The organism is Shewanella sp. SM55 (assembly GCF_025654025.1).
GTDB classification, from domain to species: domain Bacteria; phylum Pseudomonadota; class Gammaproteobacteria; order Enterobacterales; family Shewanellaceae; genus Shewanella; species Shewanella oncorhynchi.
In genome coordinates this window covers 230,686-288,356 of sequence record NZ_JAKKRS010000003.1, presented here as the reverse complement: position 1 = coordinate 288,356, position 57,671 = coordinate 230,686, and the positions used below count along the sequence as shown (strand labels likewise).

Here is a 57,671-nt window from a genome sequence, read left to right as displayed (position 1 = left end):
GGCGACAGTGCAAGATCAAGCGGCACACTCCTATAACTATGGTTTACGTGCCTATTACTTTTCAATGGCGGTATTGTGCTGGTTTGTACACCCGATACTCTTTATCTCGGCCAGCTTATTTGTGGTCGCAACCTTATATCGCCGCGAATTCAAGTCCCGTGCCGTTCTGGCGATCACGGCAGCGAAGGGCCATCTCCAAATAGAGAGCCAAGTGCGCGAAACCGCCCGCAACTACAAAATAGAATCATAGCCTTGGCGGTTTAGGCCGCTAGCGTCATCTTGATTGGAATTATTGTTCTATACTCTTTGGGTCATGTTTCTATTGAATTACTGGGAGAGTGCCATGAGCGATAACTTATTAACCTTAGATGAAGTGTGCAAAATGTTAGATAAAACACCTGCGACCATCAAACGTTTCGCCCGAGAGAATTTACTCTCGAGTGTTCAAGACGGTGACGAATTGAAATTCCCAGAAGCGGAAGTGAAACGCTATCTCGCCTTTTCACAACGCTTAGGCTAAAACGCATTAGGCAACTCACGGCAAATAAAGCGGGGTAACCGCTGCTTAAGTCGCTTGAGTTTGAGTTTGTGAAAGTGGCTTGAATGTAAATGCAATACTTAAGTTTAATTACAAGGCTTAAGTTTAAGCCGTCGATAACGAATGAAAACAACCTATGAATACAACATGGACAGTAAAACTCAAAGGGATTTGAACTAAGCCATAGCGGTTTGTTGCGAGGGAGTGGTTAGCCGGATTTAGCGGTGCAAAGCATTAAACTGACACCATTAAACTTAAGCCACTAAACTTTAAGCTATGAATCCCACAAGATTGAACCATCACTGATCATTTAAAGCCTGCTGCAACTGCCGATAGGATAACCACTCCCGCTGCGTTTCACTTAAACCCAAATCGGCGGCGAGTTGTTGCAATTGAACTTCATACTTAGGCAACAGGGTTTCATCATTGGTCATAATCGCGAGTTCAGCAAAATCCCCTAAACCTTCGATATGATCGATTGTTAGATGAAACTCACCCAGAAAATAGATACTGCGGCGCTTTTTAATTTCCAGTACGCATTCATAACCTAAGGTATGCAGCATACTTTTTGCTTTTGTTGCTTCAGTGATATTAACGGCTTCACAGCGGTCTTTTTCTGGCCCTTTCACTATCCACAGCATTATCCCCGATGGCTGCATCTCACGGATACACAAGCTCTTGTGCTCACCTTTAAGTGACTGTGATGGCAGATCAAAGTAACAGTCATGCTCAAGGTTATCCTCGAGCATGACCTCGGGATTTCTCATTTGTAAGGCAGTGAAAAAAGCGTGGCGATCCAATAAGCGATATTTAAGCTCGACCTCAAACTTACCATTAAAATGAGCATTAATTTGTGGGGCTAATGCTTCTGGCATCGCAGGGTTCATAGATTCATATCCGCTTTTAATGAGTAAAATATATCGCTATTTATAATATTGAGCGCCAACATCTTAATTCCAAAAGATTAAATCCAAAACCTTAAGCGAGTCTTTGGTACAAGGCCTGATACTCCACACTGTCTTCAATTAAGCTCTGGTGAGTACCAGACGCAATAATCTTCCCCTGACCGAGTAGATGAATGTGATCCATCTTCGCCATAGCAGTTAAACGATGGCTAATCATAAGTAAGGTTTTATCCTGAGCAAATTCAAACAGTAAACTTAAAATTTCCCGCTCGGTGCGTTTATCTAGCCCTTCGGTTGGCTCATCGAGCAATAACAGCGGTGCATCACGCAGCAGCGCTCTTGCTACACCAATACGGCGCTGCTCGCCACCCGAAAGCTGACGTCCACCTTCACCAATCCACCTATCCAGCGGTTTATCACCCGTGAGTAAAGCGCCAAGCCCAACCCGCTGTAACACATCAATCAAGCGTACGTCGTGGGCCGTGCGTTTCTCGCCTTCGATAACAGGTAGCGCTAATACTAAGTTTTCCCGCAAAGTACCTGCAAACAAATAGATGCGTTGACTAATCACAGTAATCGCATCCCTAAGACCGCGCTCGCTGTACTCTGAAAGTGCATGACCATCGAGCTTGATGTGCCCTTGCTGCGCTTGCCATTCTCGGGTAATCAGCGTCAATAAGCTCGACTTACCGCACCCCGTTGGCCCAAGTAACGCGACTTTTTGCCCGGCTTTTATCTCAAGGGACAAACCTTGCAGCACGTTTTGATCGTCTCGATAACCAAAGTGGATACCTTCAATCTGTAATGCGCCAGATTTTGCCCTCAGGCCTGTATCGACAGCAAATTGAATATCGGCCTTTTGTTCAGTGATTTCATTAATTCGCGTTGCGGCCAATACGCAACCTGACAAATGCTGAAACGCGCCCGCGATTGGCATCATCATCTCGACACAGGCCATAGTCGCAAACACCATAAGTGCAAACATGGGCCCCGGCGGCACGGCATCACCCACACCTTGAGCGGCCAAATACAAAATCATGATCAAGGCTGAACCCGTGGAGAGGAGCAACACGGCTTGGCTGAGTGCAGTAATATTGGCCATCGCGCTTTGGCTGCGAAAAAGTGCAACTTCAGCATCATTCAGTTTTTGCCTGAATCTGTCGTTCGCGCCAAATAGACTGAGTTCGGCTTGGCCTTGCAACATATCCAGCAACTGCACCCGATAATGACGCTTGGTTTCGAGCATAGTCCGGCTCGGCCCGTGTCCAAGGCGATAAAATAGCAGTGGCATCACCAGCCAAACAACGACTAAGAATAAGCAAAGACTCAGTGCCAGCTTGGCATCGAACCAAGCAAGAAACAGATACAAGAGCCCCGTCATCAGAAGGGATGCCGCCATAGGCGTGAGCAGTCGCAGATATAGATGATCTAGGGTATCGATATCGGCCACTAAGCGATTGAGCATGTCGCCACGGCGTAGCCCCTGCAGATTTTTAGCACTGAGCGGCAAGAGTTTACGCCACGCCCAAACACGAAGTTCAGTCAGCAACTTAAAGGTCGCCTCATGGGTCGCTAAACGCTCGCCATAACGACTAGCTGTTCGGGCAATTGATAAGAAACGTACCCCGCCCGCAGGAGTGAAAAAGTTAAAGGACTGCGCCGTAACTATAGTCAAACCCGCGACCGCGGTAGCGGAAAGAAACCAGCCCGAAAGTGACAGTAAACCTATGCCAGCCATCAAAGTAATAATGGTCAGCAGCAAGCCCACGGACATCATCAGCCATTGACGCGAGAACAATCGAATAAAGGGGATCAGCACTTTCATTGGGCATCTCCTTTAGTAGACTCGGCGGCAATGTCGAGTGGAGCGTCACTATCAAGCTGCGTCTCACTTGCGCTGGCCGATAACGGTACAAGTTCAATATCCGCCACGGACTCAATATTCTCGCGCAGTAAAGTTTGGAATAAGCCGTTTGTGTTAGACAAAGTGGTGTAATCGCCCCGCTGCACTATCAAGCCTTTATCAAGCACAAGAATAGTATCCATTTGATCTAACTGATCTAATCTGTGGGTCACCATAATGCACATCTTACCCGCCATGGCGCGATTCAGCGCAGAACTCACCGCCTGCTCACTCTGGCTATCTAAACTAGCTGTGGGTTCATCGAGGACAAACAAACTCGCCTGCTGCCCAAGCGCCCTTGCTAAAGCAATACGTTGAGCTTGGCCGACGGATAAACCGGAAGATTGCTCACCGACCGGCGCATCTAAACCCAGTGGTTGCGCCTTAACAAAGTCACTGATATTGGCCTCAGCCAGTAAGTGCCACAGCGTATCGTCGGGCAGAGTGGGGGCGGCTAAGGCCACGTTATCCCGCACTGTGCCATGAAATAACTGCGGTTCCTGTCCAAGCCAAGCTAAGTGCTGTCGCCAATGGGCTAAGTCTAATGCGGATAACTCATGGCCATTAATCAACAAATGGCCCTTGTAGGGTAAAAATCCCAACAAGGCGTTGAGTAAACTGGTTTTACCCGCCCCACTCGGGCCAACTAAGGCTAAGCGTTCCCCCTCTTTTAACTCAAAACTCAGCGGGCCAAGTAAACGCGTTCCATCGACACTGAACACCTCAAGATTGTCGGCACTCAGCGTCTCTATGCTATTGATACGGACGTGGCCGGCAAATTCAGGTTCCGGATGTTCGAGCAAGGTAATCAAAGCTTCTGCCGCGCCTATAGCCTGCGCCTTAGCATGGTAATGAGTCCCCATGTCGCGCAGCGGTTGATAAAACTCAGGAGCTAAAATCAGAATAAATAGCCCAGTAAATAGGCTGAAAGGAATACCACCCATGTCAGGATCTGTACTTGAGCTGATATTGGCATGGGCGCCATAGTAGCCAAAATCTAAGTGACCTAAGTAACTGAAACCAAAATAAACCGCCAAAACAGCAATCGATACCGCGGCAAAAAACTCTAATACCGCCGAGCTTAAAAATGCCATGCGTAGCACCGACATAGTGCGGCTACGAAACTCTTCTGAAGCACTCGCGATCACCTTAAGCTCGGCATCACCACGGTGGAAGAGTTTCAACGTGCTTAAGCCTTTTAATCTATCCATAAAATGGCCGCTCAATCTTGCAAGCGCACTGAAGTTCTTGCGATTAGCATCAGCAGCGCCCATGCCAACTAAGATCATAAACATAGGGATTAATGGCGCTGTGAGTAACAGGATTAAGCCTGCCGCCCAGTTAATCGGGAATACCGCCGCTAAAATGAGTACGGGAATAAAACCAGCAAGGCTGATTTGCGGAAGGTATCTGGCATAAAAATCTTGTAAATCTTCGACTTGCTCTAAGACTATGCTTGCCCAACTCCCTGCGGGTTTACCTTTAATAAATGCCGGACCTAGCTTAGTCAACTTGTCCATCACTGCCGCGCGAATATGGCCACGTAGACGCTTACCCGCCTCAAAACTGGCGCGTTCACGCCCATAAGCCAGCAAGGCACGCAGTAACATCAAGGCAATTAGCGCAATAAAATGAGGTGTATAGGTATCAATACTCACGCTGGAACTGACCGTTTGGGCATTGTCAGTTAGCGGTATAACTTGCCCTATGATCACACCATCCAGAATCGTCGCGATAATATAAGCCTGCGCCACCATAGCGACGGCGCTTATCATCCCAAGCCATAACGACAATTTAAGGAACAGGCCACAGGCTTTTTTCTGGGCTTTAAGCCAAACAAGAAGGGATTTTTCTAACGACTTATCCATGGTGCTCCAACAAGAAAACAATTAAGCGACTCGTAGCGGGGATCGACTATCGATAACAACTCAGTTTAAGGGGCTTGCAACAGCTAAAAAGTTCCGATAGGGACGCAGTATCGCAGGCATCTACAACAGATGAAACCCTATCACAGACTTTTGCTAGCGGACTCACAAAAACGAGCTAAAGATAAACAAATCCCTGAGTTAACGGAACTTTCCCTAGCACTAGCCTGTTTGGGAAAACTTAGGTAGCATGAACCTCTTTGTATTCATTACCCTCTACCTATGCCAAATAAACATGCCGGTTTTACCCTGATTGAACTCGTTGTGGTCATAATTATTCTAGGTGTATTGGCCGTAGTTGCTGCGCCTAAATTCATTAATATACAATCAGATGCCTATAAGAGTCAGCTATCTGGTGCACAGGCTTCGATGAAATCCGCCGTCACCTTGTTTAAAGCTAAGTCGGAAATTGCTAACAGCGGCACCACCAATCGAGTCGTTTACGACGGGATCCGTGGCGAAAACTACCAACCTTGGGCTGCCAGCGCCAGCGGTACAGCCCCAAGCGCCGATTACACTACGGCGCCAGAGATCTTTAAGGCTGCAGGGCTCAATGTCGATGAATGGTCCTATCGAATCCATACTACTGGCGGCACCTACCAAGTCATTGCCACACCGAAGCAAAAACTGAACCTTGACACGCCGACTCAGGCGCAAGTCGAAGCGACAAATTGCTATATCGACTACAAGTGGGAAACGACGGGAATCCCCACCTATAACAAGGTCGACACAGGTTGCTAGAACGACCTTAAAGCTGAAATATAATAGAAAAACAGCGAGCTAACCTGAGGTTATCTCGCTGTTTTTTTAGCGTCACATTTTACAGCCAAACGATTTTTAAAAACTTAACCCTCACTGCACTGCGCCGTATTTCACTAACACATGCCAGAGTAACTTAAGTTCGTGGGCGACTTGGGCACGGTTACCGCGGTCGCGCCAATGCTGGGGTGAATGATATAAATCCCGCGCGGCCACACCTATGGCATGGGCATCGACTCTGTCTTCTATGGCGATACGATTAGCCAGCGATGGCATAGTTGGCCCGCGAAAATCGTTCGGGATCTGCGCCGTATGTAGGCTAAAACCATCATGATATTGCAGCTCGATATCATATCTGTCGCAAATTTTACTTAAGCTGGCGCCAATATCAGTGCCTTTAAAACTTGGATCGGCCACCAGCATGGCGATATCTTCATCGAGGGAAACATCACCGTGGATCTGCGCCTCGATATAATGATCGAGATTATTCGATAACGGCCGCTCGAAACGTGACAGCAAGGAAGTATTGAGCTGATGTCCCAAATAATGAATCACATTTAGCGGCTTAAAGTCAGATTTGCCTAAGGCATAGTGACGCTCAAAACTCTCGGTCAGCAGCGCCGCTAACACATCATCGAAGCATGATAGCGTGCCCTTTTCTTTCGGATTGCGGTACGAGTCGAGATAACAAAAGGTCGAACGTGCCATCACGCTGGCGTGGGTCAGTAAATAGCAGCTACCAAAACGCGGCGCGGGGCCGTCCTGCCACATGCCTAGATCGAGTGCGCCATATTTAGGCCGAGATTTAGTGCCCTTATACACATCACCAAACAGCTGATTTTCCCAGTGATCCCTTGGGCCACCTAACTCAGGTGACAACTGACCATTGGAAATATGAGTCTCAAACTGGCTGCGGTATTGACCATCGCGCAGTAAACCTTCGGCAACCGTCATACCACGGCTATCAATTCTATCGGGATGAAAATGCAGCGCAATTCGGCCACAGTTGAGCAATTGTTTAAGCGCGAGTTGCATCTCATGCATAGGGATATTTGACATCTGCTGCACATTTTTAATCACAGCGACGGCTTGTTCACTGCGTCCTCGTGCAAGGCGTTCAATATGCTGTATCGCTGTCATAATCCACCTATAAATGAGAGGCGTTTAACCGTTCCCACAATGCCTCATCCTAAAATAAACGTGAGATAAATCGCAAGCATGCAGAGAACTGCTCTTAAGCCACTCCATCTAAATGACTAAGTTAAACATGAATGACTCAGTTAAACGTAACCGTGAAAACACTCAATAATTCTTTCGCTCGGTTCATTGTTAAAAATTCAGCGAATAACATCAATCACGAACTGCACAGATAGCTAAACCAATTGAGTCATTGATTAATTCTACTCCAATCGACTTTAGTTTATACCACTCTCATTATTGTAGCGTGATCTACGGCTAACTCATTCTAACTCTAGATAAAAAAATGCCTATGACTTCAATTGATATTATGAACTAAGCTTAATAGTCATCTTATTCCTTGAAATCAATTAACTTCCATAACCTCAAACTCTGCCATCTAAACTTGCGCCTAAAAGATAAGCGAGGCCGAGTGAAAGCCGCCGACAAGCGATTTATGTGCCAATATGAATGAAACCCAACCCAAAAACCTTTATTAGATGGCACTTAAAGCCCTGATCCTGTAAGCTGCACGCCCGCCAGCAGACCTGGCTATTGACCATAAATGCAGCACAGTGTTGCCACAAGAGACCAATCTATGAGTTTTACCTCCCTGGGCTTATCGGCCCCGATACTTAAAGCCGTTGCCGAACAAGGCTACGACACACCTTCGCCAATCCAAGCTCAAGCAATTCCCGCTGTGCTTCAAGGCAAAGATGTGATGGCGGCCGCCCAAACAGGAACAGGTAAAACAGCAGGTTTCACCCTACCTATGCTCGAACTCCTGAGTAAAGGTAACCGTGCCCAAGCAGGCCAAGTGCGCGCATTAGTGTTAACTCCGACACGCGAATTGGCAGCTCAGGTTGCAGAAAGTGTTGAAACCTATGGTAAGAATTTACCACTGCGCTCAGCGGTGATATTTGGTGGCGTGCCTATCAATCCACAAATCGCAAAATTGCGCCACGGTGTCGATGTATTAGTCGCGACGCCTGGTCGATTGATGGATCTATATAATCAAAAAGCGGTGAAATTCAGCCAGCTTGAAATCTTAGTGTTAGATGAAGCCGATCGCATGCTCGACATGGGCTTTATCCGCGACATCCGTAAGATCCTAGCCATTTTACCTAAGCAACGTCAAAACCTGATGTTCTCAGCCACCTTCTCCGATGAAATTCGTGAGCTGGCAAAAGGCTTAGTCAATGATCCAGTCGAAATTTCGGTCACGCCACGTAACGCGGCGGCGACCACAGTAAAACAATGGGTTTGCCCAGTTGATAAGAGCCAAAAATCGGCACTCTTGATCCAACTCATCAAGCAAAACGATTGGCAACAAGTGTTAGTATTCTCGCGCACTAAACATGGTGCTAACCGTCTGGCGAAAAGCCTTGAAGAGGCAGGTATCAAAGCCGCCGCTATCCACGGTAACAAGAGCCAAACCGCCCGTACTAAAGCCTTGGCCGACTTTAAAAATGGTCAAGCTCGCGTACTGGTTGCAACCGATATTGCTGCCCGCGGTTTAGACATAGACCAATTACCACAAGTGGTTAACTTCGACTTACCGAACGTGCCAGAAGATTATGTGCATCGTATCGGCCGTACTGGCCGCGCTGGCGCATCGGGTCAAGCCGTGTCACTGGTAAGTAACGAAGAAATCAAACTGCTAAACGATATCGAGCGTTTAATCAATCGCGTATTAGACCGAGAAATGGTTGAAGGCTTTAACCATGAATTGCCAGAATCACGTTTGGGTGGCGGCGGGAAAAGTAGCGGTAAATCAGTACCAAGCCGTAGAAATACCCGCAGCTCAAACCAACCTAGCTCACGCGATGGTGCCCCAAGAAGCGCCGAGCATAAAGATGGTCAACGCAGCGGTGACGTCGCGCGCGGTCACAAGCCAAACGACAAGAATCCAAGACACAGCGGCGAAGCCAGTAGCGCACCCCGCAGTGATGCCAAACCTCGTCCACCACGTTCAAACGATGGCCGAGCCAATAGCACAGGCGCTAGTCGTCCAAGTGAAAGCCGTTCAGGTTCTGGCGAAAATCGTGGCCAAGCGGGTGAGAATCCTTACGCCAATGGTCCAAAGAAAAACACCCGTCGCCCAAATAATGGTGCGAGTCGTCCAAGACACTCACAGGATTAATGCAAAAGCTAAGCGAACTTGCTTAGCGATTTAGCCGTATTAAGTCCTAAACAGAAACGCCCAACTCCGTATGGAATTGAGCGTTTTTGTTTGTCTTAGTTTGTCTTTATCGATACTTAGCTCGTTATCTACGCTTTGAACAATAATCGGCTTGAACAATCACTGCCTTAAACAACAGCCTAAAACGGCAACCTAAGCTAATTCGCCTTTGTATCTGGCAACTGCTGCAGGACTTCATCCGTAAAATAGGGTTCATCTTCAACCCAAAAAATGTAGTCTAAGCCTAGGTAATTTTGCGCAAAATCCAACAGCTCAGGCACAGTATTCTTTTTACCCGTTTTAGGATTAATCTGCCGTAAATTACCGTCTTGCACCGCCATACCTTTCACCAGTGTCGCTGGGTACTCTTGAATAAAGGCATAACTTTGTGCCATATGACTTTTACGGTAAGGCATCAGATCTGGGCCACCCACACCCATGTTGAGCGATTTGGCTTGCGCAAATAAGCCTCGCATATAGCCTTTGTCATTCCATGGCAGCCATTCGTCTGGCAAAAAGTTCAAATACACCATAGCGGTTGAATGCTGAAATGACTCAGCTAATACCTGCATATTCTCGCCAATCGCATCGATATAGGCTTTAGGATTAAAATCACTGGGGAAGGTAGTCGTTCCATCGGCGTTTTCAGTCCCCACATCAATTGAGCTTTCACTAAAGTTAATGCCCGCAATTTTCCCATCAAACTCTTGGCCTAGCTGGCGCACCAATTGCTGATAACGCGCACGCACTGAGGGCTCCCACATTTTGGCTGACCAGCCATACTCATCATCCGTCACCAGTTTATTGGGATCACGCTCTGGTGCACTCAACATGCTTTGCTTCAACACACCGCCTTGATAAATAGGATCATCGAGCAAATAACGCGGCACATTGACTCTGGGCGTAAAGGATTTCTCTTGCAGCTGGATCCACAATTTTTTGCCTATCGAATCGAGATATGCAATATCGGCCCTAATCGCGCTGAAATCATATTCGCCCTGCTTAGGCTCTAAACAGCGCCAAGTATAAACAATCTGCGCACCGCCAAAACGGGGATCGCGCAGCGCCTTGTCGGCACGAATGTTTTCTCCGTTGGCCTCACGATGGTTAATGTAGATGAAGTGGTGTAACGGTTGCGACTCTGACTTAGACTCAGGTTGCGGCTCTGGCTGAATTGATGCAACGCTCGCTGCGCTTAAAAAGATGCTTAGTAAAATAGTCCATCGAAACATAAATACTCCAAACCGATGCAGCCTTATCACCTGACAAAGCCGTTAATCCGCTCATTTATTTTTTACTCAGAATCACTTCTAACACAGGCAAGCTGAGGGGCATATCAATTAAGCAGACAAATACAAAGTGTTACTTAATCGCCCAATAAGATTCGAGGTGAAGTAGACACAAAGGTGTAGTGACTACCGCTATAAAACCCAACAAAAAAGGGAATAAACCTGAGTTTATTCCCTTTAAAAGTGAAGTGAATTAAATCGAGGTACGATTCAACTCAAGCTAGGCCAAGCTTACTTCATTGGCCAAGCGCGGTAAGATTTACCTTTAATGCGGCCGCCAGTAATTTTGTTCAGCGCTTTCTTGGCAACCTTACGATTAACGGCCACATAGGCGCGGTAATCGGTCACTTGGATTTTACCCACCTGCGAGCCTTCGATACCGTTTTCGCCTGTCAGCGCGCCTAAGATATCCCCTGGACGCAGTTTTTCTTTCTTACCGCCATCGATCTGCAAAGTGATCATGGTTGGCGCTGCAGGCGTGTTGCCGAGCAGGCTTTCTGATGGCAGTGATTCGCTGGTAATTTCGCGCTCTAAATACTCTTCTAACAAGGCAATCTTGTAACCGTCTTGGTCGTTATAGAAGGTATAAGCGGCGCCTTTACTGCCCGCACGGCCAGTACGACCGATACGGTGAATGTGGACTTCGGTGTCGTAGGCGACGTGATAGTTAAACACGGCATCCAGCGCATCGATATCTAAACCACGGGCGGCAACGTCAGTCGCCACTAATACACAGGCACTCTTATTAGCAAATTGCAACAGGGTTTCGTCCCTGTCTCTTTGCTCTAAATCACCGTGCAAAGCCAATACGCTAAAGCCTAAACCTTCAAGCTCATCGGCCACTTTTTGGGTTTCACGTTTTGTGTTACAAAACACCACTGCGCTTTCAGGCTTATGTTCTAACAACAATAATTGCAGCGCTTGCATACGCGCCTTGTCATCATCTAAATGATAGAAATGTTGGGCTATGCTCAAGCTGTCGTGATGACCTTCAACTTTAACCATGCTTGGGTCATACATGATTTGCTTAGCAATCGATTGAATTTGCTCAGGGAACGTCGCGCTAAATAGCAACGTCTGACGCTCACGTGGCGCTTGCTCGATAATCGCATCAAGGGCGGGTTGGAAGCCCATTTCTAACATGCGATCGGCTTCATCGAGCACTAACATGTTGAGATTGCTTAAATCTAAGCGGTTACGATCTAAGTGATCGACAATACGACCCGGCGTTCCCACGATAATGTGCGCGCCGTGTTCCAGCGAGCCGACTTGTGGCCCCATAGGCACGCCGCCGCAAAGTGTCAGTACTTTAACGTTATGAATACCACGGGCAAGGGTACGGATTTCCTGCGCCACTTGGTCGGCCAACTCGCGGGTTGGGCATAACACTAAGGTTTGAATGCGAAAGCGTTTAACGTCTAACTTGTTCAGTAACCCTAAGCCAAAGGCGGCCGTTTTACCCGAGCCAGTTTTACCCTGACCTATCACATCCTGCCCCGCTAAAATGGGTGGCAAACTTTGCGCCTGAATTGGCGTCATCTCGTTGTAGCCCATAGAAGAAAGGTTCTCAAGCAGTTCGGGTTTTAGCTTAAGAGTCGAAAAAGCCATTGATGGATTAGGCTTAGTATCAGAGTTGCTCAAGGTGAATATCCTGTGGTGGGTAACGAAGCGGCTGCTAGGTTACTGAAATTGCGTTACTTATCGATTAAACTGGTCTATCAAGATTCAGGTTAGTTTTAGGCTAGCTTGAGTTTAGATTTAAGCTCTAGGCTCGCTCAACCCAAAAGCACGGCTATTGTAGCAACAAAGCGCGGCTTTTGCCTCAAGTCCTTAAGCAATAGACATAGCAGACGTAAACAGCAACAAAAAAAGCCCTGTAGGAATTCAGGGCTTAGGCTTGGATTTAGAATTAGCTCAGCGTGGCAGATTTAACAAATTACGCGATGTGGCCGAAACGCCCTTCTTGATAATCGCGGATCGCCTGCTGAATTTCTGCTTGGGTGTTCATCACAAAGGGACCCATTTGGACGATTTTTTCACGGATAGGTTTACCCGCAAACAGTAACATCCCAGCGCCGCGCTCATCGGCTTTAAACTTAAGCACACTTTGGCTATCGAGCACTAAAAACTCGCCCTGATGATATGACCACTGTGAGTCTTCACCTTTACTTAAGTCACCTTGGTACAAGTACAAGGCGACAAACTCGTGTTGAGACAAATCAAGCGTGGCCTCAGCATTTGGTGCTAGGCTCAGATCGGCAATGGCTGCTTCGCCCGCTAATCCTTGGATGGTCGCACTAATAAGCGGTTGATCTTTAAAGCCCCAATCACCCGCTAAGGCTTTTAAGCTAGCGCCAGTGTTACTGGTCACTTCAACGCTCGCGCTACCCGCGGTATCTTGATACTTCGCTGGACGCAACTTGTCTTTGGCGGGCATATTGACCCAAATTTGGAATCCATGCAGACCATCGACAGCATCGGCAAGTGGCATTTCAGAATGCACTACACCGAACCCGGTACTCATCCACTGCACATCGCCGGCACAAATCGCCTTCACATTACCCATTTGGTCACGGTGCTCAAAACCGCCCTTACGAATGTAAGTGAAGGTCTCCATCCCGCGATGAGGATGTGCGGGGAAGCCACCAATAAAATCTTGTTCATCATCGGATTTTATTTCGTCGATCATCAAGAAAGGATCAAATTTAGTCGTCACAAAATCGGCGACACGGCGAATATTGACCCCATCGCCATCCATCGCGGCTTTGGCGGAAAACTGACTAAATACTTTCATTGCTGCTCTCCTATCGGTTGAGCAAAGCGATACGTGAAACGCCAAGACCGTACAGCTAACACAAGACGCAAACGCTTTGCTGATGCAGGCAGAATAACAAGGAAGTTTACAAAAGAATAACGCGAAATCACGGCCTAAACATTCGAAAAAATAGAACGGTATGCAGGAAGGAGCGAGTAACCTAGTGTTCTAACTGGATAATAAAGTAGTGGTTTAGTTGCCAAATCTCGCACTTCGGATTTGAACTCGTGGCTATCAAAAATAGCGTTAACATAAAAATCAAACCTTAAATCTGAATGAAATAACTCCCATTCATTAAAAATGTATTTCCGCACACTGTATACGAATACAACCAACACAAAACATACTATAAAAATCTAATTTAGTTCATTTAGAAACAATGAGGATTTAACAATAATCACTGTTTACCAAGTAAAATACATAGCGAATTACTGAAGTCTAATAAGAAATAATAAATTATTACATTTGTTTCAATATAAGCTTACTGACATCTGCCCACTTATCGGGAGACCATACGAAATAAATAAAAATCAAAAAATTTACAATTAGCAACCAAATCTATTACTTTTAGAGTTCATGGATTAATGTGATTACAGGAAGTACAATGAAACGCTTATTTATACTTTTAGCTTTACTCATTTCCACTACAGCATCTAGCGCAGACGAAACCCATGGTTTCTCTGCAGGCTTGGGTTTAGGCTCAACAGAAGACTATGGGGGGATTACCCATTATGACTTTGCCTATCGCTATCAATTCACCCCAGATTGGGGAGTTGAAGTAGGTTACACACCATTTCAAAGTGAGCCTTTTACCGCAGCAATACATGGTGTTTTTGACGATTACATATTGGAGAACTCTTATTCCTCTCGGCTTGCTGGCACATATACATACCAAATATCAGCAAGACATAATGCGATATTTAAGGCCGGATTATCTCAATCTAAAGCTAATTATCAATTGAATGACTACGGAAATAGTGGTGATGATGTTATTACTATAGATGAGTATTCAGACGATGGATATGGCTTATATGCCGCATTAGGTTGGCGTTGTCGTTTTTATAATGGCTTCGAAATTATGACAACATTAGCCTACCAGGATTCTGGAGTATTTGAAATGACGAGCTTCACTGTAGGAATAGGCTACAGCTTCTAAGGCTATAAATTTAAAACCTTAATGCCAGTAAATACTGGCATTATGTTTCCAATAAAAATTTAATTTAGAATTCTAGAAAAAATCCATTTTCATCATAATTAATTACGTTATTTCTATTAACGCTATATAAAATTTATAGCAAATGCTGAAGAAAAACTTCCCATTCCACAGCTGATTAAACTATATCCTATAACTATATCTCCTAAGAATAGTCATCTTATATTCACTGAAGACACTATTTTAAGAAAATACCTACACATAAAAAACGCTATTGCAGATTGGCAATAGCGTTATATTTAAGATGACAAGTTAATAAGTCTAAAGTCTCATCATTATTCTCTGGGTCATCGAATTTATTTTTAGTAACTTACTCCGCCCATTTGCCCATAGTGCATCTATCATTACTGCCAAAGTCTCGCACTGTGGCGACATTCTCGTAGCCGAGTTCGATAAGCTTAGCTCTGAGTTTTACAGCTTGCTCAAAACCATGTTCGAGCAGGATATAGCCGTTAGGCTTTAAGTAATCTCGGGCAGTGTTGGCAATATAATAAAGATCGGCAAAGCCTTCCTCGGCGGCGGTTAACGCGCTTTGGGGCTCGAAACGCACGTCACCTTGGTGCAAGTGTTCGTCTGATTCATCAATATAGGGCGGATTTGAAACGATTAAATCAAAGTCCCGTGACTTTACGGCACTGAACCAGTCACTCTGGAGAATTTCGACCTGTGGCAGCTTTAAGTTCTCGCGGTTCGCGATAGCCAAAGCCACGGCATCATCGACTTTATCGACCGCGGTGATTTGCCATGACTCACGCTCAGACGCCAACGCCAGCGCAATCGCCCCAGTGCCTGTGCCTAAATCGAGCACTTTGGCGTAGGTGGAAAGCGGCATGTTCAAGGCGGTTTCAACCAGAATTTCCGTATCAGGACGCGGGATCAAAGTGGTGTCGTTGACGATAAAAGGCAACGACCAAAATTCGCGCTCACCGACAATATGTGCCACAGGTACGCCTTTTTGGCGTTTCTGTACCATTTGCTGGAAGCGTTTCCACTGTTCAACCGTTAGGGATTTTTCAGGCCAAGTATACAAATAGCTTCGGCTTTTATTGAGGCAATATAACAACAAAACCTCTGCATCCAAATGAGCGGATTCAGAGGTTGATGCTAACTGCACATAAGCCCATTGCAGGGCTTCGGCTATGCTAGATTGATCTGACAAAATTACCCCTGCTCGTCAGCCAGTGCGGCTAACTGATCGGCTTGATGCTCTTGCATCAGAGGCAATAAAATAGCATCGAGATCGCCTTCCATTACTTCGTTCAAGCGATATAAGGTCAAGTTGATGCGGTGTTCGCTCACGCGGCCTTGCGGGAAGTTATAAGTACGTACACGTTCGGAGCGATCGCCACTAGCAACCAGACTACGACGGGTCGATTCTTCAGCGCTACGGCGTTTTTCGTCTTCAACAGCTTGAATACGTGCGGCCAGTACACTCATAGCTTGGGCACGGTTCTTATGCTGCGAACGTTGATCTTGGCATTCCACCACGATCCCAGTAGGAATATGGGTGATTCGAATAGCTGAGTCAGTTTTGTTAACGTGCTGACCACCCGCACCCGATGAACGATAAGTATCAACTTTCAGATCGGCTGGATTGATTGAAATCGCTTCCGCTTCAGGCACTTCGTGAAGTACCACAACAGTAACCGCTGAAGTATGCACACGTCCTTGGGATTCGGTTTCTGGCACACGCTGTACACGGTGGCCGCCGGATTCAAACTTAAGTTTGCCGTATACGCCGTCACCGCTGACCTTCATGATCACTTCTTTAAAGCCACCATGTTCACCTTCGTTACAGCTCATGATTTCAATCTGCCAGCGATTCGCTTCAGCATAACGGCTGTACATGCGGAATAAATCACCGGCAAAAATAGCCGCTTCGTCACCGCCTGCACCAGCGCGGATCTCAACGAAGGCATTTTTATCGTCGTCAGGATCTTTTGGCAATAATAGAATTTGCAATTCGTCTTCGAGCTGCTCGAGTTTGGCCTTAGCGGCTTTCATCTCTTCCTGCGCCATTTCACGCATTTCAGCATCGTCTTCTTCCAGCATTTCTTTGGCAGAATCGAGATCGGCCTGCGCTTGCTGATAGGCTTTAAAGCCAGCAACAACGTCTTCTAACTGGGCGTATTCTTTCGATAACGCACGAAACCTGTCTTGATCAGAAATGACGCTAGCATCACCCAGCAAAGCCATGACTTCTTCATTGCGCTCGAGCAAGCCTTCCAGCTTGCGGATAACGGATTCCTTCATTTAACTCGCTAACCTTAGTTTTTATCTAATCCAAGCGCTGATCTTAACTGACCGAGAGTATTCAAATCCCCCTGACGACTCGCTGCCGTGAGGGCCTGTGTCGGTGCGTGGATAAGTTTATTGGTCAGGCGATTGGCTAGTTCAATCAATACCTGCTCAGTGTCTGAACCCTGGGCTAATTTATTCAGGGCGCGTTCCACTAACTCATCTTTTACCGCCATGCTCTGGCTGCGATACTCGCGAATACTGTCGACCGACTCTAAAGAACGGATCCAATCCATAAATAGGAAAGATTGTTCTTCAGTAATTACTTCAGCTTGCTCGGCGGCTTCTTTTCGAGAAGCCATATTCTGTTCAATAATGCTATGCAGGTCGTCCACTGTATACAGAAACGCGTCATCCAAATCGGCGACTTCCGGCTCAATATCCCGGGGAACTGCTATATCAACCAATAACATAGGTTGATGGCGACGCTGCTTTAGCGCTTTTTCGACCATGCCTTTACCTAGGATAGGCAGAGGGCTGGCGGTAGAGGATATCACGATATCGGCTTTTGGGAGATAATCTGGTATCTGCGCCAGTGTAATTGCTGTTGCGCCAAACTCCTCACACATGCCTTGGGCACGTTCTAACGTTCGATTTGCTACGACCATTGAAGCCACGCCGTTGTCTTTAAGATGCTTCGCAACCAGTTCTATGGTTTCACCCGCACCAATTAACAGCACTTTAGTGGTCGATATCGATGAGAAAATATGTTTCGCCATGCTTACCGCGGCAAATGCCACTGAAACTGCGGCGGCGCCAATTTCAGTGTCAGTGCGGACTTTCTTAGCGACTGAAAAAGTATTCTGAAAGAGTCTATCTATGGTTAGCGCAACCGTACCAGCCTCTTTAGCCTTAACAAACGCTTGCTTTACTTGACCGAGAATCTGCGGCTCACCAAGGATCAAAGAATCGAGCCCAGAGGCTACGCGCATCAAATGCCTGACGGCATCTTGACCATGATAGTTATAGAGACAAGGTGCTACATCCTCATGATCTAGGCCGTGATATTCTTCAAGCCACGCAATAATGTCGGCCTCATCGCCGTTGTTGCAATACAACTCAGTGCGATTACAGGTCGAGACAATAACGGCTTCACCCGAGCGTGTACGACTGGCCAGACTCTTCATAGCGTCATGAATTTTGTCCGGAGAGAAGGCGACTTTCTCACGCAGGTCTACCGTGGCTGTTTTATGGTTAATACCGATTGCTACAAGGCTCATCTGACTCTTTCTAGATTCTTGGCGACTCTCTTAATAAGGGCATTCTACTGAATTGGCCCAACTAAAAACAGAATACGCTTAACAAAACCGAATAAAGGTCTAACTTCTTACCTAAATTTTCTATCAATAATAGGTAAGGCAAAATTTGCCCCAAGGGAGCAAATCTAAGTGACCGCCGATGGAAATTTTACGTTTGGCATTGGTATTCTTTCCAAGCCCTCGTATCATAAGGACTTTGGTATATCAGTCATAGATGAATAATTTGAAGCGCCTCACAAAAACCATTTTCTCTTGTTTTACCTTAAGCGCCCTACTCTTACTGGCGGGGTGTGAAACTTTGCCGCCGATGACTGACTTAAGCCCAATCACAGTCAATGATGCGCGCCAAGCCAAAGCTTGGGAATTACAGGGAAAACTAGCGATAAAAACTCCCGACGATAAACTCAGTGCCAATATCTACTGGCGCCACAGTGAAGATCGCGATGAACTCACACTCACGACTATGCTAGGTACAACGGTGTTGACGCTTAATTCAACCTCAAACTCTGCCCATTTACATATCGATGGCAAAGATTTTCGCGACGATAATGCCCAGCGTTTACTCGAGCGCGTCAGCGGTTGGTCCATCCCCTTGGCCGATTTACCTTTATGGATCACCGGCCAAGTTGGCCCGAATGACCAAGTACTGGAAAGCGATAGCCAAGGCAAACCCAAACAGCTCACGAACACTCAAACCCCACCGCCTTGGCAGGTCACATTTTTAAGTTGGCAATCCCAGAGCGGCGCCAACGTGCCCCATCAATTAAAGCTTGAGCGTGGTGACTTACAACTCAAATTGCAATTGAATCAATGGCAAGCCCTCGGCAAGCCTGCAATCATACTCGAAGAGAAACCTTAGCATGCCCGCAGCAATTTCACGCCATTGGCCAGCACCAGCAAAGCTTAACTTATTCTTACACGTGAATGGTCGCCGCGCAGATGGTTATCATGAACTGCAAACCTTGTTTCAGTTTATTGATTACTGTGACATGCTCGATTTTAAGGTCACTGAAACCGCAGAACTGATTTTGCACTCCAATATCTCTAATGTTGTCGCCGATAGCGATAACTTAATTCTGCGAGCCGCAAAATCATTACAACAAACCACAGGCTTTAGTGGCGGCGCCGAAATCTGGTTGGATAAACGTCTACCCATGGGCGGAGGTTTAGGTGGCGGCTCGTCAGATGCTGCCACCACCTTAGTGGCACTGAACACATTATGGAACACCCAATTATCGACCGAAGAACTGGCTAAAATCGGCCTTAAACTTGGTGCCGATATTCCTGTTTTTATTCATGGTTTCGCCGCTTTTGCCGAAGGTGTAGGTGAACGCTTACAAGCGGTAAATCCGAGTGAGCCTTGGTACTTAATCATCGCACCCGATGCCCATGTATCCACCGCTGAAGTATTCCAAGATCCACTTTTACCACGTGATACCCCGAAACTGGCCATAGATACCTTAATGAACCAACCTTGGGCAAATGATTGTCAAAAACTAGTCGTTTCTAAATACCCTCAAGTTGCCAAGGCATTAGGCTGGCTGCTAGAATATGCGCCGTCGAGAATGACAGGAACAGGCGCATGCGTGTTCGGGGAATTCACACAAAAGCAACAAGCTCTCGCAGCCTTGGCGAAATTACCGTCTGAAATGCAAGGATTTGTTGCACAAGGGATGAATCTTTCGCCGCTCATCACGCGACTCAGTCACCCTTAAACTACTTTCTTCTAGAGTAACCACTTAACGATAACGCCTCGGGTTCCTCCCGTCCCTACATCGTCGTTACTCTAGCCACTAAAATATAAAGCAAACGCCTGAGGTTCATACAGTGCCCGACATCAAGCTCTTTGCTGGGAACGCCACCCCCAGTCTCGCTAAAAAGATAGCCGATCGTCTATTTTGCAAACTCGGAGACGCAGTGGTTGGTCGTTTCAGCGATGGTGAAATCAGTGTCCAAATTAACGAAAATGTACGTGGAGCCGATGTGTTCATCATCCAATCCACTTGTGCGCCGACAAACGACAACCTGATGGAACTCATCGTGATGGTTGACGCGCTGCGCCGTGCATCTGCTGGCCGTATCACAGCGGTTATTCCTTACTTTGGTTATGCTCGTCAAGACCGTCGCGTTCGTAGCGCCCGTGTACCTATTACTGCAAAAGTGGTTGCCGATTTCCTGTCTAGCGTGGGTGTTGACCGCGTTCTGACCTGTGACCTGCACGCTGAGCAAATCCAAGGTTTCTTCGACGTTCCTGTTGATAACGTATTTGGTAGCCCAGTGCTGCTAGAAGATATGTTAGCGAAGAACTTAGATAATCCAGTCGTTGTTTCTCCAGACATCGGTGGTGTTGTTCGCGCTCGCGCAGTAGCAAAACTGTTGGATGATTCTGATTTAGCGATCATTGATAAACGTCGCCCACAAGCGAACGTTGCGCAAGTTATGCACATCATTGGTGATGTTCAAGGTCGTGACTGCATTATCGTTGACGATATGATCGACACAGGCGGCACTCTGTGTAAAGCGGCTGAAGCCTTAAAAGAACATGGTGCGAACCGCGTATTTGCTTACGCAACTCACCCAGTCTTCTCTGGCAAAGCGGCTGAAAATATCGCTAACTCTGTGATTGATGAAGTGATTGTGACTGACACAGTTCCTTTAAGCCCAGAAATGTTGAAAGTGGCTAAAGTGACTCAGTTAACTATGTCTGCGGTACTGGCTGAGGCAATTCGTCGCGTAAGCAACGAAGAGTCTATTTCTGCCATGTTCCGTCACTAATAGTTCGGTCACTCATCATAGTCACTGAACGTTCTGACTAATCTGAGCGGTTCCAATGCACAGCTTACTGTTTTAACGAATCACTAAGCTTGCAGAGCTCATCACTCAGACATAAAAACGCACTCCTCGGAGTGCGTTTTTGTTAGTGTATTTTTTAAGCCAGCTTCTGATCATCAGATGTAAACTGGCTTCTACGCATTAGATTTTAAAATTACTCACCGCACGGAATAAGAATTCAGCCTGCGCTTTCAGCTCATCCGATGCCGACGCATTTGCATCTGCCGCATGGGATGACTCCTCAGCGATATCGCGGATCACCACCACGTTCTTGTTCACTTCAGCCGCCACCATACTTTGCTCTTCAATAGCCGCCGCAATTTGAGTGCTCATGTCCATAATATTACGCACGTCGTTATTGATAAGCTTCAATAAAGCGCCAGCACTTGCCGCTTGTTCAGCGCTTTCAACGCCTTGTTTTTGGCTAGATTCCATCAATTGCACAATCGATCGGGTACGCGTCTGCAGGGTTTGAATGATGTTAGCAATCTCTTGGGTTGACGATTGCGTCCGCATCGCTAAGTTACGTACTTCATCGGCAACCACAGCAAAACCACGGCCCTGCTCACCCGCACGCGCCGCTTCAATCGCGGCGTTCAAGGCTAAAAGATTGGTCTGCTCAGCAATGCCGCGGATCACATCTAATACGCTACCGATAGTCTCGCTGTCACGTTCCAATTCATTAACGACCGCTGCTGAGCTATTCAACTGCTCAGCAAGTGACTGGATTTTATGTATCGTTTGCTCAACCTCTAATTGACCACTTTGGGCATTATCGTGGGTCTGACCCGCTTTTGATGCCGCCAATTCGGTTGTTTTAGCGATTTCCTCAATCGTTGCGCCCATCTCAGTGATTGCTGTTGCGACCATGTCGGTCTCATTAAGTTGTTGGCCCACACCTTCGGAGGCGAGCATGGCATTTTCTGAAACACGTTTACAGGAAGTGTTAATCGTTGCGACCGACTCAATCACTTGCTCAATCAGCTGTTGGAAGCTACTCACCATGCTATTGAAATGCTGTGCAATTTCACCAAGTTCATCTTGGGTGGAGGCATCGCACCTCAATGTCAGATCTTTACTCACCTCGATGCGAGAAATGATCTGCGTGATACGCTCAACAGGCGCGATAATACTGCGGATAATCAAGTAGGTAATGATTGATAGTAGTAACGCAATAAAGATAAACACAGTAATACCGACATTAACGCTACGACTCTCAGCATCATCAATCGCCTTAAGAGCCAAGTTTTTCAAGTCACTCGTACTGCTCTCAGTTTGCTGGTTTGCAGCTAAAACTCGCGCCATAGTGCCATCCTTCTCTGTCAAACCGAGTTGCTGCTCTTTATTAATTAAGCTTTTAAAATCTTTATGATACTGAGTAATAAGCTCTTCAATTTTTCGTTGAGTATCAATATCGATACTCGAGGCATGAAGCTTGTCATTAAACTTACCAATATTAATATCGAAGGTTTCGACATAACTTAGCTCACGACGCAGCATAAAATCCTTTTCGTTACGCCTAAGTTGCAGCATTGCGGCTTCGAGTGCGGGCTGATCAAATTCCTTGAGTAGCGTTTCAACGTTATGCACCGCAGCTCGTAACGTACCGTACAAACCTGTTTTAGGTGTTAAGCCAATCTCTTGTTGTAGCTGCACCACTTCAGAAAAAGCGGCTTGATACTGATTTAAATTACGGTCAAAACTTTCAAGTGAGGCAGTCGACACCCCATATTCTTTAAAGACTTTCTCTAACTCAGGGACAATACTGTCGATTGCCATGTGGCTTTGCTTATGCAGCTCGACATATTTCAAATCCTTGCGAGCGAAAAAGTCCTTTTCATTTTTACGCAAAATTAAGACGTCGCGCTCTAAATCAAGCACACTTTGAGCCGCGTTAGAAAGTTCCGATTTCACCGAATTTGAATAGAGTTGTAATCCAAACATGGCAATTAGTGCCGAAATAGACACTGCAGCACTGAGTAACAACTTTGAGCGGATAAACATAGAAAGTCCCCGAATATGTAATCTATCTTAAAAAGATAGCTGGAAATTAAGCCTTTAACAGCGCAAACATAGCAATACATTAAAAGTTCACATCAAATACTTTGATAGCTTGTCGATTTAAGCTCCCATACTGTGAGTAGCGCATTATTTTTAACTTAGTTCTTCAGGGTGATACCCTACCGTTACTACAAAGTATTTCGTTTTAATTACGTTAAATATACCGTCTCAAAGCAGATGTAAGTGTCATAATATCAATTGATATAAAATGAATTACTTCATTAGCTTAGCAGTACTTTTCCGGGCGGATTCTACTACAAATCACAAAAATGTTACGCTGGATAATTGATCTAAATAAAATATATTTTTTAAGGTTCCAAACCTTTTGTAGCGCCCACTGCGTCAAAACTACAACACTCAATCATTATGGCAGGAAATTACAGTGACAGCAGGGATCCTCCCACTCAATGGCTCAATGTCTGACTTTGAACTGGTCACCTTAGCGAGCCAAGGAGACAGAACTGCCTTCAAGTTGCTTTATCAAAGCCATTACAAACGTATTTACGCCCTATCACTGCGCCTTTGCGGCCATAGCGCTATGGCTGAAGAAATTACCCAAGAGTGTTTTATTTTAGTGTGGCAGAAGTTGCCACAATTTCGAGGTGAGAGTCAGTTTTCCACTTGGTTACACAGTATTTGTGTCAATCAGGCATTGAGCAGCATTCGTAAACAAAAGTCCTTTTGGTCACGATTTATTCCGCTGGAACATGAAACTGAACCCTTAAGCTCTGATAGCAGCTATAGCGGATTAGATAAGTTAATTTTCAAACTGCCAGAACGCGCTCGCATGGTTTTCGTACTCTGTGCAATCGAAGGTTATCAACATGATGAAATCGCTGACTTACTTGGCATTGCCGTCGGCACCAGTAAGACCCAATACCATAGAGCTAAGCAACTACTACAGGAGATGCTGTAATGACGTTAACGCCGCGTTCCCGTGAACAACAGCTTGAGCAATTGATTAATAGCGCGCCCAAAGAGATGTCGCCTACACATGATCTGTGGCAAGGCATTGAAAAACGCATGGATAAAACGCTGATACCCCAAACGTACAAATCCCAGAAGAGTCACGCTTGGGCGATAGCGGCTTCGTTTATTATTCTAGCGGCATTGGGATATACCCAATTGCCCTATTTCAACTCATTCATAATGCAGCAGACAGAGCTTGCCCAGAACCAAGCTATGCCAGAGCAACCAGAGGATGTGGCCTTACATTTATTACTCACCCAAATTGCAACATCACACCAAGCGCAAGTGGACAACCTAGAACAGGCGCCAAATGCGCTAATGTGGCAAACGAGCAGCTTCAGCGCACCCGTTGAGCAAGGTTTAACTGAGCTAAGGCTCGCGGCAACACAGATTTACCAAGCTTTACAAGCGAATCCAACCGATAAACAACTTTGGCAACTGTGGCTTTGGGTGCAGCAGCGTGAGCTCGACCTATTACAACAGGGCCAAAAATTACCCATTAGAAACTCGACACAAGGAAACACCCTATGAGTAACCTCAATCTCACTAAAGCTAGCCTATTGGTTTCGACACTCTGTTTAGGCTTAATGGGCAATGTGTTAGCAGCACAAAGCGTTGATAAACAGTTAAGTGTCAGCAGCGACACTCAACTGCAGATCAAAGTCCAACGCGGTGATGTGACCATTCAAACATGGGATAAGAGTGAAGTGAGTGTCACTGGCACATTAGATGAATTGAGCGAAGGCTTTGTGTTTGAGCAACAGGGAAATAGTCTCAATATCGAAGACAAGATGCCTCGCCACTATAATGGCAATAATGACAAAGGATCACAGCTCACCATTAAAGTCCCAAAAACGGTTAAACTCAGTGCAGATACCATATCTGCCAATCTGCAAGTTGCCGAAACTCAAGGTGAACTAGATTTGAATACGGTAAGCGGCAATATCAACGCCAACAACTTAAGTGGTAAACCTGAGTTACATACAGTCTCTGGTGATATCACGACCAAAGCTCTTGATGGAAAAATCAAATTAGAAACCGTATCCGGCACGATTCAGGACACTGACAGTAAAGGAGAAATGAATTATCGCCTCGTTAGCGGTGACTTAAAAAGCCACACTCAAGCAGAAAAAGTCACGATTGAACAAGTCTCAGGTGAAGTGAATGCTAACTTTAGTGTCACCAAGGAAATCGAGCTCAGAACCGTCAGCGGAGATTCACAAGTGTCACTCGCTAAAAACTTCAACAAAGCGAATTTAGAAAGTGTGAGTGGCGATATTACCGTGATCTTTAATGATGTTCCCGATGCCAGCTTCAACTTAGATGGTGGTCCTGGTGGAAAAATCAACAACGGTTTAACCCAAGATGTACCGCAAAAACAAAAATATGTACCAAGCACAGAGTTATCATTCCAAACAGGCTCTGGTGCAGCCAACGTGAAGATGAATACCATCAGCGGTAATCTGATTTTAAAGAAACAGTAATAATAAAAGCTATTTAGCACAAATAAAAATGCCGCCAAAGTAAAACTCGGGCGGCATTTTTTACATCAAACTCATCAGACTGAAGCTATCTCTTCAGCCGTCAAATATCGCCATTCACCCAGTGCTAAGGTGGGGTCTAATTCAATTTGCCCTACACTTTCACGATGCAACCCTTGCACATGATTGCCCACAGCGGCAAACATACGCTTCACTTGATGATACTTACCTTCGGTGATGGTTAATCGCACTAATTGTGGATCAATAATCTCCAGTAACGCCGGCTTAGTTAGACCATCTTCACCGCGCAATTCAACGCCAGCGGCAAATACCGCAATCAAACGATCATCCACAGGCTCAGCGAGTTTCACTAAATAGCGTTTGCCGCATTCTTTCTTCGGTGAGGTGATCTTATGCGACCATTGACCATCACTGGTAATCAACACTAGCCCTGTAGTATCGGCATCTAAACGACCAGCAATGTGCAGAGTTTCTGGCTTAGGTACATCCACTAAGCTCAATACCGAAGGGTAGGTTTCATCTATCGTCGAGCAAATAGTGTCTACCGGTTTGTTAAGCATTAAATAACGCTCGCCCACTAAGACAATCGGCTCGCCTTCAAGGCAAACACACATACCTTCAGTCACTTTAAAACCCGAGTCTTTAACGACTAAGCCATCACAAGTAATATCACCGCGATGCAGGGCTTTTTTCGCTAATGAGCGAGTCAATGAGGTACTCTCACAGATAAATTTGTCTAAACGCACGTTAATACTCAACTTCAATAAAGAAAACTGCCGTATTATGAAGCCGACCCGTTCAAAGGGCAAAGAATTGCTGCTCAACACGAGCTGTGTTTCTATTTAGCCCTTACACATTGACAGTAATCACCATAGGGAAAGATGCTATGACTGAATTCCAAAAGATGATCACAGGCCAAGAATATGATTGTCTTGACAGCGAACTCTTAAGTTTAAGAGCACAACAGCAGCGATTGAATCGACAATTAAATCAAACGATTGCTCAAAATAGTACTGAGTACGCCCAACTCTGCCAACAACTTATGCCCCTTAAATCGCTAGCCGCAACTATCTCCACGCCGATTTTTATCAGTTATGGCATCAATCTCACTCTTGCTGACAGAGTGTTCATCAATATCAATGTCACCTTACAGGATAATGCCCCCATTTTTATTGATGAACAGACTATGATTGGCCCCAATGTACAGTTTTATACCTCAAGTCACCCACTTGATGCCGAGCTACGTTGCTCAGGTTTGGAAACCGCTAAAGCGATTCACATCGGTAAACGGGTATGGATTGGCGGCGGCGCAATCATAATGCCAGGAATCAATATTGGTGATGATGCCGTCATCGGTGCTGGCGCCGTAGTGACTAAAAATGTCGCAACCAAAACAGTGGTTGCAGGTAACCCTGCAAAACGAATTAGGCAACTGAATTAACCCTATTTTAAAATGATAAATCGAAGTGCTCACTTACCTGAAAAGGCCTGCATACGGTAACTTTGCAGCGACTGACTTAAATATGCTCACTGGTAACCTTTAGTTACATATCACTCAAGATAAATCCACGATAAACACTGTAATGACCTTGTTTCGATTCCTAGTAAGGCATTAACATAGTTCATTGCGCCTGAAGCAATCCCATTTTGCCAAAATAACAGCCCCAATAATGGGCACAATAATAAACTCGAAGGAAACAACATGAGAAAAGTACTCATTGGGGGACTGTGTGCCTCACTTATCGCAGGCTTGACTGCCTGTAATGACAAGGCTGCCGAAGTTAAAGCACCTGAAACTGCTAAAACAGCCACCGCAGCGGCAGTGACTCAAGCACTAGGTTCTGGAATTGAATTTGCTAATTTTGATAAAGCGATTCGTCCACAAGACGATTTCTATAAATACGTTAACGGCACTTGGCTAAAAAACACTGAGATCCCAGCCGATCGCACTAGCATTGGCGCTTTCTACGATTTACGTGAAAAATCACGTGACGACGTAAAAGCCATTATCGAAGAAGTGGCTGCAACGCCCAATCTCGTCGTTGGTACAGACGAGCAAAAGGTGGCCGATTTATATCGTTCATTTATGGATACTGAGACACTCAATAAACTGGGAGTCACACCAATCCAAGGCGAATTTGATGCTATTAATGCCTTAAAAGATAAGAATGAATTAGTGAAGTACTTCGCCCACAGCCAAATCGCTGGCGCGGGTACCCCAATAGCATTTTATATCGATATCGATGCGAAAAACTCTAGCCGTTACGCAACGCATCTCTATCAATATGGCCTAAGCCTGCCAGAGAAAGACTACTACTTTAACGAATCAGAACGCTTCGTTAATATCCGTAAGGCATATGTCGCCCATATCGAAAAAATGTTTACCCTTGCGGGTCTTGCTAACCCTAAAGCCAGTGCTGAAGCGATTTTAACCTTAGAAACGGCGATTGCTGCCAAGCATTGGGATGTGGTTGAAAATCGCGACAGCACTAAAACCTACAATCTATATCAAGTCAAAGATCTGCCAACACTGGCACCAGATATCGATTGGGCTGGCTACTTAGCAGCTCTTGGCGCTGACAAGCAAACCGATATCATAGTTAACCAACCTAGCTATATCCAAGGGTTAAACGAAGTTTTAAAAACGACTGAGTTAGCCACTTGGAAAACCTATATGCAATGGCAAGTGCTGACGCACGCGGCGAGCAATCTGAGCGAAGCGTTAGACAATGAAAACTTCGCTTTCTTCTCTAAAACCTTGAATGGTCAAGAAGAACAAGAACCTCGTTGGAAGCGTGGCGTTGCAGCCGTCAATGGCGTTCTTGGTGAAGTTGTGGGTAAAGTGTATGTCAAACGTCACTTCACTCCAGAAGCCAAAGACCGTATGCAAGCACTGGTTGAAAACCTGCGTGGTGCTTACGGCGACAGCATCAAAGAATTAACTTGGATGAGCGACAGCACTAAAGTGGCTGCTGCGGATAAATTAGCAAAATTCAACCCGAAAATCGGTTACCCGAACAAATGGGAAGATTACAGTAAGCTGACCATCAAGGCAGACGACTTAGTCGGTAACGCTATGCGTGCCAGCGAAGTTGAACATGCTAAATCATTAGCCAAACTGGGCGCGCCAATCGATAAAGACGAATGGCACATGACGCCACAAACGGTTAACGCTTACTACAACCCAACCATGAATGAAATCGTGTTCCCTGCTGCCATTCTGCAACCACCCTTCTTCAATTTGGCGGCTGACGATGCAGTCAACTACGGTGGTATTGGTGCGGTAATCGGCCACGAAATGGGCCATGGTTTTGACGACCAAGGCGCTAAATTCGATGGCGAAGGCAACATGCGTGATTGGTGGACAGAGCAAGACTTGAAAGAGTTCTCTGCTCGCGGCAAAGCGCTAATCGCACAGTACGATGGTTACGCAGTGTTTGATGATCTGCATGTCAACGGCAGCTTAACCTTAGGCGAAAACATTGGTGACTTGTCAGGTGTGACTATCGCTTATCGTGCTTATAAGAAATCGCTTAACGGTAAAGATGCACCTGTTATCGATGGCTTAACGGGCGATCAACGTTTCTTCATCGGCTTCACGCAAATTTGGCGCGCAAAAGCCAAAGAAGAAGCCATGCGTAACCGCGTAGCGACCGATCCACACTCACCTGCGGAATTCCGCGCACTGGGTGCACTATCTAACATGCCTGAGTTCTACACTACGTATGATGTAAAACCTGGCGATGCCATGTATATCGCACCAGAGAAACGCGTAAAAATTTGGTAAGCCAAATTTAAATCACTGTTCAGCGGCATAAGCTGGCCAACAATGGCGCTCACTGTTACAGGTGGCGCCATTTTTATTTCCTTAAACCACTGAGTTATGAATGTGAACCCATGCGCAAGATGAACAAGTCTTCATGGTTGGTTCAGCTTTAATTAAGCAATAGAAGCCTATGGTGGATGCGTGACCTGAATAACTCACCCATAAGGAAGTAGGCCGCATGACTAAGTTATTTCGTACCTTTTTTATTTTTCTACTCTTATTATCGAGCCGCGCTGGTGTAGCAAGTCCTCTCGACATCAGTGACAGTAAAGCAGAACGTGGTAATTACAGTGCAAGACAGGCATCAAGCCATGACCTACAAGGTCTATATGCACTCAGCAGTCAGACCTTCGATGCGCCTCATCAATCCTCGAATGACTTATCCGCGCTCCATCACCAAGCCTATGATGCACAAGCTGAACTCGCCCAATTACTCACCAAAATTGCCCATTATTCACAGGCACAAGTGATTGTTCCGCCAGTAAAGAGTTACCAAAGAGCAGCCGATAAAGTGGCCACAAAATTTAACGGTGATGCCAGCCAAATTACCGACCTTGCAAGGGCAAGTATTGTGACCGACAGCATTCAAGATCTGATGCAGGCCTACCAAACTTTGAATGAGCACACCCAAGTTGTGAAACAAAAAAACCGCTTTGCTGAACCTAAAGCCTCCGGCTATCGCGATCTCAATCTACTGGTACGCTTACCCCAATCAGGCATGATTGCTGAAGTGCAATTACACCTACAGGATATCGCTGATATCAAAAATGGTCCTGAACACAAGGTATATGAAAAAGTACAGAGGATTGAGGCCAATGCTCGTAAACAACAACGTTCACTAAGTGAGTTTGAACTCGCGCAGATTGCCCAATTACGTCAAGAATCACATAAGTTGTACCACAAGGCATGGCTTAACTATAAACGGGTTGATGAAGCCAGTTTATTAAGAGCATCAGTCGCTTAACTAAAAAGCTTCCACTCTTGCGCTGGTTATCTGTAAAGCTACCAGCGCCTTTTTTTATATTTTACAACGCCTGAAACATCATCTTAATAAGGTGTAAAAAAGCACTCTCTCGCATCAAAGTGCCATTTGAGTATATAATCCCGCGCCATAGCCCTATCAGCAGGAAATGCCATGCACGACATTATTGAGCAACTCCAAGAACGCAGCGAAACTGTTCCTGTACCACTCGAATTACCCACATTTGAGCAGCTCGTCGAAGTCGAAGAGCAAATCCTGATTTCATTGCCAAGGGAGCTAAAAGAATACCTGCTGTATGCCAGTGATGTGATTTACGGCACGATAGAGCCAGTAACTGCATCGGATCCCTACTCGCACACCTACCTGCCCGAAGTGACTTGCTATGCTTGGTCCATCGGTATGCCAAGGGACATGATTGCCATTTGTCAGCAAGGTGACGCTTTTTACTGTATCGACCAAGATGGTCAAGTACATTTCTGGAAAAACGGCGACTTTACCGATATCTATTGGGAGTCGTTTTGGGAATGGGTTGAAGAAATCTGGTTAAAGATCAAATACTAATTTTACTTTTATTGCATCGAGAACACGATTATGTCTAAGAACATTGGCTTGAATGCCATCGAAATGAGCTACTTACGCCAGTCACTCAGCTTAAGCGCGGCTCAAGTTGGTGCTCTGACTAACCATAGCGAAGCCGATGTACTCGCCTGGGAAAGCGGTGAACAACTGGCACCTGAGCTGGCGCAAAAGAAACTGCTTGATATTGATGACATCATTGAGATGCAAGTGCTCAACACCTGCGATGGTATCGAAGAACTATTTAAGAAAGAACCTAAGCGTCACTTAGCCTTCGTGGTCTACCCCACTCAAGCGGTTTACACACAATACAACCCCGAATTCTTAAGTTCACTGCCTTTTACTGAGCTGTACAACACGGCCGCTTGGCGCATTAAGAAAGAGTGCAAACTGGTCCTAGAAGTCGACGTCAGCCTAGTGGCTCTCGACGTGGAGGCCTACAAAGCCTTCCGTGAACCAACCAAAATGAGTGAAAGCCGCGAAAGTCGCGCAAAGTGGGCAGCGACTCAGTTATAAACTCAACCGTCACAAGTTTAACCCTATAAAAATAAAGGCCAATATCATTATTGGCCTTTTTTATTAGAGATCACGCCACCCATCATAAATGACGCTAAGCGGTAGTTAGAAGTTCATCGTGAATTTAGTGTAAATGTAGCGGCCCATAGGATTATGTACTGAAATAACATAGCCGTAGAGATCCGTATCACCGTCACCGATAGCAAATGGTGGCTCTTCATCAAATACGTTGTTCACGCCTAGTGTCAGCTTGAACATTTCATTGAAGCGATAAGTACCAGACATGTCGACCAATAATTGAGAGTCGATCATACGAGACTTATTACTTTCAAAATCAAGTACACCATCGAAATTGATATCTGGGGTATCTTCAAATTCACCGATGTAACTCAAATTAATATTGGCGGCAAAATTATCCATAGTCCAGTTAGTGGTGAGTAACCAGCGATGTTGAGGAAACTTATACTCACCCGTGTAATCCAGACCATCTTTCTCAAAATTATGTAAGTAGCTGTACTCTAAGCCAAACTTCAAATCCCCATAGCTATCTAACTCAAAACCATAATGACTAGAGACATCCATCCCTTGTACATCTTGAGAGCTTAAGTTGATAAAGCTTGAATGGATAATACTGATCGGTCCTAAAGTTTGACCTAGCTGTGGCGTTAAGCGCTCGCACACAGTGCTATTTTGATCGTTACAATTTGCAGTATAGATATCGCCTAATGGCTGTTTATCAATTTTGTTGTCTTGCGTGATGCTAAAGATATCAAAACCCACATCAAACGTCTGACTCGGCGCCCAGATCATACCGACGTTCCAAGTTTCGGATTCTTCAGCATCCAGCTCAGAGTTACCTTCAAATTCAGTGTTGTAATCTAAGGCTTCACAATCAACATTATCGGCAGCGCAACGGTAAGTATCGACAAAGAAACTACTTTCGCGAGATGGACCAAGACCTATCTGCGCTAACGAGGGGGCACGAAAGCCTGTAGACCAAGACGCGCGCGCCGTTAACTCATCAGTCACTCCCCATTGAAAGGCGACTTTAGGGTTAGTCGTTGAACCAAAATCGCTGTAATGATCATATCGACCAGCGAGTTGCAACTCGAAGTTATCCGTGACTGGAATAGATAATTCCATATAAGCGGCATATTGCTCACGGGATGCCGCCGCAGAGACAGCTTCAGTACCAAAAATCAATCCACGTTGGAATTGCTCATCGGGCACATCACTGACATCTTCTTCGCGATATTCAGCTCCCGCTGCCATCATGATGTCACGACCGGCCAAGGTAAATGCTTGACCAGATATGTTAGCCGCATAAGATGTCATGTTTGACAAACCTTGGCGTACTAAACTGGTGGTAATAGCGTCAATGACCTCTTGTGAGTTCATCGTGCCGCCGAAAGGATTGTAACGACCCGCATCAATTTCACGTTGCAAATAATCTGTTCTTACCCAGCCTTGGCTGCGATCACCCGTTTGAGTCGACTCACTGCGACCTTTTTGAACAGAAGCTTCCCAATCCCACTCTTTTACTACACCGCGTAAACCAGCAACTAAACGTAAACTATCGGATTCAATATCCCAACGTCGTGCGCCCGCATCAACCGTACGGAAGCGACCAATTTCAATATCTTTCCCCCAAGGATTATTCGGGTGAGATCCAGGTACAGTTAAACCAGCATCCTCGTCAAGTGGTGTCGGTGCTCCCCCTGCGATTGAGGTATTGTGCTGCGCCGCTAACTCTAAAAATGCTGTTAAATCATCATTAAAATGATAGTCAAATTGGCCAATAGCCCCTACGCGCTCCGCAGCCGGCGCAACAAAATTGTATGAGCCGTACTCAAATAAACAACTTCCACTCGCGGTTGCACTATCAGCAGGACAAGCAGGGTCGATAGTTTTAACACCATCAACATAGAAATACCCAGGAAAGCCACGGGAAGAACGAAAATCTTCACCACCATAAGGTGATTGATTTGAAACACCAAAACGTCCTAAATCAGTCGCAGCTAAAGTATCATTTTTGAAATAGTCGAGGATAACCGATGCGCTACCCTTATCGGACTTCATCCCCCACACCATATTCGCTGTAGTTTCATCGTAGCCAGTGCCTGAAGCATCACCGTAGCCAAGATTGACCTCAATGCCTTCAATATCTTTTTTCAGAACAATGTTAACCACACCCGCGATCGCATCAGAACCATAAATAGCCGATGCACCGTCCTTCAGTATGTCGATACGTTCAATAGCTGATACCGGAATATTATTGATATCAACAAAGGAATTAGTGATACCTTCAGCAAAAGCACTCGCCGCAACACGACGACCGTTAATTAACACTAAGGTCGCGTCTGGGCCTAAACCACGTAGACTGATAGATGCGCCGCCGTTGGCGGTTGAATCTTGGCTGTTTCCTCGGGTAGAAAACGCGCCAGCACCATTGGCAGGCATGCGTTCAAGTAATTGCTGCAGGTTATCAAATCCCATATTGGCAATATCGTCTTTACTGATCGATTGAATAGGGGAAGGGCCTTCAATATCGGTACGTTTAATACGGGAACCCGTTACTTCAATACGTTCAACTTTTTCTGCACCTTTATCGGCAGCATGGGCCACTGTTGGCGCATATGCCATAGCAATTGCGATTGCACAAGCACTGGGTAGAATCTGAGGTCTGTTCATACATTTCCCTTGTTTTATTTATCTCATTAAAATTATTTTAACAATAAGAAAACCCTAAATTAACAACATATAAGGTAATGAGTTACAAACCAAAGTCAATGGCAGAGAAATAAAAGTTAAACTTTTGTTACATTTGAGGCAGTGTATTTTCCTCATACGAGAATCAAAGAACGTCTAGGCACTAAAAATTCAACCTACAAGACAAGTCGCAGTATTTGAATATCAGAATTTAAGGAAGAAAGATGGAAGACAAGATTATTTATCAAGCAGAGTTTGAAACCCATTTAGGTTGGTATTGGTTGCTTTCAGGCGCCGCCTATTTCAGCCTAAGCATAATAGGTATTCCCTTGTTATTACTTTGGTTTCCAATCGGGCTCTGGGGGACTCGCCGCTATATTCGCAATATGAGTGCGCAGCTCACCAGCAATAAACTTATTGTCAGAAGGGGCATATTAACTCGTACTGAAAACACAGTGCCTTTGGACAAAATTACCGATATGGCATTGATCCAAGGCCCAATTATGCGCCTATTTGGTCTGCATAAACTCACGGTAGAAACCGCAGGGCAATCGGGCGCAGGCGCATTGATAAGCTTAGTCGGCATAGTCGATGCGCCTCGATTTAGAGCCCGCGTATTAGAACAAAAAGAACGGCTTACCCAGCCCTTGCACCCAATAAGCCCATCGGCACAGCCAGATAATACGCTGTTACAAATCGTAGTCGAAATGGCTGCAAGCTTAAAACGCATTGAAACTTTACTCAGCCAAAAATTAAACAGATAAATTGAATAAAACGACTTTTAGTTCAATCACTTTACCTTTAATGTTGAGCCACTCACTTAGCGTTAGCGCAGCTTTAACATGAGCGCAGCCTTAGCATGAGGGAGTGCTCGATTCCCAAGATTAATTTTCAACAGGCATTTTTAATAACGACATGACAGAATCTTCAGTAACTTCTCCTTCATCCTCTTGGATGACACACCTAACTCTCGGCATTAAAGCCATGGGCCCAGGTGTTCTTATGGCCGCCGCGGCGATTGGCGCATCGCATTTAGTCGCCTCGACTCGGGCGGGTGCCGAATTTGGCTGGCAATTGGCTTGGGTCATTTTAGGGGTGAATTTACTTAAGTATCCTTTCTTTGCCGCTGGCGCACGCTACACCGCCACCACGGGTGAGAGTCTACTGCACGGTTACCTCAAACAGGGCCGAGGTTATTTACTGCTATTTACGGGACTAAATGTGATCGCCGCCGTTGCCAGCACTGCGGGTGTTTGCATGCTCACCGCCGCTATGTTGACCCAATTTATTCCGCTTCCCATCGATTGGTTAGCCCTATTGGTATTGCTAAGTTCTTTGGCTTTGCTGATCTTAGGCCATTATCAACTGCTCGATAGACTCACTAAGATCATCATGTTCGCCCTAACCTTAACCACCTTAATTGCCGTGGCCTTAGCTTGGGATCATGCTCAACCATTAGCGAGCAATTTTGTTTCTCCCTCACCTTGGCAATGGGCCCATGTGGGATTCCTAGTCGCCATGATGGGCTGGATGCCAGCACCGATTGAAGTCAGCGCTTGGAATTCTCTCTGGTTGCTCGAAAAACAAAAAAGCCAGACGGTCACGAAAGCGCAGGCACTGCTCGACTTTAACTTAGGCTACATCATCACTGCGATCCTCGCGATCGTGTTTTTGTCCTTGGGCGCCTTAGTGATGCATGGCAGTGGCGAACACTTTTCAGATTCCGGCGCGCAGTTTGCTAATCAATTAATCAACCTTTATAGCCAAGTGATGGGCGGAGAAAGTCGTTATCTTATTGGTATTGTGGCATTTCTGTGTATTTTCAGCACCACTGTAACTGTTATCGATGGCTACAGCCGCACTTTAGATATGGGCTGGCAGTTACTCACCTCAAAGGCCGGTTCAGACAAACGCCTCACTGGGATCATGCTCGCCATCAGTGCCTTTGGCTTATTGCTGATCCTCTTCTTTAAAGGTGCACTGTTGCCGTTACTCGAGTTTGTGATGATCTTGGCCTTTATGACCACAGTCATTTTTGCTTGGTTAAATTTCCGCTTAATGACCAGCAAACAGCTCCCCGAGGCCGATAGATACGGCGCTAAGATGAAACTACTCTCTTGGTTTGGCCTGATTTATCTACTGATTTTCGCGGCACTGTTTATCTATTGGTACAACATCATTAAAGGTTAATTGTCAGAATGTTTATGCCGGAGCAATAAATGGCCTTAACTAACTGCCATTAAATTCCCGCTGAATTCTGCAATTAAGGTGGTTTGGGTATATAATGCGGGCTCTTAAACCAGACAGCGCAGCCGCGCCAAGAGATGACCATGATTAATAATGATATTTTGCGCCGTTTGCGCTTCGTGTTTGATTTTAGCAATGCAAAAATGATTAAAATTTTTGCTAAAGCTGGAAGAGAAGTGCCTGTCGAAGAGATGATTGATCTTCTACGTAAAGAAGAGGAAGAAGGTTATAAAGCTTGTAACGACACGACCTTATGTCAGTTTTTAGATGGTCTTATCATAGAGAAGCGCGGTCTACGTGAAGGTGCAGAAATTCCAGCGCCCGTTTCACGTTTAAACAACAACCTCATCTTTAAAAAGCTGAGAGTTGCCCTCGAAATGCGTGAAGAAGACATAGTAGCAGCTTTGGCTTTAGCCGAAGTGCAAATGTCAAAATCAGAGCTAAGCGCCCTGTTCCGCAATCCAGACCACAAGAATTTTAAAGAGTGTGGCGATCAAATACTGCGTAACTTTATCCGCGGCTTATCACTTAAGTATCGCGGCGTATAACGCTAAACTTATGACATAAAACGCAGCTTAGGCTGCGTTTTTTTATATCCATTTTTATCTACACCTGAGCTTGTTTGGATATAAACAAGACCTTAACAATTCCATCTCAACAACCTCAGAAATCCTGTTTAAAACAGCTGACTTTTTTACTGCTGCAAAAAAAACCACAAATACCTCGTTCCACGGACAACAAAGATCACATTTCATGATAACCTTACGTGACTTACAGCACGTATTGACCACTTAAACAATAACTCAAAAGGTTACCCATGGACGATAATAAACGCCCCCTCTATCTTCCGTTTGCAGGACCTGCCATTCTTGAAGCCCCACTGATTAACAAGGGCAGTGCATTTTCTGAAGAAGAGCGTATTTTCTTTAACCTCGAAGGCTTAGTCCCCTATGCCATTGAAACGATTGAGGAGCAGGCTTCTCGCGCCTACGATCAATTTAGAAGTTTCAATAACGACTTAGACAAGCATATTTACCTACGTAATATCCAAGACACAAACGAGACCTTATTTTATCGTTTAGTGCAAAATAACATCAGCGAGATGATGCCCATCATCTATACGCCGACGGTAGGTTTAGCTTGTGAACGTTTCTCGAAAAACTATCGCCGCAACCGTGGTTTGTTTATCTCCTATCCGAACAAAGATAGGATCGATGACATCCTCAATAACTCGACTCGTCAAAAAGTTAAAATTATCGTAGTCACTGATGGTGAACGTATTTTAGGCCTTGGCGATCAAGGTATTGGCGGCATGGGGATCCCTATCGGTAAGCTGTCACTCTACACTAGCTGTGGCGGTATCAGTCCGGCTTATACCCTGCCTATTACCTTAGATGTAGGCACAGATAATCCGCAGTTGTTAGAAGATCCTATGTATATGGGTTGGCGCCATCCACGCATCGGTGGTGAAGAATATGCCGAGTTTATCGAAGCCTTTATGCAAGCCGTCCACGTGCGTTGGCCGGATACTTTGATCCAGTTCGAAGACTTTGCCCAAAAGAATGCCATGCCGATCCTAGAGCGTTATAAGGATCGCTATTGCTGCTTTAACGATGATATTCAAGGTACTGCTGCGGTTGCCGTTGGTTGCTTGCTCGCCGCGTGTAAGGCTGCGGGCACTGAATTGAATCAACAACGTATCGCCTTCCTCGGTGCTGGTAGTGCCGGTTGCGGTATTGCCGAAGCTATCGTGGCACAAATGGTGTCTGAAGGGATCAGCGACGAGCAAGCTCGCACTCAAGTGTGTATGGTTGACCGTTGGGGCTTATTGCTCGACAACATGCCTAACCTGTTGCCATTCCAGCAAAAATTGGCGCAGAAATGCACAAATATCCAAAACTGGAGTAATTTCAGCGACAATATTTCACTGCTCGATGTGGTTAACAACGCCAAGCCGACAGTGCTGATTGGGGTATCTGGGGTTCCAGGACTCTTCACCGAAGAAATCATCCGTGCTATGCACAGCCATTGTGCTCGGCCGATTATTTTCCCTATGTCGAACCCCACCAGCCGCGTAGAAGCGACACCGAAGGACATTTTGCATTGGACCTCAGGTCAAGCACTCGTCGCTACGGGCAGCCCATTCGAGCCTGTGGTTGTCGATGGTGAAACCTATGAAATTGCCCAGTGCAACAACAGCTTTATCTTCCCAGGTATTGGCTTAGGCGTATTAGCTTCGGGCGCACGTCATGTATCCGATGCCATGTTGATGGCTTCAAGTCGCGCACTTGCCGAATGTTCGCCACTGGCAATCGATGGTACAGGTCCACTACTGCCTAAACTGGAAGATATCCATGCGGTGAGTAAGCATATTGCTTTCGCCGTAGGTAAAGTCGCAGTTGAACAAGGGTTAACGCTGCCCATGAGCGATGAGATCTTACAGCAGTCGATTGAAGGCAATTTCTGGAGTCCAGAATATCGCCGCTACAAACGCACTTCGTTCTAAGCATAGCGTTGCCGCGACTCAAGTTGCAGTAGAGCAGCTTAGTTGAGCGTTTGTGCTAGCCAGCAAAAAGCCCGTTACTTTGCAGTAACGGGCTTTTTCATTTCAGGCACAGTTTTTCATTTCAATAGAACACTAAGGTGCCATCACCTGTTTAAAGCTATTGAGCAAAGCGCGATCGGTACGCGCTTTCTTCAACTTACGTAGGCTTTCTTTGAGCGATTCATCGGCTAAGCGCGTAAAAATGCCATTATATTCTTGCTCTTGGATTGCACTATCGGTATCGGCTTGCTCAGAAATTTCTTGGGCGACACGACTCAATTGCAACCAAGCATTCGCGATATAGAAACCGTGGAATGCGGCTTGTTCCATTAGATTACGTGCACTGGCAGGTAAAGATGCCCAAGCTTGGCTAAATTTACCTTCCCTGTCTTCCAACAGTTCGGCACACAAACCTTGGTACGCTGCTAATAAGTCACCCGGTAATTTAGCCATTGGTAATACTTTATTCGCAACATTGTAAGAAATCTGCTCGGCAGTTTCGCGGTAAACAGCTGATAATTCGCTCATAAAAATCTCGATTCACATCCCAAAAAATAGTCTTAAAACTGACCACTCACATATAAACCATAAACGCCGTTACCCGCAATCGGCGTAACTGTAATCCCCTCATAGGGTTGAGTAAAATACCAACCCGCCAGCGCTCCAATCGCCGCGCCAGCTAACACATCCTCGAGATAATGTTGGTCGCTCGCCACTCGTGTGTAACCCACATAAGATGCGGCAACATAGGCAGGTAAACCATATTGCCAACCATAGCGCTGCTGAATAAACGTCGCCGCCATAAAGCTGTCTGAGGTATGACCCGATGGAAACGAATCATCGCCACTATCGTCTGGCCTGTCTTTACTCACACTATACTTAAGACCTTCAACAATTAACCGACTCGACACCGCTGCCTGAATTAACTGCCAACTACCGTCATAACCCTCTTCATAAAACAAGGTCGCGCCCATCGCAGTAGCGGGTAATAATAAATGCAATACATCGCCAGAGGTTTCTAAATCTGAGCCTGCCCAACTAGTGCCACTCATCATGAATAATGCAGCACAGAGTAATTTCTTCAAGGGTGATTCCTTTGTGGGATAATAACCAAGGCGGAGTTTATACCTTGATCATTAACCGAATGCAAAATTGCTATACATCTATATTAAAAATGAACAAACAAGTTATGCTAAGCTAATAATTAGCTATTGATTTTAATTCGAACAGGAATCTTTTTTGCTACATCAACTTAGGTATTTATCATTCTCCTTATTGCTGCTTCTACTGCCGCTCAGCAACGCTATGGCAGAAGAAAAGACTCAGGTTGATAAAATATTTGCAAGATTTGAAAGCGGCGTCCCTATGACCCGTGAAGAAATCGAAAGCAATCTAGTGTTATTAAGCAAACTAATTTCGACTGACGATGTCACCCGTCATGAAAAGCTGCAACTGCTTAAATGCTGGGATCAGAATACAGAAAACGACACCGCTATTGCACTGGCACTTAAAAATACTAACCAAGCACTGAGCAATATTCAGCCAACCGCCTCCCCCCATTTCATTACCGACCTCACGCTCTGCCGCTCTTGGTTTCTGCAATTAAGTGGTGATATGGATGGCGCGATGGAAGGCTATAATCTCAGTGTTAAACGTGCCTATGAGCATGAAGACCTTAAGCTAATCGCCGACTCGCGCAGCATTCGCGGCGCACTTTACTCTTATATTGGCGATTTTTCTGCGGCATTAGACGATCTCGTCACTGCACAAGATCTCTATGAATCACTCAATTTAAGCGGTTGGGCTAACATTAACCTTGCCGATGTTGCTACCAGTTTTAGACGTTATGGCGATCCCCAAAGTGCAATCCGCTATTACACCAAACTCAAAGCTCTCTATCTAAAAAACAATAACCAAGAACAGGCAATGTATGTCAACTCGGACATTGGCCTTGCCTTAGATGAACTCGGTGAACATCAACAGGCCGTAGATAATTTCTTAGTAAGTTATCAATACTTCAAGGAACATCAGCAGGAAAAAGTGGCAGCAACTATGGCAACGAATATTGCCTACAGCTTAATCAAACTCAATCGTCTAAACGAAGCCGAAAAGTATTTAATCGAAGCCGATACTGTTATTAATGAAAAAGATCTGACAGATTACAGCTTCATGAAGCTTTTTATGGCCGAGATAAAGTTTCAACAAGCTCGCTATAAAGAGGCGCTTACCGAACTTGAGCAAGGGGAAAAAGCCTTTCGCACTCTGCAGAATAATCGGGGACTCACTCAACTGCTGCAGCTTAAAAGTAACATATATGTGGCTATGAATGATTTATCTGCCGCCTACGGAGCGCTGCAAGAATTTGTTACCCTAACAAAAAAAGTCGATGGCAATTCTCTCTCCCATCATACGACAGAATTAAAGGTCAAGTTTGATACCAGTCGGATTGAATCTGAAAATCAACGCTTGATTGAAAACCAAAACCTTAAAGAACAAGAGCTCGCGCTACTTGAAAAGAACAAATCACTGCAACATATTATCCTATTACTAGCGGGCTTTATCCTGACGATAGTGTCTATATTCGCTTATAAACAAGTACATAGAAATCGCCAACTGCAAGTTATTGCTCTCACGGATTATCTTACCAAACTCCCTAATCGTCGGCATATTTATGCCCAAGCCGCAAAATATTTTCAGCAAGCCTTAAAACATCAAAGCCCTTTTTCAGTGATTATTTTTGATGCGGATCACTTCAAAAAAATCAACGATAACTTCGGCCATGAATTAGGCGATCGCGCCCTTATGACCATTGCAAATGCAGGCCGAGCCTTATCGGGTAATAAAGACCTCGTTGGCCGCATCGGTGGTGAAGAGTTTTTAATCCTATTGCCTAACACTGATGCCACAGGTGCGTTAGCGCTGGCGCATCAATTGCAGAACCATATTAGCCGCCTTAGCGCACAGAATTTACCAGCAGAACTCAAATTGACCGTTAGTGCTGGTGTCGCCACTTTAGAACCACAAAATAATACGGAAGATGCATATCAAGATAAAGATTTTGCCACCTTGCTAAAGCGGGCCGACAATGCTCTTTATGAGGCTAAAAATGCGGGCAGAAATTGTGTGAAATCAGCCAAGAATGAGGCTTTAAGAGAGAATTAAACGGCCTTATGCCAAAACACTTGATGTTGTAATGGCGGTGGCAAAGTGCCAAACCATGTCTGATACAAACGACTAAATTCACCTGAGTCTTTCATTTTCTCAAGCTCTGTTTGCCAACTGATAACGGTTGCCGCCGATGTCCCTTTAGAAAAAGCTAAATAGAGATTAATCTCCGATACTACAAACACTTGGCGGATATCTGTCTCACTCGCACCCACTTCTTCGAGTATCTGCTTTACCGCAAGATCCGCCTGGCACCAAAAACGAATTCGAGAAAACAGCAACTGTTTCGCCGATTGCTGCGGAAAACTCGCCACCAGCAAATTATCCACGCCCGCTTGTTGTAGCAACTGCGCACCCGCCGATTCCCGATAAACCCCCACAATATCTGTCGATTGAAGTTCAGCAAGTTGATCGAGAGCGATGGGATCTGCCGCCCTTGCGTACAATGCAATTTTACTGGTCGCAATAGGACCGATAAAATCAAACTGCTCAGCTCGCTCATCATTAATTGACGTAGCAAAAAGTAAAACGTTCGCTGAGGTATTGGCAATCGAATACGCCCGGGCCCAAGGTAACACATCAATTTTTTCACTCTGACCCAGTCTTGATTGCAAGGTATTGACTAAGTCCACCGCAAAACCTTGCGGCACACCATTTTGCTCGTAACTCATGGGAGGCCAAGCTTCGGTCACCAATTTCAACTTGTCAGGCGCCGCAAAAACAAGATTAGGCATCAGGCCTAATAAGCTCATCGCAAGAAAACACGCCCTAAGGGGAAACGCACTCAGCATACGAATACCAAACGATAAACATTAGACCTAATCATAGACTCAATCCCAACTGCAAATAAACAAATACCCCAAAGAAAATATCGCCTCACGCCCCCTTCTGAGTAAACTCGTCCTCAATAAGTGAAAACTGCTATCATATTGCCACCTAGCCAAGAGCCTCGCTGCCATCAATTCATGTCAACTTTAGCCAATCAAACCCCAAGCCAATCCTATGCCAGCATGCTGTCGCGGCTCGCTCTGCAAATTAAAACGTGGGGAAAAGCACTCGGATTTGCGCAGGTTGGCATTTGCGATACGGATTTAACCGCTGAAGAAGCCAAACTCCAAGCATGGCTAGACAAAAGTTTTCATGGCGAAATGGCCTATATGGCTACCCATGGCATGATGCGCGCTCGCCCGCAAGAACTGCATCCGGGCACAGTGCGGGTGATCTCCGTACGGATGGACTATTTACCACCCGAAGCTGGCTTTGCAACGAATCTCACCGATCCCAACTTAGGTTATATTTCCCGTTATGCAGGAGGTCGCGACTACCACAAGTTGATCCGCGCTCGGCTTAAAAAGCTCGGAGATCAAATCAGTGCAGAGTTAGTTTCTCTCGGTTTCGATGCCGCTGACTTTCGCCCCTTTGTTGACTCAGCCCCTGTACTTGAGCGCCCCTTAGCCGAAAAAGCCGGCATAGGCTGGACAGGTAAACACTCACTCATACTCAACCATGAGACTGGCAGTTGGTTCTTTTTAGGTGAGCTACTGATCAATTTGCCTCTACCTGTGGATATTCCCATTCAAGAAGGCTGTAACACTTGTGTCGCCTGCATTACCTCCTGCCCAACGGGTGCAATCGTAGAACCTTATGTGGTCGATGGCAGACGCTGTATTTCCTATCTCACCATTGAACTGCAGGGCGCTATTCCCGAAGAATTTAGGCCACTCATGGGCAATCGCATCTATGGTTGCGATGATTGCCAACTCGCGTGTCCCATCAATCGCCAAGCGCCGCTGACTGAAGAAACTGACTTTCATATTCGTCCGCAGTTAAAGCAGCCTGACCTTCTCAGCCTTTTTGCTTGGAGCGAGGCCGAGTTTCTTAAACAAACTGAAGGCAGCGCCATTCGCCGCATTGGGCATAAACGTTGGCTACGTAATATTGCAGTAGCACTGGGTAACGCTCCCGCAAGCCCAAGGATTATTGCCGCACTTAACGCCCGCAATCACAGCGAAGATATCGATGAGATAGTGCGTGAGCATATTGAATGGGCGCTTAATGCCCAGCAATCGCGCCTTGCTGAAAGCACCGCAACTGAACAACAAAAAGCCCGCCGCAAAACCGAGCGCATGGTGCGCATTATCGAAAAAGGCTTACCGCGAGATGCTTAAGTCAGTCGGCAATAAATAAAAGACAACGGATGCATAAGCATCCGCTGTTACTAACTCAATAAGATCAATAAAAAATATTTCACTCAAGCATAATATTAACCAAGGCGGCGACGTAGTTCTCGCGTGGCATCGACCATGTTTTTCAATGCGGGTTCGACTTCATCCCAAGTACGGGTTTTTAGGCCACAATCTGGGTTGACCCACAGCTGACGTACGGGCACTTTTTGCGCTGCTTTCTCGATTAAGTGCACCATGGCCTCCACACTTGGAGTGTTTGGCGAGTGAATATCGTACACACCAGGGCCGATTTCATTGGGATACTCAAAATCTTCAAAGGCGTTGAGTAACTCCATCCGTGAACGCGAAGTCTCGATAGTGATCACATCGGCATCCATGGCAGCAATCGCGGCAATCGTATCGTTAAACTCGCTGTAACACATGTGGGTGTGGATTTGGGTCTCATCAATCACGCCAGCAGCGCTGAGTTTAAAGGCATTGACCGCCCAATCTAAATAGGCTTGCCACTCACTTTGTTTCAATGGCAGACCTTCACGGAAGGCGGGCTCATCGATTTGTATAATGCCAATACCTGCATTTTGTAAATCCACCACTTCATCACGAATCGCCAGCGCCAGCTGAGTCGCAATCACATCGCGGCCGATATCTTCACGGGCGAATGACCAATGCAGAATCGTCACAGGGCCAGTCAGCATGCCTTTTACAGGCTTGTCGGTAAGACTTTGGGCAAACTCGGCCCAATCAACCGTCATCGCATTTGGACGACTAACATCACCATAGATCAACGGTGGCTTAACACAGCGTGAACCATAACTTTGCACCCAACCATTTTTGGTAAAGCCAACGCCCGCAAGCTGCTCACCAAAGTATTCCACCATATCGTTGCGCTCGGCCTCACCATGAACCAGTACATCGATACCAAGTTTAAGCTGGCGGTCGATAGTATCGCGGGTGACTTGTTGTAATTGCTCTGTATATTGTGCATCACTCAGATCGCCCTTGCGCCAGCGACTGCGTAGTCCACGGATTGCTGGTGTTTGTGGGAAGGAGCCAATGGTGGTGGTCGGCAACAGAGGTAAACGGTATTTCTGCTGCTGCACTGCTTGGCGTACGCTGAAATCACTGACGCGCTCATAATCGGCAGATGTCAACGCGGCAACGCGGGCAATCACTTGACTGTCGGCAGCCTGCGCTTTCGCCTCGCGGCGCGCCAAACAGGTTTGCACAATCTCTTTTGCCGCGACTGATTCAGGTGCCAGTAGCAATTGGCGCACATTGGCCAGTTCGAGTAATTTCTGCTTCGCAAACGCGAGTTGTTGACGCAGCGCGGGCTCAAGCGTGGCTTCCACCTCTAAATCCACAGGGCTGTGCAGGAGTGAGCAAGAAGTACCGATCCACAAGCGATCTCCGAGATCACGGGCAACCGCGCCTATGCGTTCGGCAATCAAATCCGCCTCTGCCGCCCACACGTTGCGGCCATTGACCACACCCGCCGACAGAATTTGATCTTGACCAAGCGCATTAGCAAAGACCGCCAATTGATCCGGCGCGGTGACTAAATCGACATGCAACCCCGCGACCGGTAAGGCCGATACCAGCGCTTGATGGTGTGCGATACCGCCGTAATAACTGGTAAGAAGGATCTTCACCTTCGTAATGCTGAGGGCTTGATACGCCTCAGTGATCGCCGCTTGCCATTCGCCATCCAATTCCAATGCGAGAATGGGCTCATCGAGCTGTACCCATTGCACTCCCTGAGCAGCGAAACGCGCCAAGATGTCAGCATAAGCAGTTAATAAATTAGGCAATAAACTTAACTTATTGAACTCTTGACCCACAGTTTTAGCAAGGTGCAAGTAACTAACAGGGCCGAGTAGCACAGGTTTTGCTTTATAGCCTAGCGCTTGCGCTTCGCTGACTTCATCAAAAAACTGCTCGTAAGCAATCGAAAACTCTTGGTTTTGCGTCAGCTCTGGCACCAAATAATGATAGTTAGTATTGAAATACTTGGTCATTTCAGAAGCTGGCGCATCTTGGCCCGTTGGCGCTCTGCCGCGGGCAACACGGAATAAAGTATCGAGATCGATTGCCCCTTCACCACGATGACGCTCAGGAATGGCATTTAAAGTCGCGCTTAAGGTCAGCACTTGATCATAAAAGGCAAAATCACCTACGGGAACTTGCTCAATGCCAGCAGCAGCTTGCCACTGCCAATGGGTGTGGCGAAGTTCACTCGCCACTTCACGTAATTGTGCCTGAGTGCTCTCACCACGCCAGTATTTTTCTAAAGCAAATTTCAATTCACGACGACGCCCGATACGGGGAAAACCAAGACTATTTAATTGCATACTCTATCTTCCTTTATTTGAGATAAGCCATATTCGGCACTTGCACCCACCAGATTGTTTTCTCTTGGCACTTTTCAGCACTTCAGCCTTGATAAATAACAATGGGCGTCTGGACGTCTAGAAGTTTATTGTGTTAGTCTCTATTCCAGCAACCGAATTGATTTCAAGCACAACATGAGCGAAATTCACTTGGAGTGAACATGATCGAACTAAGACACCTGCGAACCTTAATGGCCCTGAAAGAAAGCGGCAGTTTGGCGGGCGCAGCCAAAAAACGTTTTGTCACTCAATCCGCCCTCTCACACCAGATTAAGGAGTTGGAGCAAAGGATTAACTCGCCCATTTTTGTGCGTAAGAGTAAGCCACTGTCATTCACCCAAGAAGGTGCACGCCTGCTGCATCTGGCCGAAGAGATTTTGCCTAAGGTGTTAGAAACCGAGACAGATTTGAAGAATGGGCTGGAAACCGAAACCAATCAGTTGCGTGTCGGCATTGAGTGCCATAGCTGTTTTCGCTGGTTAATGCCTGTAATGGAGCAATTTAGGCAAGATCATCCAACTGCCGAGTTAGACTTGTCGAGCCGCCACTTGTTCGACTCGCTCAATGCCTTAGAAATGGGTGAACTAGATATTGTATTAACCTCAGATCCTGTGCCTGGGCATTCACTCGCCTACCAGCATTTGTTTGATTTTGAAGTGAAGTTAGTGGTTGCTAAGGATCATCCTTTAGCGAAAGAAGCCTATGTCACCCCTAAGCAATTAGCACACTTGCCTATTATCAGTTATCCAGTGCCGTTGACACGTTTAGATATTTATCGCCACTTTTTAGAACCTGCGGGCATAGAGGCGGGCGAGCAAAAAACCTGTGATTTAACCATGATGTTATTGCAACGTATCGCCTGTAAAGACGGCATAGCTGCGCTGCCAAGCTGGTCGATTAATGAAGGACATGGACTGAGTCTCGCTACGGTAAAACTCGGCCAAGAAGGTCTGAAACGACCGCTATTTGGTGCCTATCGCCGCCACAGTGCTAACTCTGCATTGATCCAAAATTGGTTACAACTGGTGGCGAGAGAAGGTTTATCCCGCCAGCAGAAGACGAATTAATGCGGGTGACATTGAGTAAAAAAGCCTGCGAATGCAGGCTTGTTTATTGAGTCAAATGACTATTTCATAGCATCAACAAATTACAGCGGATTCATCAACAATCCACGCATAGACAAGACACGGCGCAGTATCAACCCTGATGAATTAGGATTACGGGTCTGACGCAAATTATGGGCGATCATAAATTCTTGACGCAGATCCTGATCGAGATCTAACGCCTCGAACGCTTCGATGGTTAAGGTCTGTTGTTGATTATCAATCAATGACTTAATCACACTTAAAGGAAATGACTGTTCGGCATTAGCATTTAAATAGGCAAATGCGGTCAGTGCGATAATTTGGCCGAACACACTGAACAGAGCTAAGGTTTGCACTTCGTCAGCATCAACCTCCACACCTTCCATATCCGCTAAGCTATCTACCGCATCCGTTGCAATATCTTCAGTCAGCTTCCAATAACCTTGGACCAACTTTTTATAGGGCTGTGGCAGTTCATCGAGGCGTTCTTTTAAATAGAACGTAAAGGCGTAGCGATAGATATTAACTTGACCTAAGCGGATCAAAGCTTCTTTCAACGAGCGAGTTTTGTGATTTTCCACTACAGCAGCCTGTGCGGAATTACTGCGCATAAGCATGTGCGCTGCCAATGCGGGATCGCTCGAGATAATGTCAATCACATTACGAATGTCGCCTTCAGCAAGGATCGCTTTTTTGAGTGGAATTAGAATCCCTCGGCGGCCAATCACTTGCTCTTCGTTCGCTATGATAGCTCTAACTTGAGTAAAAACCTGTTGCTCAAGATCAGTCATAAGACACTTTACACCTGTTTATTAACAATAAGATGATTCGGTTACAGCTCACATCATACCTAAAATACTAAGAATTTCAGCCATAAACAGCAGAGTAAAATATAAATTACTCCTATTTAGTTATGACTGCCCGCTAACACTATAGATAACGACAATTAAACCACTCTACTAAAACGATATTCAAGACTATACCTATTTTAAGATTTATTCTTTGAACTCAGCGTAAAAAATAAAAAGCCAGACTGAGTCTGGCTTTGTTATTAGATAGCTCATTAATATTTAGAAGCGGTAGCCCACAGTGAAACGAATATCACGGCCTCGACCTGAGTAATAACCATTATATGTTCCACCACCATAATAGCCTGCGCTAACATAATCTTTATCGAATACATTATCGATACGCAGACTGGCAAGCCAAGCATCACGATTATAATTCAAGGCTAAATTACCAAGCACGTAACTTGCTAGCTTATCACCTTGATTAGCGTTATCGCCTTCGATAAAACGATCCCCCGTGTAGATAGCTTCGGCAAATACTTGGAAATGCTCAGCAAAATCCATGCTGACATAACCGCGTCCCGTGTGTTTTGCCACCCAAGACAGCTCTTTGCCATCGTTAGCACCATCGGTAAATTCGGCGTCGGTATAGTTATATTCCAGCCCTAGCTGCAGCGCTTTAGTGATCTGCCAATCCCAATCGGCACCCGCGCCATAACGACGAGAAGCGTCGGCATTAACGTTTGCACCGTTGAAATTTCCACCTATGGGTTTAACTGCACTCGAGTCATAAACAATTTCATCCTCTAAATCGAGACGATATAGGCTGACTCGTAGGGTTTGACTAGCGACAGCCCAATCCCAACCCGCCTCATAGGAACGGCCTGTTTGCGGCTTTAAGCCAAATACGCCCGGCGATGTATAAGCTTGCTCATCCACTTTGGCAAAACGGAAGTTATCATCGGCGCGCACGTAGAGTCTGTGCTCCGCAGTTGGGCGGTAATTTAAACCCAGTTCGAATGCGTGGGCATTTTCGTCTAAATCCATGCCATTAGGATAGACATTGCCATCGACTAACTCATCGGTCACCCGCGCATATCGTCCACCCACAACGTAACTTAAAGTATGACTTAAAGGCACTGTAGCTTGTAGATAGGCGCTTTGCATTTGCTGCACATTACTGCGCGCCATAGTGTCAAAATCAGCCTTACCACGGCTGATGTCTAAACCTGTGACTAGGCTTAGCTCGCCTTGACGCGTACTGTAATTCGCTAACGCTTTAGGGCTAAACATTAACAGTGAGCGTGTGTTATGGCTGTTCGCCCCCCAATTAAGAGAAGACACTAAGGTATCGCTATAATCTAAATCAGCCGCCAGCGCCCAGTTTTGATTAAGCTGATGCTGGTAACCCGTTCGCGCCGCAGTGGTCATCTCGTGGGCATACTCTATCTTATTTGATGAAGCACGGGGATCGTCTTTAAATTGCTTTTCAGTAAGCGAGCCCGGATTTTCACGATCGTTATCGTAGTAGCTGGTTTCAACAAAGAACGAGTCTGTGGCTGTTTTATATTGAATGCGGCCAAGAATAGAGCCGGTTTCGTTGGCATTATGCTGGCGATAGTTGTCACCTTGGTTGTAACTACCGGTGAAAAAGTAACGCCAATCTTTGTTGATCGCGCCAGACACATCACCACGACCTTCATAGGTATCAAAACTACCGCCAGATAACTGCACGCTGCCGCCAGTATTTTCAGGGGACTTAGTGACAATATTAATCACCCCGCCCACGGCTTGATCGCCATAAAGTACACCTGCACTACCCGATAAAATTTCAATACGATCCACTTGATTAAGCGGAATGGCATTAAGGCTAGGTGCGGCGATATCGATATTATTGAGACGACGACCATCAAGTAAAATCAGCGTGTTATTAACGGCAGTGCTGGCGCTAAAACCACGCATAGCAAAGCTAGTTCCAATATTGTTATCCGAAATTTGAATACCGCTTTGACCGCGTAAGACGTCGGTCAAATTAGTCGCGCCACTCATTTCAATAGCCGCAGCATCAATCACATTCACATTGGCAGCAATATTTAACGGGGTCTTATCAGAGCGGCCGATCACGACAAGATGCTCGTCGACTTTAGCTATGCTGGTATCGTCAGCCGCCACAGCGGGCGCGATAATTGAAAAACTGCAAAGGCTGCCGATCAGCAGCGCGATTTTTGTTGGATTTGTTCCCATTTTACCTTTAACTCCTGCAAGGAAAACGGGGCATTGACGCCACGATACCGTTAATTCAGTCGTAAATACTGACGGTGATTATCGCATTTTGAGATCTGCCCACCGAAATCTCAAAAACACCTTTAGGGCCGGTCTCCGGACTTAGGCTATGTTAATCCATTAAAGTTAGATTAACGCGAGACTGACCTTTCACATTCTGACTTTCGGGTTCTGTCTTGAACACACCAATCAAACGCGGTCCTCTCTCACCTTTTACCGTTGCGGGGGCAGTGCCAGAATTTCACTGGCTTCCCGATTATCTCACGACGCTATCATCGCAAGCACCACAGAAGGTTGACTCAAAATTAGGTTCAAAGGGCGTACAACCTGTTAACGCCCAACAAGGCTCAGAGCATATCAGACCTGAGCGCGCGCATTATAGACGTCTATACGGATGAAAGTCCATCAATCTCAAGTTAGCGAGAAAACTCACATGAGCTAGAAAACGCCATCCCAGTTTTTTGCCGCAGGTTTTGGTCTGTCTTTGCTCAAAATCGCCTGACGCTGCTCAGGGGTTTCGCATTGGGCAACGGGGGTAAAATCCAGCGGTTTAATCACTAACGAGTCAGCAGGTTGTACCGGCGACTTGTCAAACATTGGCAAATTCATCGACCAAGAGACCAGCTCCCCCTTTTCGCTGATGCCAACATAACCGTCATTTGCGCCATCTAACCAAGTGAGTCGCGGAATACGTGCAATCAACTTCTCCACATTTTCACGGTTGGCGCGATAACCAACAGGTACCACTTTGCCATCGGGACGCGTAAACACAAAGGAGGCAGGCCCTCGAGTAATGACGCTGCCTTCCTGCCAATATTTATCAAGAATCTCTTGGGCATAGTGAAACCCAAACATATGAGCGTAATCAGTATCGTCGGCCACTATTTGCGGCACGGCCTTATCCCGCAGTAATAAAAAGCCTGAGCCAATGCTGATAATCTCTTTTACCCCTGTGATATTGGTTTTTTTAATCCAATCGACACCACAGTTAATCCCATCGCCCCAAAAATGCGCATCCCCCGTAGGACTTAAAATCGCAAAGGCACAATTGTTTGCCGTCATACTCGCCACATCCTTTAAGGCGCTGCGGATCGAGTAAGCATCACTGCGCCAACCCCAACTCACCACAGTGCCGTCCTTTTTCAAGGCGGCATAGGTGTGTTGAAAATATTCGATCTTCGCCACATCAGTAAGCTGCGGGAGTAACTTTTTCATATTGGTCGACTCTTCAACCTGCCCCCAAATCACAGCACTGCCCTCTTTTTTGAGGGCGACAAAACTGCGTCCTCTGGCAAAGATATCGACAACATCAACTAATTGATCCTGCACATGTAAGCTATTGCCGCCGTAGGGGCCATAACCCCAAGTATGCACCTTGCCATTGGCATCAAGGGCGGCAATGGCCTCTTGATTGGCGAACAACTTGGTAATATTGGTCATGCGGTTTTGTAGGGCTTTGTCGAGGCTATATTTCCCCGCATTGCCCCAGTACACCACAGTGCCATCTTGACGTAGCGCGGCAAACCCGTCCTTAACTGGGACGATTTGCTTAACTCGCTTAAGCTGCTCCGTCACCTCGCGGCTATCACCGCCAGCATAACTGTCACCCCAAGTGATCACCTCACCGGATTTTGTTAACGCCGCAAAGGCCGAACTGTTGGTGACCACAGTCTCGACTGCGGGTAAATCACAGGGAATATGGCGATACTGTGGACTCGGATTTTCCTTAAATTGGATGAGTTTACCGTTATCAAACTGTAGCAATGACTCGTTATTACTTTCCACAACGGCCATAGGTTGAGGATCGCTACAGCCAGAGATCTGCATGGCAACCATGCCCACGAGTAAAACCTTAGGCCAAGTGATTCGATGAGTGAGCATTACTTATTTCCTTATATTTGCTTGGAGATGTCATTCAATGTTGTGCAGCGGACAGAGCGAGAATGGATTGACCTAACATCGCCTAATGTCAAAAATGGGCAGAATTCTAGCAGCTTGTTGATAAAAAGACGAAAATGCTCACAGTTTACTCTGCAAGTCCCCTACACAGGCTAGCGCCTAACTGATGGCATGCTATTCTAAGCCCCCATCACCGCTGTTTAAAGGAGTAACAGTATGACTCGCCCTATTATTCTGGATTGCGATCCCGGCCATGACGACGCCATTGCGCTCATTTTAGCTCTCGCCCATCCAGAGCTGGTTCCACTGGCCGTCACCACTAGTGCCGGCAACCAAACGCCGGATAAAACGCTCAATAATGCCCTGCGGATCTTAACCTTATTAAATCGCAGTGATATTCCTGTCGCTGGCGGCGCCGCCAAGCCATTAGCCCGCGAATTAATCATTGCCGACAATGTCCATGGTGAAACCGGACTCGACGGCCCTGCATTGCCTAATCCAAGTTTTAGTCCTCAAGCCATTACCGCAGTTGAATTAATGGCGCAGCAAATTCGCCAAAGTCATCAGCCAGTAACCTTAATTCCCACAGGGCCGCTGACTAACATCGCCCTTTTACTGGCGAGTCATAGCGAATTACACGCCAAGATCGAACGCATAGTGCTAATGGGCGGTGCAGCCGGTGTCGGTAATTGGACCCCAGCCGCCGAGTTTAATATTTTTGTCGACCCCGAAGCCGCCGATATTGTCTTTAAATCCGGTATTCCCATCACTATGTGTGGGCTCGATGTGACTCATCAGGCACAAATCATGGATGAAGACATAGAACGCATTCGCGCGATTCAAAATCCAATTGCTCAGTGCGTCGCCGAATTATTGGATTTCTTTATGATTTACCACAGAGATCCTAAATGGGGCTTTATTGGTGCGCCATTGCACGACCCCTGCACTATCGCTTGGTTGCTTAAACCTGAGCTATTTGAGGCGCAAGATTGCTGGGTAAGTATTGAAACCCAAAGTGAGTTGACCTTAGGCATGACAGTGGTCGATCGCTATCAGTTAACAGGTAAAGCCGCCAATGCGACTGTGCTGTTTGGGATCGATAGGCAAGGCTTTGTCGATTTACTGGTAGACAGTTTACGCGTCTATGATGCAACTTATCTCAATCGCAGATAAAAATGACAGTGAGTCTTCTATGAGCCAGATACTCGTTATCGGCAGTGCAAATGCCGACCATGTGATGAAATTTGAGTACCTGCCCGCTGCAGGGCAAACCTTAATGAGCCGAGATTACCGCCTCGAACAGGGCGGCAAAGGGGCCAATCAAGCCGTCGCCTGCGCGCGCTTAGCCAAATCAGGTTCACGCACTGATTTTATCTGCCATCTCGGCCAAGACAGTATCGGCGATGATATGCGTCAAAGCTGGATGAAAGATGGCATCAGTGCGGAAGGGATCCGCCAAATAGCCGGACTGAGCACAGGCACTGCCATGATTTTTATCGGTGATAACGGTGAGAATACGATTGGCGTTGCCGCAGGTGCCAACGCCAGCCTTTCACCCGATGACTTAGAAGCTCATTACGCTCTGTTTGCTAATGCGGAGTACTTGTTAGCACAATTGGAAACGCCCGCTGCCACAGTGGCAAAGGCGCTGCAAATAGCCAAGAATCTTGGCGTGACGACTGTACTAAATCCTGCTCCAGCGACGGCACTTGGCCAAGATGTACTCAAGTGGGTAGATATTATTACCCCCAATGAAACCGAAGCAGAAGCCTTAACGGGAGTTGAGATCAACCATATTGATGATGCACACATGGCAGCGCAACTTCTCCACCAGCAGGGAGTAAAGATTGTGGTCATTACCTTAGGTAGCCGTGGCGCATTTATCAGCAGCCCAGGTTTTAATGGGCTAATACCTGCGTTTGAAGTGCAGGCCATAGACACAGTCGCCGCAGGGGATACCTTCAATGGCGCCTTAGTTGTGGGCTTAAGCGAGGGCATGTCGATTGCTGCAGCCGTGGGATTTGCCAATGCAGCCAGTGCCATTACTGTCACTCGCCCAGGCGCACAACGTGCGATTCCCTATCGACAGGAGCTTTCGTACTAAAAACGTAAGACGTTCTGAAGTAGACGCCCTGCGTTAGAACAAAAAATTATAATTTATAAATCAAACACATAAATAATAGTTCCTGAGTACTTAGTTCACTCCAAATAAGTACTCACCTATGTTTACCGCTAACAATTTTGCCGCCAATAACGATGCAAGCTTTCAACCTAAAGTTGCATATACATAATTTACACGCTGATTTCATTCCCATTTAATGAAGATTGCTTATGCTAGCAGGTGCATGTCCGAGTCAAAACGGCTCGGCTACCCTTGTTCAAATAAGGAAGTACCAGATGAAAGCAAAAAGCACAGCTTTACGTAACGTGACCAGCACTAGCCTAATCGGCCTAGGATTATTATTCGCTAGCCAAGCGAGTGCCAACGAATGTGAACTGAAAATTGCCGCCACTGATGCAATGCAATTTGACACTAAAGAGCTGTCTGTACCTGCAAGCTGTAAAGAAGTGACCTTAACCTTAACCCACTCAGGCACTTTGCCAAAAGCAGCCATGGGCCATAACTGGGTATTAACTAAGGCAGCCGATATGTCAGCCGTAGCGACCGAAGGTATGAGCGCCGGTCCTGATGCAGCCTATGTCAAAGCCGGTGATACGCGCGTTATCGCACACACAGATTTAGTGGGCGGTGGCGAATCAACGTCTATCACCTTTAGCACTGCCGGTATGAGCGCCACCGAAGCCTACCAATTCTTCTGCAGCTTCCCAGGTCACTGGGCGATTATGCAAGGCAGTTTCAAGTTAAAAGCTTAAGGTGAATGGCTTAGCCTAACGTTAAGTGATAAAAACAAAAAAGCGGATCTTAGGATCCGCTTTTACATTTCAGCCATTGCATTTAGCCGCACTAATCCATCATGGTCTTGGTTGGATGACTAATGGCGCAAAGCTCGTCGTCGCATTACCGTTAGCGCCGTTCAAGTTAGGATATTCACCCCCTTCCTGTAAGGTGTAATACACATCGACAAAGTCATCGTCATTGGTGAACCAAGCATCCGGCATTACACTTAAAATACCATTGGTGATTTGCGGGATCAGCGCATAACCCTGAGCTTCAGGATCGGGGATCGACTTTAAGATCTGCTCCGCCGCTTCCAACAGCTTAGTGGCCAACACTTTATAGTTAGTACCATCGTCATGCTCCATTAAGATCATGTCCGCAGCCGCCCAACGATAACGCTCCCAATGTATGATGATTTGATTCGGATAATAGGTCGTATCCGCATAATCTAAATAGGGCATTTCGACGATATCGAGCACAGGCTCTTCACGGCTTGGATCAACCCCAGTCACTATGCCGTAAATTTCGGCACGACCAGAAATCCACGGCTCATGGTCATCCTTCAAGGATATCTGTTTGATCACTGTGGTTGAAATAGGCTTGTCTGCCACCGCCTGTGTTTGCGCACGGCTCAGTAGTGCGCCCTCTTTTTTCGCTGACTGCGCCTCGGCAAATGTCGCCCGCATCACCTCTAAGCCAGCCACAAAGGCTTTTTTACTATCGATACCGACCACAAACACTGGCTGCTGCGGCAGGTTATACACGTCTAATTGATGCACTTGCCCATGAATATCAAAGGCTTCAATATAATCCCACTGACTCTCGTCACCATCGGGCTCATAGGCAAATAAAGGAGACTCACCTTGCTGCCATGGGGTCAACATGGCTTCATCTGCCAGGCGCACTTGCACCAGAGAATCCGCTTTGGCACTTAAGCCCTTCACTCGGCGAATTGATGCATCGGCTTTGATGATCACATTATCATTGAGCCTACGCTGAGACAGAATGTCATCGGCATTCACTGCTAACTGATACTGGTTTATTTCAGTCTGTAAGATAGGCGCGAGCTGCGCATATTGATGGCTTAAATCTAACGCCAATGCCCGTTTAGTATTGGTTAACTGCGCTTGTGCATCCAAAGTCGAATCCTTTAGCGACGCTTGTAGTAAGCGTAACGCCTCTCCATCTAAGGCTTGGCCATAACTCAGGGTTGCCGAAGCCGACAAACACAGCAATAAACTGGATTGAAGTAGTTTCATAGGAGTTCCCTTACCTTGATAAAGTTAAACGTGCGTTCGAATTCCTTACATATGAGCACAGAGCAGCATCTAAGTAAATCAAATGATAATAGTTATCGTTAATTATTAATGGTATAGGGTACGTAATCCCGGCTAAATGCGATAAAAACAAGCTAATGACAGCATCAGTAGATCAGTCCAGCCGAACAGAGTGTATGAAGATAAACGAGGAAATAGGATGAAATGAATTGATATGCACAGTTTCGCGAGCGACAAAATCACAAAAGGCAGATCTTAAGATCTGCCTTTTGCTGTTCATCGCCAGAGTGACGTTTCAGAACGCGTTATGCGCGCCCTAACAGTCACACTGGCTTGATAAGACAAGGTTAAACGAATGAGTGTTACTCTTCGTCGAAATCATCTTCATCAAGATCTTCGGCATCAGTTGCCGCTTCAGCCGCTAATGCAGCGGCTAATTTTGCTTTAGCTTGTTTCTCTGAACGACGTTTATTGCGCTCAGTTAACGTGCCTAAAAACACTTGTAATTCAGTTAAGCCCCACGCTTGCGCTTCGGCTTCAGTCGCAAAGCCATCATGGCTCTTAGACACAACTGTTTTAGTTGATGTCATGCGACGAGTGATTTCAGTTTTCCAACCGTTGTCGCCCTGTGTCACGCGAAAATCGTATTTTTTGCCCTTGCTCATTCTGCTCTAT

48 protein-coding genes and 1 riboswitch (1 of these 49 running past the window's edge) are annotated in these 57,671 nt (G+C 46.1%); of the genes, 26 read left to right on the top strand and 22 right to left on the bottom strand.

The genetic code is table 11. From position 1 onward, the window contains the following. Nucleotides 1-250 carry the final stretch of a DUF599 domain-containing protein gene (locus tag L5L91_RS06635; RefSeq protein ID WP_263235952.1) on the top strand. 494 nt of this gene lie to the left of the window's left edge, so the window shows 250 of its 744 coding nt (coding positions 495-744); its start codon lies beyond the left edge, outside the window; its stop codon occupies nt 248-250. A gap of 93 nt (nt 251-343) precedes the next feature. Continuing rightward, complete coding sequence (locus L5L91_RS06630; protein ID WP_006082937.1) at nt 344-520, top strand: helix-turn-helix domain-containing protein; 177 nt, start codon at nt 344-346, stop codon at nt 518-520. Between the two features lie 317 nt (nt 521-837). Here L5L91_RS06630 and cyaB read toward each other — a convergent pair whose 3' ends face one another. The 3 genes from cyaB to cydD all read right to left on the bottom strand — a co-directional run bounded on the left by cyaB (nt 838) and on the right by cydD (nt 5,214). Further along, nucleotides 838-1,425, bottom strand: coding sequence for a class IV adenylate cyclase (gene cyaB, locus L5L91_RS06625; RefSeq protein ID WP_263235950.1), 588 nt, complete (start codon nt 1,423-1,425; stop codon nt 838-840). A gap of 91 nt (nt 1,426-1,516) precedes the next feature. After that, entirely contained in the window at nt 1,517-3,268 is a 1,752-nt protein-coding gene (gene cydC, locus L5L91_RS06620) for a heme ABC transporter ATP-binding protein/permease CydC (RefSeq protein ID WP_263235949.1), read from the bottom strand. Beyond that, nucleotides 3,265-5,214, bottom strand: a complete 1,950-nt coding sequence (gene cydD / locus L5L91_RS06615; protein WP_263235948.1) for a heme ABC transporter permease/ATP-binding protein CydD — start codon at nt 5,212-5,214, stop codon at nt 3,265-3,267. The genes cydC and cydD overlap by 4 nt, the downstream gene beginning before the upstream one ends. 279 nt (nt 5,215-5,493) lie before the next feature. On the opposite strand from cydD, the gene L5L91_RS06610 reads away from it, so the two are divergent. After that, a complete protein-coding gene (locus L5L91_RS06610; RefSeq protein ID WP_263235947.1) occupies nt 5,494-6,012 on the top strand; it encodes a type II secretion system protein in 519 nt (172 codons plus the stop codon). Nucleotides 6,013-6,123: 111 nt separating this feature from the next. On the opposite strand, the gene L5L91_RS06605 is transcribed toward L5L91_RS06610, so the two are convergent. Next, on the bottom strand, nt 6,124-7,170 hold the full coding sequence (locus L5L91_RS06605; RefSeq protein ID WP_263235946.1) for a DUF3626 domain-containing protein: 1,047 nt from the start codon (nt 7,168-7,170) through the stop codon (nt 6,124-6,126). Nucleotides 7,171-7,804: 634 nt separating this feature from the next. Between L5L91_RS06605 and L5L91_RS06600 the strand changes: the two genes are divergently transcribed. After that, nucleotides 7,805-9,349 (top strand): DEAD/DEAH box helicase, encoded by a 1,545-nt coding sequence (locus L5L91_RS06600; protein ID WP_263186801.1) that lies wholly within the window; start codon nt 7,805-7,807, stop codon nt 9,347-9,349. A 197-nt stretch (nt 9,350-9,546) separates the two neighbouring features. Here the strand turns inward: L5L91_RS06600 and L5L91_RS06595 are convergent, their stop codons facing one another. The 3 genes from L5L91_RS06595 to L5L91_RS06585 form a co-directional block, all read right to left on the bottom strand. Further along, complete coding sequence (locus L5L91_RS06595) at nt 9,547-10,620, bottom strand: hypothetical protein (RefSeq protein WP_263186800.1); 1,074 nt, start codon at nt 10,618-10,620, stop codon at nt 9,547-9,549. 288 nt (nt 10,621-10,908) lie between these two features. After that, nucleotides 10,909-12,285, bottom strand: coding sequence for an ATP-dependent RNA helicase DbpA (dbpA, locus tag L5L91_RS06590; RefSeq protein ID WP_263175849.1), 1,377 nt, complete (start codon nt 12,283-12,285; stop codon nt 10,909-10,911). Nucleotides 12,286-12,613: 328 nt separating this feature from the next. Then, complete coding sequence (locus L5L91_RS06585) at nt 12,614-13,471, bottom strand: pirin family protein (RefSeq protein ID WP_263235944.1); 858 nt, start codon at nt 13,469-13,471, stop codon at nt 12,614-12,616. A 625-nt stretch (nt 13,472-14,096) separates the two neighbouring features. On the opposite strand from L5L91_RS06585, the gene L5L91_RS06580 reads away from it, so the two are divergent. Next, nucleotides 14,097-14,648: a porin family protein gene (locus L5L91_RS06580; RefSeq protein ID WP_263235942.1), complete on the top strand. Its 552-nt coding sequence runs from the start codon at nt 14,097-14,099 to the stop codon at nt 14,646-14,648. 367 nt (nt 14,649-15,015) lie between these two features. Here the strand turns inward: L5L91_RS06580 and prmC are convergent, their stop codons facing one another. From prmC to hemA, 3 genes are read right to left on the bottom strand one after another with little or no spacing between them, the layout of a single operon-like run. Continuing rightward, the gene (gene prmC / locus L5L91_RS06575) at nt 15,016-15,864 is read right to left on the bottom strand and encodes a peptide chain release factor N(5)-glutamine methyltransferase (protein WP_198571870.1); all 849 of its coding nucleotides are present in this window, start codon (nt 15,862-15,864) and stop codon (nt 15,016-15,018) included. A gap of 2 nt (nt 15,865-15,866) precedes the next feature. After that, nucleotides 15,867-16,958, bottom strand: coding sequence for a peptide chain release factor 1 (gene prfA / locus L5L91_RS06570; protein WP_131523734.1), 1,092 nt, complete (start codon nt 16,956-16,958; stop codon nt 15,867-15,869). Between the two features lie 14 nt (nt 16,959-16,972). Further along, nucleotides 16,973-18,223, bottom strand: a complete 1,251-nt coding sequence (gene hemA / locus L5L91_RS06565) for a glutamyl-tRNA reductase (RefSeq protein ID WP_028761678.1) — start codon at nt 18,221-18,223, stop codon at nt 16,973-16,975. A 253-nt stretch (nt 18,224-18,476) separates the two neighbouring features. On the opposite strand from hemA, the gene lolB reads away from it, so the two are divergent. The 3 genes from lolB to L5L91_RS06550 all read left to right on the top strand — a co-directional run bounded on the left by lolB (nt 18,477) and on the right by L5L91_RS06550 (nt 21,037). Then, nucleotides 18,477-19,121: a lipoprotein insertase outer membrane protein LolB gene (lolB, locus tag L5L91_RS06560; protein WP_113939046.1), complete on the top strand. Its 645-nt coding sequence runs from the start codon at nt 18,477-18,479 to the stop codon at nt 19,119-19,121. 1 nt (nt 19,122) lies between these two features. Further along, the gene (gene ispE / locus L5L91_RS06555) at nt 19,123-19,977 is read left to right on the top strand and encodes a 4-(cytidine 5'-diphospho)-2-C-methyl-D-erythritol kinase (protein WP_198571871.1); all 855 of its coding nucleotides are present in this window, start codon (nt 19,123-19,125) and stop codon (nt 19,975-19,977) included. Nucleotides 19,978-20,089: 112 nt separating this feature from the next. Beyond that, nucleotides 20,090-21,037: a ribose-phosphate pyrophosphokinase gene (locus L5L91_RS06550; protein ID WP_006080255.1), complete on the top strand. Its 948-nt coding sequence runs from the start codon at nt 20,090-20,092 to the stop codon at nt 21,035-21,037. Nucleotides 21,038-21,235: 198 nt separating this feature from the next. Here L5L91_RS06550 and L5L91_RS06545 read toward each other — a convergent pair whose 3' ends face one another. Then, nucleotides 21,236-23,098: a methyl-accepting chemotaxis protein gene (locus L5L91_RS06545; protein WP_263161504.1), complete on the bottom strand. Its 1,863-nt coding sequence runs from the start codon at nt 23,096-23,098 to the stop codon at nt 21,236-21,238. A gap of 439 nt (nt 23,099-23,537) precedes the next feature. On the opposite strand from L5L91_RS06545, the gene L5L91_RS06540 reads away from it, so the two are divergent. From L5L91_RS06540 to L5L91_RS06530, 3 genes are read left to right on the top strand one after another with little or no spacing between them, the layout of a single operon-like run. Beyond that, a complete protein-coding gene (locus tag L5L91_RS06540; RefSeq protein ID WP_219253939.1) occupies nt 23,538-24,071 on the top strand; it encodes an RNA polymerase sigma factor in 534 nt (177 codons plus the stop codon). Next, entirely contained in the window at nt 24,071-24,655 is a 585-nt protein-coding gene (locus L5L91_RS06535; protein WP_263139594.1) for an anti-sigma factor, read from the top strand. The genes L5L91_RS06540 and L5L91_RS06535 overlap by 1 nt, the downstream gene beginning before the upstream one ends. Then, the gene (locus L5L91_RS06530; RefSeq protein WP_263139596.1) at nt 24,652-25,608 is read left to right on the top strand and encodes a DUF4097 family beta strand repeat-containing protein; all 957 of its coding nucleotides are present in this window, start codon (nt 24,652-24,654) and stop codon (nt 25,606-25,608) included. Before L5L91_RS06535 ends, L5L91_RS06530 begins: the two co-directional genes overlap by 4 nt. 74 nt (nt 25,609-25,682) lie before the next feature. Here the strand turns inward: L5L91_RS06530 and rsuA are convergent, their stop codons facing one another. Beyond that, on the bottom strand, nt 25,683-26,435 hold the full coding sequence (rsuA, locus tag L5L91_RS06525; protein WP_263236004.1) for a 16S rRNA pseudouridine(516) synthase RsuA: 753 nt from the start codon (nt 26,433-26,435) through the stop codon (nt 25,683-25,685). Between the two features lie 77 nt (nt 26,436-26,512). Here rsuA and L5L91_RS06520 point away from each other — a divergent pair, with 77 nt between their 5' ends. From L5L91_RS06520 to L5L91_RS06500, 5 genes are all read left to right on the top strand, one after another. Continuing rightward, nucleotides 26,513-27,067: a sugar O-acetyltransferase gene (locus tag L5L91_RS06520; RefSeq protein ID WP_263235940.1), complete on the top strand. Its 555-nt coding sequence runs from the start codon at nt 26,513-26,515 to the stop codon at nt 27,065-27,067. 261 nt (nt 27,068-27,328) lie between these two features. Then, nucleotides 27,329-29,413 carry a M13 family metallopeptidase gene (locus L5L91_RS06515; protein WP_263235939.1) on the top strand — a complete coding sequence of 695 codons (2,085 nt, stop codon included), beginning with the start codon at nt 27,329-27,331 and terminating at the stop codon, nt 29,411-29,413. 217 nt (nt 29,414-29,630) lie between these two features. Next, on the top strand, nt 29,631-30,416 hold the full coding sequence (locus L5L91_RS06510) for a RelA/SpoT domain-containing protein (RefSeq protein WP_263235938.1): 786 nt from the start codon (nt 29,631-29,633) through the stop codon (nt 30,414-30,416). Between the two features lie 171 nt (nt 30,417-30,587). Beyond that, on the top strand, nt 30,588-30,995 hold the full coding sequence (locus L5L91_RS06505; RefSeq protein WP_113939053.1) for an SMI1/KNR4 family protein: 408 nt from the start codon (nt 30,588-30,590) through the stop codon (nt 30,993-30,995). Between the two features lie 30 nt (nt 30,996-31,025). Next, nucleotides 31,026-31,526, top strand: coding sequence for a DUF4447 family protein (locus L5L91_RS06500; RefSeq protein WP_198571879.1), 501 nt, complete (start codon nt 31,026-31,028; stop codon nt 31,524-31,526). Between the two features lie 105 nt (nt 31,527-31,631). On the opposite strand, the gene L5L91_RS06495 is transcribed toward L5L91_RS06500, so the two are convergent. Next, nucleotides 31,632-34,217, bottom strand: a complete 2,586-nt coding sequence (locus L5L91_RS06495) for a TonB-dependent receptor (RefSeq protein WP_198571880.1) — start codon at nt 34,215-34,217, stop codon at nt 31,632-31,634. Between the two features lie 242 nt (nt 34,218-34,459). On the opposite strand from L5L91_RS06495, the gene L5L91_RS06490 reads away from it, so the two are divergent. The 4 genes from L5L91_RS06490 to L5L91_RS06475 all read left to right on the top strand — a co-directional run bounded on the left by L5L91_RS06490 (nt 34,460) and on the right by L5L91_RS06475 (nt 38,988). Next, nucleotides 34,460-34,999, top strand: a complete 540-nt coding sequence (locus tag L5L91_RS06490; protein ID WP_263169422.1) for a PH domain-containing protein — start codon at nt 34,460-34,462, stop codon at nt 34,997-34,999. Nucleotides 35,000-35,150: 151 nt separating this feature from the next. Further along, a complete protein-coding gene (locus tag L5L91_RS06485; protein WP_263235937.1) occupies nt 35,151-36,425 on the top strand; it encodes an NRAMP family divalent metal transporter in 1,275 nt (424 codons plus the stop codon). A 140-nt stretch (nt 36,426-36,565) separates the two neighbouring features. Then, nucleotides 36,566-37,030: a DUF1456 family protein gene (locus L5L91_RS06480; protein ID WP_168824742.1), complete on the top strand. Its 465-nt coding sequence runs from the start codon at nt 36,566-36,568 to the stop codon at nt 37,028-37,030. 269 nt (nt 37,031-37,299) lie between these two features. After that, nucleotides 37,300-38,988: an NAD-dependent malic enzyme gene (locus L5L91_RS06475; RefSeq protein ID WP_105250164.1), complete on the top strand. Its 1,689-nt coding sequence runs from the start codon at nt 37,300-37,302 to the stop codon at nt 38,986-38,988. A 132-nt stretch (nt 38,989-39,120) separates the two neighbouring features. Here the strand turns inward: L5L91_RS06475 and L5L91_RS06470 are convergent, their stop codons facing one another. Both L5L91_RS06470 and L5L91_RS06465 read right to left on the bottom strand, forming a co-directional pair. Further along, the gene (locus L5L91_RS06470) at nt 39,121-39,555 is read right to left on the bottom strand and encodes a DUF3069 domain-containing protein (protein WP_105250165.1); all 435 of its coding nucleotides are present in this window, start codon (nt 39,553-39,555) and stop codon (nt 39,121-39,123) included. A 32-nt stretch (nt 39,556-39,587) separates the two neighbouring features. Further along, a complete protein-coding gene (locus L5L91_RS06465; protein WP_105250166.1) occupies nt 39,588-40,112 on the bottom strand; it encodes a phosphatase PAP2 family protein in 525 nt (174 codons plus the stop codon). A gap of 220 nt (nt 40,113-40,332) precedes the next feature. Here L5L91_RS06465 and L5L91_RS06460 point away from each other — a divergent pair, with 220 nt between their 5' ends. Continuing rightward, the gene (locus L5L91_RS06460) at nt 40,333-42,189 is read left to right on the top strand and encodes a diguanylate cyclase (protein WP_411568904.1); all 1,857 of its coding nucleotides are present in this window, start codon (nt 40,333-40,335) and stop codon (nt 42,187-42,189) included. On the opposite strand, the gene L5L91_RS06455 is transcribed toward L5L91_RS06460, so the two are convergent. Beyond that, nucleotides 42,186-42,983, bottom strand: coding sequence for a substrate-binding periplasmic protein (locus L5L91_RS06455; RefSeq protein ID WP_028761670.1), 798 nt, complete (start codon nt 42,981-42,983; stop codon nt 42,186-42,188). The genes L5L91_RS06460 and L5L91_RS06455 overlap by 4 nt on opposite strands. Nucleotides 42,984-43,157: 174 nt before the next feature. On the opposite strand from L5L91_RS06455, the gene queG reads away from it, so the two are divergent. Next, on the top strand, nt 43,158-44,360 hold the full coding sequence (queG, locus tag L5L91_RS06450; protein WP_263235934.1) for a tRNA epoxyqueuosine(34) reductase QueG: 1,203 nt from the start codon (nt 43,158-43,160) through the stop codon (nt 44,358-44,360). A gap of 95 nt (nt 44,361-44,455) precedes the next feature. Here queG and metE read toward each other — a convergent pair whose 3' ends face one another. After that, nucleotides 44,456-46,726: a 5-methyltetrahydropteroyltriglutamate--homocysteine S-methyltransferase gene (metE, locus tag L5L91_RS06445; RefSeq protein WP_263235932.1), complete on the bottom strand. Its 2,271-nt coding sequence runs from the start codon at nt 46,724-46,726 to the stop codon at nt 44,456-44,458. Nucleotides 46,727-46,926: 200 nt separating this feature from the next. Between metE and L5L91_RS06440 the strand changes: the two genes are divergently transcribed. Continuing rightward, the gene (locus L5L91_RS06440; protein ID WP_028761667.1) at nt 46,927-47,832 is read left to right on the top strand and encodes a LysR family transcriptional regulator; all 906 of its coding nucleotides are present in this window, start codon (nt 46,927-46,929) and stop codon (nt 47,830-47,832) included. A gap of 80 nt (nt 47,833-47,912) precedes the next feature. Here L5L91_RS06440 and L5L91_RS06435 read toward each other — a convergent pair whose 3' ends face one another. The 3 genes from L5L91_RS06435 to L5L91_RS06425 form a co-directional block, all read right to left on the bottom strand. Then, on the bottom strand, nt 47,913-48,641 hold the full coding sequence (locus L5L91_RS06435) for an HDOD domain-containing protein (RefSeq protein WP_105250172.1): 729 nt from the start codon (nt 48,639-48,641) through the stop codon (nt 47,913-47,915). Between the two features lie 279 nt (nt 48,642-48,920). Beyond that, the gene (locus L5L91_RS06430) at nt 48,921-50,882 is read right to left on the bottom strand and encodes a TonB-dependent receptor (RefSeq protein WP_263235930.1); all 1,962 of its coding nucleotides are present in this window, start codon (nt 50,880-50,882) and stop codon (nt 48,921-48,923) included. Between the two features lie 108 nt (nt 50,883-50,990). Next, nucleotides 50,991-51,225, bottom strand: a riboswitch (cobalamin riboswitch). Nucleotides 51,226-51,359: 134 nt separating this feature from the next. Then, nucleotides 51,360-52,802: a hypothetical protein gene (locus L5L91_RS06425; protein ID WP_263161478.1), complete on the bottom strand. Its 1,443-nt coding sequence runs from the start codon at nt 52,800-52,802 to the stop codon at nt 51,360-51,362. A 234-nt stretch (nt 52,803-53,036) separates the two neighbouring features. On the opposite strand from L5L91_RS06425, the gene rihA reads away from it, so the two are divergent. From rihA to azu, 3 genes are all read left to right on the top strand, one after another. Continuing rightward, entirely contained in the window at nt 53,037-53,993 is a 957-nt protein-coding gene (rihA, locus tag L5L91_RS06420; RefSeq protein WP_212599711.1) for a pyrimidine-specific ribonucleoside hydrolase RihA, read from the top strand. 19 nt (nt 53,994-54,012) lie between these two features. Next, the gene (gene rbsK / locus L5L91_RS06415) at nt 54,013-54,924 is read left to right on the top strand and encodes a ribokinase (protein WP_263161474.1); all 912 of its coding nucleotides are present in this window, start codon (nt 54,013-54,015) and stop codon (nt 54,922-54,924) included. A 293-nt stretch (nt 54,925-55,217) separates the two neighbouring features. Continuing rightward, a complete protein-coding gene (gene azu / locus L5L91_RS06410; protein ID WP_028759449.1) occupies nt 55,218-55,694 on the top strand; it encodes an azurin in 477 nt (158 codons plus the stop codon). Between the two features lie 99 nt (nt 55,695-55,793). Here azu and L5L91_RS06405 read toward each other — a convergent pair whose 3' ends face one another. Both L5L91_RS06405 and L5L91_RS06400 read right to left on the bottom strand, forming a co-directional pair. Further along, on the bottom strand, nt 55,794-56,978 hold the full coding sequence (locus L5L91_RS06405; protein WP_263161471.1) for a DUF3103 domain-containing protein: 1,185 nt from the start codon (nt 56,976-56,978) through the stop codon (nt 55,794-55,796). Between the two features lie 380 nt (nt 56,979-57,358). After that, nucleotides 57,359-57,661 carry a DUF3622 domain-containing protein gene (locus L5L91_RS06400; RefSeq protein ID WP_105250177.1) on the bottom strand — a complete coding sequence of 101 codons (303 nt, stop codon included), beginning with the start codon at nt 57,659-57,661 and terminating at the stop codon, nt 57,359-57,361. Nucleotides 57,662-57,671: the final 10 nt, after the last annotated feature.

Excerpts from the sequence above, each read along its gene's own strand:
- L5L91_RS06485 (WP_263235937.1), top strand. The coding sequence starts at position 35,151 with ATGACAGAATCTTCAGTAACTTCTCCTTCATCCTCTTGGATGACACAC.
- L5L91_RS06610 (WP_263235947.1), top strand. The coding sequence starts at position 5,494 with ATGCCAAATAAACATGCCGGTTTTACCCTGATTGAACTCGTTGTGGTC.
- cydC (WP_263235949.1), bottom strand. The coding sequence starts at position 3,268 with ATGAAAGTGCTGATCCCCTTTATTCGATTGTTCTCGCGTCAATGGCTG.
- L5L91_RS06580 (WP_263235942.1), top strand. The coding sequence starts at position 14,097 with ATGAAACGCTTATTTATACTTTTAGCTTTACTCATTTCCACTACAGCA.
- L5L91_RS06400 (WP_105250177.1), bottom strand. The coding sequence starts at position 57,661 with ATGAGCAAGGGCAAAAAATACGATTTTCGCGTGACACAGGGCGACAAC.
- queG (WP_263235934.1), top strand. The coding sequence starts at position 43,158 with ATGTCAACTTTAGCCAATCAAACCCCAAGCCAATCCTATGCCAGCATG.
- hemA (WP_028761678.1), bottom strand. The coding sequence starts at position 18,223 with ATGAGCCTTGTAGCAATCGGTATTAACCATAAAACAGCCACGGTAGAC.
- ispE (WP_198571871.1), top strand. The coding sequence starts at position 19,123 with ATGCCCGCAGCAATTTCACGCCATTGGCCAGCACCAGCAAAGCTTAAC.
- L5L91_RS06495 (WP_198571880.1), bottom strand. The coding sequence starts at position 34,217 with ATGAACAGACCTCAGATTCTACCCAGTGCTTGTGCAATCGCAATTGCT.
- L5L91_RS06505 (WP_113939053.1), top strand. The coding sequence starts at position 30,588 with ATGCACGACATTATTGAGCAACTCCAAGAACGCAGCGAAACTGTTCCT.
- L5L91_RS06630 (WP_006082937.1), top strand. The coding sequence starts at position 344 with ATGAGCGATAACTTATTAACCTTAGATGAAGTGTGCAAAATGTTAGAT.
- azu (WP_028759449.1), top strand. The coding sequence starts at position 55,218 with ATGAAAGCAAAAAGCACAGCTTTACGTAACGTGACCAGCACTAGCCTA.
- L5L91_RS06425 (WP_263161478.1), bottom strand. The coding sequence starts at position 52,802 with ATGCTCACTCATCGAATCACTTGGCCTAAGGTTTTACTCGTGGGCATG.
- L5L91_RS06515 (WP_263235939.1), top strand. The coding sequence starts at position 27,329 with ATGAGAAAAGTACTCATTGGGGGACTGTGTGCCTCACTTATCGCAGGC.
- rihA (WP_212599711.1), top strand. The coding sequence starts at position 53,037 with ATGACTCGCCCTATTATTCTGGATTGCGATCCCGGCCATGACGACGCC.
- L5L91_RS06600 (WP_263186801.1), top strand. The coding sequence starts at position 7,805 with ATGAGTTTTACCTCCCTGGGCTTATCGGCCCCGATACTTAAAGCCGTT.
- metE (WP_263235932.1), bottom strand. The coding sequence starts at position 46,726 with ATGCAATTAAATAGTCTTGGTTTTCCCCGTATCGGGCGTCGTCGTGAA.
- L5L91_RS06605 (WP_263235946.1), bottom strand. The coding sequence starts at position 7,170 with ATGACAGCGATACAGCATATTGAACGCCTTGCACGAGGACGCAGTGAA.
- cyaB (WP_263235950.1), bottom strand. The coding sequence starts at position 1,425 with ATGAACCCTGCGATGCCAGAAGCATTAGCCCCACAAATTAATGCTCAT.
- L5L91_RS06530 (WP_263139596.1), top strand. The coding sequence starts at position 24,652 with ATGAGTAACCTCAATCTCACTAAAGCTAGCCTATTGGTTTCGACACTC.
- L5L91_RS06545 (WP_263161504.1), bottom strand. The coding sequence starts at position 23,098 with ATGTTTATCCGCTCAAAGTTGTTACTCAGTGCTGCAGTGTCTATTTCG.
- prfA (WP_131523734.1), bottom strand. The coding sequence starts at position 16,958 with ATGAAGGAATCCGTTATCCGCAAGCTGGAAGGCTTGCTCGAGCGCAAT.
- cydD (WP_263235948.1), bottom strand. The coding sequence starts at position 5,214 with ATGGATAAGTCGTTAGAAAAATCCCTTCTTGTTTGGCTTAAAGCCCAG.
- L5L91_RS06535 (WP_263139594.1), top strand. The coding sequence starts at position 24,071 with ATGACGTTAACGCCGCGTTCCCGTGAACAACAGCTTGAGCAATTGATT.
- L5L91_RS06490 (WP_263169422.1), top strand. The coding sequence starts at position 34,460 with ATGGAAGACAAGATTATTTATCAAGCAGAGTTTGAAACCCATTTAGGT.
- L5L91_RS06595 (WP_263186800.1), bottom strand. The coding sequence starts at position 10,620 with ATGTTTCGATGGACTATTTTACTAAGCATCTTTTTAAGCGCAGCGAGC.
- L5L91_RS06470 (WP_105250165.1), bottom strand. The coding sequence starts at position 39,555 with ATGAGCGAATTATCAGCTGTTTACCGCGAAACTGCCGAGCAGATTTCT.
- L5L91_RS06510 (WP_263235938.1), top strand. The coding sequence starts at position 29,631 with ATGACTAAGTTATTTCGTACCTTTTTTATTTTTCTACTCTTATTATCG.
- L5L91_RS06440 (WP_028761667.1), top strand. The coding sequence starts at position 46,927 with ATGATCGAACTAAGACACCTGCGAACCTTAATGGCCCTGAAAGAAAGC.
- L5L91_RS06460 (WP_411568904.1), top strand. The coding sequence starts at position 40,333 with ATGGCAGAAGAAAAGACTCAGGTTGATAAAATATTTGCAAGATTTGAA.
- L5L91_RS06475 (WP_105250164.1), top strand. The coding sequence starts at position 37,300 with ATGGACGATAATAAACGCCCCCTCTATCTTCCGTTTGCAGGACCTGCC.
- L5L91_RS06455 (WP_028761670.1), bottom strand. The coding sequence starts at position 42,983 with ATGCTGAGTGCGTTTCCCCTTAGGGCGTGTTTTCTTGCGATGAGCTTA.
- L5L91_RS06405 (WP_263161471.1), bottom strand. The coding sequence starts at position 56,978 with ATGAAACTACTTCAATCCAGTTTATTGCTGTGTTTGTCGGCTTCGGCA.
- rbsK (WP_263161474.1), top strand. The coding sequence starts at position 54,013 with ATGAGCCAGATACTCGTTATCGGCAGTGCAAATGCCGACCATGTGATG.
- L5L91_RS06430 (WP_263235930.1), bottom strand. The coding sequence starts at position 50,882 with ATGGGAACAAATCCAACAAAAATCGCGCTGCTGATCGGCAGCCTTTGC.
- lolB (WP_113939046.1), top strand. The coding sequence starts at position 18,477 with ATGAATAATTTGAAGCGCCTCACAAAAACCATTTTCTCTTGTTTTACC.
- L5L91_RS06500 (WP_198571879.1), top strand. The coding sequence starts at position 31,026 with ATGTCTAAGAACATTGGCTTGAATGCCATCGAAATGAGCTACTTACGC.
- L5L91_RS06585 (WP_263235944.1), bottom strand. The coding sequence starts at position 13,471 with ATGAAAGTATTTAGTCAGTTTTCCGCCAAAGCCGCGATGGATGGCGAT.
- L5L91_RS06435 (WP_105250172.1), bottom strand. The coding sequence starts at position 48,641 with ATGACTGATCTTGAGCAACAGGTTTTTACTCAAGTTAGAGCTATCATA.
- L5L91_RS06480 (WP_168824742.1), top strand. The coding sequence starts at position 36,566 with ATGATTAATAATGATATTTTGCGCCGTTTGCGCTTCGTGTTTGATTTT.
- dbpA (WP_263175849.1), bottom strand. The coding sequence starts at position 12,285 with ATGGCTTTTTCGACTCTTAAGCTAAAACCCGAACTGCTTGAGAACCTT.
- L5L91_RS06520 (WP_263235940.1), top strand. The coding sequence starts at position 26,513 with ATGACTGAATTCCAAAAGATGATCACAGGCCAAGAATATGATTGTCTT.